The sequence below is a fragment of the Tsuneonella sp. HG094 genome (genome assembly GCF_053819285.1).
Genome location: NZ_JBSORA010000001.1, coordinates 1,394,857 through 1,452,527, shown reverse-complemented (window position 1 = coordinate 1,452,527; position 57,671 = coordinate 1,394,857). Strand labels below are relative to the sequence as shown.

The following is a 57,671-nucleotide window of genomic DNA, read 5'->3' as shown; positions in this document are numbered from 1 at the left end:
GCGGCGCGGAGAAGCGCAGCGAACGGCGTTCGGCGAGCGTTTCCAGAGCCGCGCGCACCGCGCGGTTCGCCGCGACGCCGCCCGCGACGACCAGGCTATCGACCGGCGCTATCGAATCGAGCGACCGCGACAGGCGATCGATCACGCAGTCGATCGCGGCCTGCTGGAAGCTTGCGGCGATATCGGCCGGTGCGTGCTGGCCGCTCTCGTGCGCACGCAGGACCGCGCTCTTCAGCCCGGCGAAGCTGAAGTGCGGCTCGCTGCTGCCGAACAGCGGGCGGGGGAGGGGCACTGCCTTGGGATCGCCCTCTCGTGCCAGCCGCTCGACCGCGGGGCCGCCGGGGAAGCCGAGGCGCAGGATCTTCGCGGTCTTGTCGAATGCTTCGCCCAGCGCATCGTCGATCGTGGTCGCGAGCCTTCGGTAGCGCCCGACCCCGTCGACACGCAGGACTTGGCAGTGCCCACCCGACACCAACAGCAGGGCATAGGGGAAGGTCAGCGCGGGATCGGCGAGCCGGGGCGAGAGCGCGTGACCTTCGAGGTGGTTGATAGCCATCAGCGGTACGTCTGCGGCCATCGCGAGCGCCTTGGCGCTGACGAGGCCCACCATCACTCCGCCGATCAGCCCCGGTCCTGCGGTCGCGGCGACCGCATCGAGGTCGGACAGCGCGACGCCTCCTTCATCGAGGACGGCGGCGATCATCGGGGCGAGCCGCTCGGCGTGCGCGCGGGCGGCGATTTCGGGAACGACGCCGCCGTAGGGGGCGTGCTCGGCATCTTGGCTGGCGATCTTCTGCGCCACGATCGTGCGATCGTGCGCGACGAGCGCCGCCGCGGTTTCGTCGCAGCTCGATTCAATGCCAAGGACGACGCCCATCGCGCTTTCCCTTAGGCTTTTGCCCGGCTACGGCAAGCGCGCCCGATGCCTGATACCCCCCGCATACGCCTTGGAACCCGACGTTCGCCGCTTGCGATGGCGCAGGCGCACGAGGCGCGAGCGCGGCTCTGCGCGGCGCACGGATGGACCGAAGAGGCGGTCGAACTGGTGCCCGTGCTTGCTTCGGGCGACAAGATTCAGGACCGTCCGCTCGCGGAAATCGGCGGCAAGGCCCTGTGGACCAAGGAGCTCGACGGCTGGCTGGCCGAAGGGCGGATCGACGCGGCGGTGCATTCGCTCAAGGATGTCGAGACCATGCGGCCGGACTTCCTGACGATCGGTGCGGTCCTGCCGCGCGCCGACGTGCGCGACGTACTCCTCGGCGCCGCGAGCATATGCGCGATCCCCGAAGGCTCGCGGGTGGGGACCAGCGCGCCGCGCCGCGCAGCCCAGATGCTCCACCGCCGACCGGACGTGACGATCGTGCCGTTCCGCGGCAATGTCGCCACGCGGATCGCCAAGCTCGCGGCCGGGGAGGCCGATGTAACATTGCTCGCTGCCGCCGGGCTCGAGCGGCTGGGCGAAACCGGCGTCGGGACTCCGCTGGAGGTGGACGACTGGCTGCCCGCCCCGTCGCAAGGCGCGATCGCGATCGAATGCCGGAGCGAAGATGGCGATGTGCGCGGCTGGCTGGCGGCGATCGATCACGGCCCGTCCCGTGCGGCGGTCGAGGGCGAGCGGGCGTTCCTCGCGGGCCTCGGCGGCACCTGTCACTCGCCGATCGCGGTGCTGACGCGCGAGGCCGGCGACACGCTTGCGCTCACGGCCGCGCTCTACAGCGCCGATGGAGCGGAAACCGTCGAAGGCACGGTGACCTTCGCATCTGGAGACCACGCGGCTCCCGCTCGGCTCGCGGCCGATCTACTCGCTCGGGCCACGCCGGGGATTGCAGCTCTTTTCGCAGGCGTCGATTGAGCGGCACCGTCGTCGTCCTGCGTCCCGAGCCGGGCTGCGCGGCGACCGTAACGGCGGCCCGGGGACAGGGGCTCGAAGCTGTCGCGTCTCCGCTTTTCGAGATTCGACCTGTCGCTTGGCTATCGCCCGATCCGTCCCAATTCGATGCGATCGTTGCCGGTAGCGCCAACGCCTTTCGTGGCGGAGGGCATGGTCTAGCCGCACTGACGGGACTGCCGGTCCTCGCGGTCGGCGAGAGTACCGCTACGGCGGCGCGTGCGGCAGGCTTTACGGTTGAGGCTACCGGTCACGGCGGACTCCAGGCCATGCTGGATACGGTCAACGGCCCGACACGGCTTCTGCGTTTGGCGGGCGAGGCGCGGGTTGAGCTTTCCCCGCTCGCCGGAGTGACCATCGAGGAACGTGTCGTCTATCGCACCGAGCCGCTGGCTCTCTCAGGTGCGGCTGCGGCCGCTCTGATGCGCGGAGCGATAGCCCTGGTTCATTCGGGCGAGGCTGCGCGGCGCTTTGCCGAGGAGTGCACCCGGCTAGGTCTTGCGCGCACATCGATTTCAGCGGCGGCCCTCGCACCGCGGATCGCGGACGCGCTGGGGACGGGCTGGCACCGCGTGACAGTTGCTTCGGCGGTGACGGACGGCGCGCTGCTGGCCTTGGCGAAAGACATGTGCCATTGATCGCAGTCGGGGTCGTACATCGCTGTAAAGGCGGGTCGCATTACGGGAAGTGAATGGTCGATAGCATGTCGAGGGCGCAGCCGCGTCCGTCAATCAAACCGGTCTTGTTCGCCGTGCTGGCATCGTTCCTGCTCGGTGCGTCGGCGGTCGGCTATCTCGCCTGGAAGGGCTATTTCGCCAGCGACGTCGACGGCGCGATTATCCTCGGTGATCAGCCCGCTGCGTTCGCCAGCACCGACCCTTCGCCAAGTCCGACGCCCAGCACCAGCCAGACCGCCGCGGCGGTTGCCGCGGTCGAACGGGTCGAGCAGACGCAGGGCGGTCTCGACCAGCGCCTTGCCGCCGCCGAACAGCGCATCGCCCGGCTCGACCTCCAGGCGCAGGCCGCTGCGGGCAATGCCTCGCGCGCCGAAGGCCTGCTGATCGCCTTCGCGACCCGCCGCGCGATCGAGCGCGGGGCAGAACTCGGATACCTTTCCGACCAGCTCCGCCTGCGGTTCGAGGACGCGCAGCCCAATTCGGTCGAGACAGTGATCCAGTTCGCCCGCAATCCGATCACGCTCGATGTTTTGCTCGCGCGGCTCGACGGCCTGGGCGCCAAGCTCACCGCCACAAGCGGGCAGCCGACGATGGCGCGTCTGCAGCACGAACTCTCCAGCCTGTTCGTGATCCGCCGCGAATCGACACCTTCGCCACAGCCTTCGCGACGGCTCGAGCGGGCGCGGATGTTCCTAGAGAGCGGCCGGGTCGACCGCGCGATCGCCGAGGTGGAACAGCTCCCGGGTGTCGAGAACGCCGGTGCCTGGCTGGTCGATGCGCGGCGCTACGAGCGAGCCCAGCGTGCGCTCGACCTGATCGAGACCGCCGCAATACGCGAACCCCGCCGCCTGCGCGACGGCGAAGGGCGGGCGATCGAGCAGCCAAGTCCGGCGGAAACCGGCGCGGTAAGCTGAATTTCAGCGAGCGTCAGCCCGCGATCACACCATAGAGATCGTGGTCATCGGCATCCTCGACGAGGACCTGCGCGAAATCGCCCTGCTTGAGGGTGGCTGGCACGTTGCGCAGGAAAACCTGGCCGTCGATCTCGGGGGCGTCGGCCTGGCTGCGCGCGGTAGCGCCGATGTCACCGTCCTCGTCCGGCTCGCCGACTTCGTCGACGATCACCTGCAGCGTACGGCCGAGCTTGGCGGCGAGCTTTTCGGCGCTGATGCGCGCAGTGATTTCCATCAGCCGGGCATAGCGCTCTTCCTTGACCGCTTCGGGCACCGGATCGGGCAGCGCATTGGCAGCCGCGCCCGCGACGGGTTCGAAGCGGAAGGCGCCGACCCGGTCGAGCTGCGCTTCCTCGAGCCAGTCGAGCAGGTAGCGGAAATCGTCTTCGGTCTCGCCGGGGAAGCCGACGACGAAGCTGGAGCGCACGGTAAGGTCCGGGGCGATCGCACGCCACGACTTCAGGCGCTCGAGAACCTTGGCCTCGTTCGCCGGACGCTTCATCGCGCGCAGGACCGCGGGGCTCGCGTGCTGGAACGGGATGTCGAGATACGGGGTCAACAGCCCCTCGGCCATCAGCGGGATCACCGCGTCGACGTGCGGGTAGGGATAGACGTAGTGCAACCGCACCCACGGCGTGTCGCCTTCCGGGGTGCGCAGTCCGCCGAGCTCGCGCGCCATGTCGGTCATGTGCGCGCGGACGGGATGGCCCTTCCACATCCGCTCTTCGTGCCGGATGTCGACGCCATAGGCGCTGGTATCCTGGCTGATGACCAGCAGTTCCTTCGTCCCCGCCGCGACCAGTTTCTCGGCCTCGCGCAGCACCGCGTCGATCCGCCGACTGGCGAGCTTTCCGCGGAGTTGCGGGATGATGCAGAAGGCGCAGGAGTGATTGCAGCCTTCGGAAATCTTCAGGTAGCTGTAATGGCGCGGCGTCAGCTTCACGTATTCGTCTGCGCTACCGCTTCGCTGTTTGAGCGCGCCGGGCTGGGGAACCAGGTCCACGTACGGCCCCTGGCTCGGCGGCGCGGCCTCGCGCACGGCCTCGACCACCGCTTCGTACTGATGTGCGCCGGTCACCGCGAGCACCTGCGGAAAGCGCGCGCGGATCAGTTCCGCCTCGTCGCCCATGCAGCCGGTCACGATAACGCGGCCGTTCTCGGCGATCGCCTCGCCGATGGCTTCGAGGCTTTCCTCCTTGGCGCTGTCGAGGAAGCCGCAGGTGTTGACGAGCACCACGTCGGCACCGGCATAGTCGGCGCTCATCGCGTAACCGTCGGCGCGCAGCGAGGTGAGGATACGCTCGGAATCGACGAGCGCCTTGGGGCAGCCGAGGCTGACCATCCCGACCTTCTTCTGGTCGGGGATGTCGGTGATGGTTGGCAGGGACATTGCGGGCGCGCCCCTACACCTCATTCGCCCGATGCGCTACACCTCTCGCGTCACAGTGGAGAGGAATGCGCGTGGGACCGGTTAACTGGACTGCCGTTATCCTAGCTGCGCTGGTCTCGGGCGCGCTGTCGTTCGTCTGGTTCGGACCGCTTTTCGGGCGCGCCAAGAAGCGCAAGGTCGCGGGGAACCGGGTCATGGTGAAAGCCCGGCCCGACCGTGTCGCCGTACTGACCCTCGTGCTCCTGTTGCTAACCTCGACAATGCTGGGGCACATGTTTGCGCGGGTCGGGGCGGAGACGCTGGCGGCAAAGCCCTGGCTCTATTTCATGATGAGCGGCGGCCTTGCGACCGCGTTCGTAATTCCTGCGTTGTGGGTCAGTTTCAGCCATATCCGCGTACCTACGCGCGTGGCACTGATCGATGCGGGATACTGGCTCTCCGCGTATCTCGCGATGGGCGCGGTGTTCTTCGCGCTCGGTTAGCCGTTGCTGTTGGTCGGGCGAATTTCCACGATCACGTCTCCATCGGCCAGCGTGCCGACCTCCCAGTAACCCAGCGCCGCGTCGCCGCGGTAGACGCGAAGTCCACGGCCCCCCGTAGCGAGATGATCGATCGAGCGACCGACTTCCTCGGGCAGGACCGGTCGCTCGACCAGCTGGACGCGTCCACCGACGGACGCGAGGTCGGCCATGTAGTCCGCGATGTGCGATCCCTGCGCGCTGCCGGCGAGCAGCAGCCCGGTAAACCGCACCGGGTTGATGACGTTGTCGGCACCGGCCTGGCGGGCGAGCAATTCGTTGTCGACCGCTCGCACGACGACGCTGATCGGCACCTTGGGCGCAAGGTGGCGCACGGTGAGGACGATCAGGATCGAGCTGTCGTCCCGCCCGGCCGAGACGAGCACCGTCTCGGCTTCCGCGATGCGCACCGCGACGAGGTTCTCGTCGCGCGTGGCGTCGGCCTCCATGACGTTGCAGCCCAGCGCCTCTGCCTCGGCCAGCCGCTCGGCGGAGTTGTCCATCACGACGATGCAGGACGGTTCGGTCCCGCGCTCGATCAGTTCGTGCACCGCTTCGGAGCCCGAGATGCCGTAGCCGAGGACGACGATGTGGCCGGTCAGGCGTTCCTGTATGCGACGCATGCGCCACTTCTCCCAGCTTTTGCGAATGACGAAGTCGTAGGCCGCGCCCACGAATATGAATAGCACCGCGATCCGGATCGGCGTGACGATCGCCGCCTCGACCAGGCGTGCCCGGTCCGACACCGGGGCGATGTCGCCGAAGCCGGTCGTCGTGATCGAGATCATCGTGAAGTAGACGACATCGAGGAAAGTGATGTCGTCGTCGTAGTTGTCGACCAGCCCGGCGCGGTCCCACCAGTGGATCATCACGACAAGGAACACGAGCCCGAGCGCGAGGCCGAGCCGGATGAACAGGTCGGCCCAGACCGGCACCCTGACCGCGCGGCGGATCGGCTGGTGGGGCTGGACCCGGATCGGTCGCTTGGCCATGCGGATCAGAGTCCCAGCAGCGGCGCCGGATCGACCGCCTTACCGTCGCGGCGGATCGCGAAATGGACCTCGGTCCCGTCCGCCTGGCCGCTATTGCCGGCCAGGCCGATGCGTTCACCCACCTTCACGACGTCGCCCATCGCTACCGTGATCCGCGAGAGGTGTCCGTATGCGCTCTTCCAGCCGTTGCCGTGGTCGATGGTGACGAGCATCCCAAGTCGCGGGTCGCGGCGCGAGATGCCGCTGACCGTGCCGCTGGCGGCCGCGCGAACCATTTCGAGCGGTTTCGCGGCGTAGTCGATACCGTCGTGGCCGCCGCCATCCTCGCGGACCGCGAAGCCGAGTTTGGCCTTACCGTCATGCGGTCGGCGGAAATAGGGGGTGGCGGGTGCGGCGGCGAGGGCGGTCGCCGCGGGCGGGGCGCTCACCACCGCCGGGATGATCAGGCTTTGACCGAGCTTGACGGTGCCCTTGTCGTCGAGACCGTTGGCAATCGCGATCTGCGCGAATGGCACGCCGTAGCGCCGCGCGATCGAATGGCCGGTCTCGCCCTTGCGAACCGTGTGGGAAGTCTGGCGCGGGATGGCGAGGCGCTGCCCCTTGCGGACTGAATAAGGCTCGCGCAGTCCGTTCGCCTCGGCGATGACCGTCGCGGGTACGCCTGCACGCTCGGCTATACCGCTCAAGGTTTCGCCCTCGGTGACGACATGGTTGCGTTCGGTCTTCGGGTCGGCTGCCGCCGTTGCCAGCACCAAAGCCGCGAGGGCGAGGGCGACCCCGCCGCGCATCAGCCGAACCGCTCGCCCAATGCGCCGAGCGACGCATGATGCGTGAGATCGAGCTGTAGCGGAGTCACCGCGATAAAGCCGTCGTCGATCGCTTCGAGATCGGTTCCGTGGTCGAGCGTGTGCTCGATCGCCTCGAGCCCGAACCAGTAGTAGGGATAGCCGCGCGGATCGCGGCCTTCGACCACGGTGCCGCGCGAGTAATCGTGGAAGCCCTGTCGCACCACGCGGATGCCCTTGACCGCATCCGCAGGGAGCGCGGGGAAGTTGACGTTGACCAGAGTGCGCCGGGGCAGCGGTGCATCGAGCAGCGGGGCAAGCACCTTGGCGCCCCACGCGCGCGCCGCATCGAACGGCACCGAATCGCCCATGCCCTCGCTGGCATAAACCTGGCTCAGCGCGATCGAGCGTATGCCAGCCAACGCGCCTTCGATCGCCGCCGAAACCGTGCCCGAATACGTGACGTCGTCGGCCAGGTTGGCTCCCCGGTTGACGCCCGAAAGGATCACATCGGGCGGACCGTCCATGACCTTGCGCAGGCCAAGCGTGACCGCATCGGTCGGGGTGCCGCTGACCGAGAAGCGCCGTTCGCCGTGCTTGCGCAGGCGAACGGGGCGGGTGAGGGTCAGCGAGTGCCCGGCGCCCGACTGCTCTTCGGAAGGCGCGCAGATCCAAACGTCGTCGGTGAACGAGCGAGCGATCTCCTCCAGCACGACAAGGCCAGGGGCGTGGATGCCGTCGTCGTTGGTAAGCAGGATGCGCATCAGGCGACAGGGACCAGTTTCTCGAGCCCACCGGCCCACGGGCGCAGCGCTTCCGGGACCACGACCGAGCCGTCTTCCTGCTGGTAGTTCTCCAGTACGGCGACGAGCGTGCGGCCGACCGCGAGACCGCTGCCGTTAAGCGTGTGGACGAATGCGGGCTTGCCGTTCTCGGCCCGGTAGCGTGCGTTCATCCGCCGCGCCTGGAAGTCGCCGCACCAACTCACCGAGCTGATCTCGCGATAGGCGGACTGGCCGGGCAGCCAGACCTCGAGGTCGAAGGTCTTGCGCGCGCCGAAGCCCATGTCGCCCGCGCAGAGGAGCATGGTGCGATAGGGCAGGCCCAGCCGCTCGAGGATCACCTGCGCGCTGCGGAGCATGTGGTCGTGTTCGGCGGCGGCATCCTCGGGGCGGCACACGCTGACGAGCTCGACCTTGTCGAACTGGTGCTGGCGGATGTAGCCCCGCGTGTCGCGTCCCGCCGATCCCGCTTCCGAGCGAAAACAGGGCGTCAGCGCGGTGAGCCGGAGCGGCTGGGCAAGGTCCTCGATGATGCGCTCGCGCACCGAGTTGGTCAGGCTGACCTCGCTGGTCGGGATCAGCCAGCGACCGTCGGACGTGCTGAAGCTGTCCTCGGCGAACTTGGGTAGTTGTCCGGTGCCGAACATCGCCTCCTCGCGCACCAGAAGCGGTGTTGCGCACTCGGTGTAGCCATGATCGCCCGTCTGCACGTCGAGCATGAACTGGGCGAGGGCGCGCTGCAGCCGGGCCATCTGGCCGCGCAGGAAGGTGAACCGCGCACCCGCGATCGCCACGCCGGTCTCGAAATCGAGACCGAGGGCGGGGCCGAAGTCGGCGTGTTCCTGTGGTTTGAACGCAAAATCGCCGGGCTTGCCCCAGCGCGCGACTTCGACGTTGCCGGCCTCGTCCGCGCCCTCGGGCACATCGTCCGCTGGAAGGTTCGGCAGGCGGGCGAGCAGGTCGTCCTGCGCGGCGCCGGCTTCGCGCTCGGCGGTCTCGACTGCGGGCAGTTCGGCCTTGATCGCCGCGACCTCGGACTTGAGCGCTTCGGCAGCGTCCTTGTCGCCGCGGCCCATCGCGGCACCGATCGCCTTTGACGCGTCGTTGCGGCGGGCGAGCATGTCCTGTGCACGGGTCGCGGCCGCGCGGCGCGCTTCGTCGAGTGCCAGCACTTCGCTTGCCGACGCGGCGAATCCACGGCGGGCGAGGGCCGCGTCGAATGCCGCTGGATCGTCACGGATGGCGCGTATGTCGTGCATGGGCGCGGCCTATGCCCGACCGCCGGGACGAGGGCAATGCGGGAACCGTGCCCTTGCCTGTCGGTAATAGTCGACACTGCCAAACACCGGAAAACATGGGGGCAAACCTGAGCCGCACCATCGACGAGCCGCCGCGTCGCACGCCGTTCATTGGCGTGCTCGACGGCACCGTTCGCTTCGGCCGCAAGCTGGGCGCGATTGCGCCTGCGCGGCTGACCAAGGCCGGGCTGCTCGACCATGCGATGGCGGCAACCGGCCTCGACGATTTCGGTGATCGCTGGTTCGAGGGTCCGATGGACGTCCTGCTCGAAGCGGTCCGTACCGAGGCCCGCCTCAACGACGCAGGCACGTTGGCGGCCGAAAAGCAGTTCCACCACGTATTGCGCGATCGGTTGCTGGCGCAGATGTGGTTCAAGCGGCATCCGGAAATTCTCGCCAGGCCGATCCGGCATCCGGTGGTCATCGTCGGGCCGATGCGATCGGGCACCACGCGGTTGCACCGGTTGCTCGCGGCCGATCGCCGTTTCGCATGCCTGCGAAGCTTCGAGACCATCAGCCCTGTGCCCCGTCCCGACTTCGAAGATGTGATGGACGGCAGGAAGGCAGACTTCCGCCCCAAGCTCGCGAGCCGGATCATGAAGGTCGCCCGGCTCGCCAATCCGCGCACGCTGTCGATCCACCCGACCGGTCCCTACGAGCCGGAGGAAGAGCTTGGCCTGCTGGTCGCGAGCATGTGGAGCATGAAGCACGACGCGCAGTGGCACGTGCCCACCTACGGTCGGTGGTGCGAGGACCAGGACGCGACCCCTGCTTACCAGCATATGGCCAACCTCCTGCGCCTGATCGGCTGGTCGCAGCAGGAAAGCAGCTTGCGGCCATGGATTCTCAAGACCCCGCAGCACATGCTTGATTTGCCGGCATTGCTTAAAGTGTTCCCCGACGCCCGGTTGATCTTCACCCACCGCGATCCGCGCAACGTCGTCGGCAGCGCCGCCTCGCTCGCGTGGAACCAGACCATCATCTATTCCGACCATGCCGACCCGGGTACGGTGGGGAAAGAATGGCTTCGAAAGACGGGCCTGATGGCCGACCGGATGATGGCCGCCCGCAAGGCCGTGCCCGACGACCGGATCATCGACGTTCGTTATGACGACATGGACCAGGACTGGCGTGTGACGATGGAGCGCATCTACGCGTTTCTCGGTCTTGAAATGGACGGTGCAATCCCGGGAATGCAGCGCTTCATTGACCGTAGTCGCTCGCTGAAACGCCGTCCGCACCGATACAGTCTGGGCCAGTTCGGGCTGAGCGAAGGCGAGGTCCTCGAGCGGATGGAGACCTATATCCGCCGCTTCAGCGTTCCGCTCGGCGGTTCGGACACGCCAATGGTGCGCGCCGGCTGACCCGCGCTAGGTCCGGTCTTCGATCACCACCGCATCGGACAGCGCATCATAGCGTATCCGGATCTCACGGGTCCTGAGCGTATCGAACGTGACCCTCTCCGTTCCGAGCCGGGCCAGCGCTGCCGACAGGTCCGGCACCCGGTCGCCCAACAGTCCGGCAAGCTCCGCCCGGTCGACCGAAACGATCGAACCTTGGCCCATCGCCAGCTCCAGTGCGCCGACTCGCTCTCCACCGACAATCAACGGCTTGCGCGCACGGAGTTCCGTATCGGCGTCGGTCACGGTACGCCCGAAGGTCGCGATATCGAACTTGGCGGGAAGGAGACCGTTGCGCGGAGTGACCGATGCTGGTGCCACCTTGACCGGGTCGACGCGCTGAGGGGCTTGGGCAAGCCGGGGCTCTCCGAACGCCCAGGATGCCACCGTCTCACGGATCGGTTCGAGAATCGTCGACTCAAGCCCAGATCGAACAGGATGGCCAAGCGCACCCGGCGAGATTTCCGCATTGCGCGATGTCGGCAATTCGATCCGGACAGGATAGTTTGCGACGGCCATCAGAGGTTCCGACGCCGAACGCTCCAGAGACGCTTGCCCGAACCAGGACCGGGTCGCCGGTTCAAGGAAAACCCAGGCTGTCGCGATCATGCCGCACACGCCTGCCGCGGCGAGCGAGAGGTAGAATGATCGGGTCATGTCCACGGTTCGCCTCCCTTTAACCTGTGGTTTGCGCTGGCGCTGTCTTCGTTAGCCGCGCGTAAGAATTCGCCATATCGAACATGATGACAAGGGGACTGGATCGAGGCACCGTTTTTTTCCGGCCCGCAATCGGAAATCTGTCCCGTTTCGAGAATCCAGACTTCTCCTGCCCTCGTGCAGAGGCGTAAAGCGGTGAATTACCGAAACTTAGCCGATGAAGGTTAATTGGCTTGAAAGCATGTCCGATTTCCTGTTGTGTGGTTAGATAACGACTCGTCGCGAATACAGGGCACATCGACGTGACCTTTCGCGAACAGAAGCTGGGCCGCAGGATTGACGGGAAAACCTGCCGAAGCGCGTACCGCTTCGTGTAGCCAAGCACTCTGCCCGCCAATCTTGCAACGCTGATGAAGCGAACCCGAATTGCGAGGTTGGTGAAGAATGGAACTGCACAATCAGGAGCCGACTTCGTTCGGCGATCAGGACTCGGTAGAACTGCAGGATGCGGGTGCTTCGACACCTGCTGCCAGCCGCGGTGCTTCTCGGGTCCTAGTTGCGGATGCAAACGGCGTCGTCGTTCTTCCCGCCGGAACCGAACTCGGCGATCTTCGGGTCGAGGGCCGCGATCTCGTAGTCATCGGTGAAGACGGCGTTCGCTACGTCATTCCCGACGGCGCGATCATCGTTCCCCAACTGGTCATCGGCGACGTGGCGATTCCGCCGCTCAACCTCGCAGCCCTGCTGATCGGCAACGAACCGCAGCCGGCGGCTGGCAATGCGCAAAGCTCGGGCGGCAATTTCGCCAGCGCCGTCGGACCGATCCAGGCCGCTTACGGGCTTGGCGACCTGCTGCCCTATACTGAACTGTCGTTCCCGCAGCCAGAAGAACGGGAAGTCATCCCGCAGCGGCCCGATCGCGAGCCCGACGTCGTCGTCGTCACGCCCGACCAACCGGCGGGGGCGACTTCGGCAACGGCCCAGGTGAACGAGGCCGGATTGCCTGCGCGCGGTAACGAGCCTCCGGGTAGCAACGCGGCTTCGAATTCCGAGACGACCACCGGGACGATCGTCTTCGGCGCACCGGACGGCCTTTCGTCGATCAGCATCAACGGTGTCGTCGTTACGACTGTTGGCCAGACAATCACGAGCCCCAACGGGACCCTGACTGTCACCAGCATTGCTCCGGGTGTGATCGGTTATAGCTACACGCTTGCCGACAATATGCTCGGCCAGACGATGAACGACTCGTTTGCCGTGGTCGTTACCGATGTGGACGGTGACGTGGCGAACGCGACCCTCTCGATCAACGTGATCGACGACGCGCCCGACGCACGTAACGATACCGATTCGGTTGCGGCCGGCACGTATGGGCCGGAAATCGGAAACGTCATTACCGGTGCGGGAACGACCAGTGGTGCTGCAGGCGCAGACGTCCAGGGGGCCGATGGCGCTCGGGTCACCGCGATCAGTGGTACTGGCGGTTCTGACACGACCTTCGATTCGGCGGGCAATCTTGTCGTCGCCGGCACCTATGGCACCCTGACGATCAAGACCGACGGGTCCTACAGTTATGTGCGAACGCCCAACACGGCGGGCGGCGTAACCGATACCTTTACCTACACCCTGACCGATGGCGACGGCGACACCGATACGGCCACGCTCGTCATTTCGATTGGCGACAGCCCTGCCTCGGTCGTCTCCCTGCCGACGTCCGGCGCTGGCACGATCGTCGATGAAGAGGGTCTCCCTCCCCGTACTGGCGAAGCGCCCGGTACGGCGCAGACGACGAACGTCGAGACGACGAGCGGAACGATCACCGTTATTGCGCCCGACGGCATTGCCTCGGTCCAGATCGGCGGATCGACCGTCACGGGCCCGGGACAAGTGATCACGACGCCGCAAGGGTCGCTCACCATCACGTCCTACGATCCGGCAACGGGAACGATCACCTACTCGTTCACCTTGTCCGACAACACAACCGGCGACACCACTACGGTCACCTTCCCGATCACCGTGACCGACGTCGATGGCGATTCGGACACGAAGACCCTCACCATTACCATTGTCGACGACATGCCGGACGCGATCAACGATGCGGCCACGCAGTCGGCCGAGAACGTGCCGGTTGTCGTCAACGTCCTGGCGAACGACATCCAGGGCGCGGACAGCGTGCAGCCGAGCACCGTGACCCTCGTCGCGGGAACCCTCAGCGGCACCGGCACGCTTGCAAACAACGGCGACGGAACCTTCACCTATACGCCCGGCTCCGGCGAAACCGGCACGGTCACCTTCGACTACACCATCACCGACGGCGACGGAGACACCGATCGCGCGACCGTGACGATCACGCTCGCAGCGGATTCGACCCCGACCATCGCGGTGGCGGGCGACAACACCGTCGACGAAGCGGCACTCCCCGCCCGCGCCGGAGAACCGGCCGGCTCGAATGCTGCGAGCCCGGACGAAACCGCAGCCGGAACGATAGCGATCACAACCGGCGGCGATACCATCGGCAGCCTCGTCATCAACGGTGTCAACGTGACCGCCGGCGGTACCGTCACCACTTCGAAGGGCGTGCTGACAGTCTCTGTCGCAAACGGAGCATACAGCTACAGCTACACGCTGACCGACAACACGCTGAGCGATCCGGACAGCGATACGTTCACCCTGGTGGTGACCGACAGCGACGGCGATCCGGCTAGTACCACTCTGGTGATCGCGATCGCCGACGACGTGCCCACGGCTGCCGACGATGCAGCCGCGCTCGGCGCTGGCAGCTACGGTCCCGTCAGCGGCAGCGTGACCGCGAACGACACTCCCGGTGCCGACGGCATCGTCGTGATCGAATATACCGGTGTCACGACCGGCGCGGCCGGTACGACCGTCAACGGGCAGTACGGCACGCTGACTATCGCTGCGAACGGCGCCTTCAGCTACACGCGCAATCCCGGTACCCCCGGTGGCGTCACCGATACCTTCAGCTACACCATCCGCGATGGTGACGGCGACCTCGACACGGCCAATCTCGTCATCACGATTGCCGACGGCGGCACGTCGCTCGACCTCCCGATTGCCGGCACACCCGGTGTCACGCAAGTTCTCGAGGAAGGCCTTCCTGCGGGCTCGAATGCAGCCGGTAACGGCGAGTTCGCCAGCGGCTCGTTCACTTTCACCGCGCCTGACGGTCCGGCGATCGTCACTATCGACGGGACCCAGATCACTGCGGTCGGCCAGACCATCAGCGGTGCTTTCGGAACGCTCACGATCACCAGCATTGCAGCGGGTGCGATCGGCTACTCCTACGAATTGACCACGAACACTTCGGGCGACACCACGTTCGACGATTTCGCGGTCGTCGTCCGCGACCAGGACAACGACAGCACGGCGGGCACGCTGACGATCAACATTGTCGACGATCTCCCGACGGCCAACGACGATGTCGACGCGGTTACCGAAGACGGTCCGCTGACCGCCACGGGCAATGTCATCACTGGCAGCGATGTCGTGGTAGGCGCAGACGCGAATAATTCGGACGGCATCGCCGATGTCGAGGGCGCGGACGGCGCGAGCGTCACGGCCATCGTATTCAACCCGGTTGGCGGCGGGGCTGCCGTATCGGGGCCTGTCGGCGGCGCACTCGCTGGCGCGTACGGCTCCTTGACGCTGAACGCCGACGGCTCCTACAGCTACGTCCTCGATAACGCGAACCCGCTGGTTCAGGGTCTCGACAAGACCGAGACGCTGATCGAGACGTTCACCTACACCATTACCGATGGCGATACCGATGTCGACACCGCGACATTGACGATCACCATCGTCGGTAGCGACGATGGAATTGTGATCACCGGCCTCAATCCGGCCGGCGCCGAGGAGACGGTGTACGAGAACGATCTTGCCGACGGCCAGTCGCCCGATGGGGCGGCGCTGACCCAGGCGGGCAGCTTCGATGTCGCCGCTCTCGACGGGATCTCCGTGATTTCGGTTGGCGGCGCGGTGGTATTCACGGGCGGTGCGTTCGTGCCGGGCCAGTCGATCTCGACCGGCTATGGCGCGCTGACGATCACTGCGGTGACGCCGGTGCTGGACGCGGCGGGCGATGTGGTGTCGGCGAGCGTGAGCTACAGCTACACGCTGGACGACAACACGCTTACGCACACCGGAGCGAACGACGCGCAGTTGACCGACAGCTTCGCGGTCAGCGTCACCGACAGCGACGGCACGGTGGGAACCGATACGGTCGACATCACGGTGGTCGACGACGTGATCGTGGCGGTCGACGACATGACGACGCAGGCGGCTGCCGACGAAGGTCTGCCGGTCACGATCGACGTGTTCGCGAACGACCTCGGCGGGGCGGACGGCAAGGTGGTGGCGAGCGTCGCGCTGGTCCCGGGCAGCCTCAAGCTCGACGGCGGTGCGGCGGCCGGCACGTTGGCCAACAACGGCGACGGTACGTTCACGTACAGTCCAGCCACGGGCGAAAGCGGCACGATCACGTTCGACTACTCGGTCGCAGACGGCGACGGTGATACCGACTTCGCAACGGTCACGATCATCCTGGCGGGCGACTCGACGCCGAGTTTCAAGAGCGCCGCTCCGGTCGAGGTCGACGAAGACGGCCTCGCTTCGGCAAACGTCGACGCCTCGCCGCTCCAGGCGGCACCGGCCGAGTCCGACGGCACCGAGAGCGCAATCGGCTCCGGCACGGCGCTGTTCCAGTTCGGCAATGATATCCCCGGCGTTCTCGCTGGTTCGGCGGTTCTCGTCGATACACCGGCGCTCGACGGCCAGCTCGTAACCCTCGCGGGCGAGAATGTTGTGTTCGGGATCGAGGGCGGCGCCCTTGTCGGTCGTGCCGGAAGCTCGGCTGGTGCGGAAATTATCCGCATCGCACTGACCACTTCTGCGACCACCGCGACGGCGGGTGAAGTGGCGTACGGCTACACTGTCACGCTCTCGCAGCCGGTGCGTCACGCAACAGCGGGAACCGAAGATACCGACCTACTGTCGGGTGTTACCATCGAAGTTACCGATAATGATGGCGACAAGACCACCGGATCGTTCGCGGTAACCGTGCGGGACGATGTCCCCACTGCGGTTGCGGGACCGGCGCTGTCGGTTGTGGAATCCGCAGGTCCGACGCCGGGTGAGAACCTGCTGGCGAACGACACCAGGGGTGCGGACGGCGCGGCGGTGAGCCATGTGAACCTGGGTTCCGGGTTCGTGGCGATCACGAGCGGGACGCCTGTGGTGGGCTCGCCGGGCAGCTACAGCTTCGTGGTGGCGGGCAAGGGCACGTACGTGTTCAACGCCGACGGCAGCTGGAGCTTCGATCCGGTGCCGGTGGTGAACGCAGCCAACGCGGGCGTGGACGCCAGCTTCAGCTACCGGATCACGGACGGCGACAGCGATGTCTCGGATGCGACCCAGACGGTGACGATCACCGACGGTGCGGGTCCGCAGGCGGGGACCGACATCACGCTGACGGTGGACGACCAGAACCTGGCGGACGGCAGCACGCCGGCGGTACCGGTGACCGATACCGACACGATCACGTTCACGCCGGGCTCGGATGCGATCGCTTCGATCGTGTTCGGGACGAGCGTGGCGAGCCTCGATGCCAGCCTGACGTGGACGCGGGTGTCCGACACGCAGATCGTGGGCAAGGACGGAGCGGTCACGATCGTGACGCTCGACCTGGTCCGGACGGGCAGCAGCGTGAGCGTGAAGGCGACGCTGTCGGACAACTACGACGCGCACCCCGGGTTCACCGCGGACGACCTCAAGAACCTCGGGTTCGTGACCGTCGTCGCGACCGATACCGACGGCGACACCGCGACCAACAAGGTCACCGTGGAAGTGTCCGACGACGTGCCGACGGCGCGCAGCGACACCGCCCTGTCGGTTGTCGAGAGCGTCGGTGCGACGCCGGGTGAGAACCTGCTGGCGAACGACACCAGGGGTGCGGACGGCGCGGCGGTGAGCCATGTGAACCTGGGTTCCGGGTTCGTGGCGATCACGAGCGGGACGCCTGTGGTGGGCTCGCCGGGCAGCTACAGCTTCGTGGTGGCGGGCAAGGGCACGTACGTGTTCAACGCCGACGGCAGCTGGAGCTTCGATCCGGTGCCGGTGGTGAACGCAGCCAACGCGGGCGTGGACGCCAGCTTCAGCTACCGGATCACGGACGGCGACAGCGATGTCTCGGATGCGACCCAGACGGTGACGATCACCGACGGTGCGGGTCCGCAGGCGGGGACCGACATCACGCTGACGGTGGACGACCAGAACCTGGCGGACGGCAGCACGCCGGCGGTACCGGTGACCGATACCGACACGATCACGTTCACGCCGGGCTCGGATGCGATCGCTTCGATCGTGTTCGGGACGAGCGTGGCGAGCCTCGATGCCAGCCTGACGTGGACGCGGGTGTCCGACACGCAGATCGTGGGCAAGGACGGAGCGGTCACGATCGTGACGCTCGACCTGGTCCGGACGGGCAGCAGCGTGAGCGTGAAGGCGACGCTGTCGGACAACTACGACGCGCACCCCGGGTTCACCGCGGACGACCTCAAGAACCTCGGGTTCGTGACCGTCGTCGCGACCGATACCGACGGCGACACCGCGACCAACAAGGTCACCGTGGAAGTGTCCGACGACGTGCCGACGGCGCGCAGCGACACCGCCCTGTCGGTTGTCGAGAGCGTCGGTGCGACGCCGGGTGAGAACCTGCTGGCGAACGACACCAGGGGTGCGGACGGCGCGGCGGTGAGCCATGTGAACCTGGGTTCCGGGTTCGTGGCGATCACGAGCGGGACGCCTGTGGTGGGCTCGCCGGGCAGCTACAGCTTCGTGGTGGCGGGCAAGGGCACGTACGTGTTCAACGCCGACGGCAGCTGGAGCTTCGATCCGGTGCCGGTGGTGAACGCAGCCAACGCGGGCGTGGACGCCAGCTTCAGCTACCGGATCACGGACGGCGACAGCGATGTCTCGGATGCGACCCAGACGGTGACGATCACCGACGGTGCGGGTCCGCAGGCGGGGACCGACATCACGCTGACGGTGGACGACCAGAACCTGGCGGACGGCAGCACGCCGGCGGTACCGGTGACCGATACCGACACGATCACGTTCACGCCGGGCTCGGATGCGATCGCTTCGATCGTGTTCGGGACGAGCGTGGCGAGCCTCGATGCCAGCCTGACGTGGACGCGGGTGTCCGACACGCAGATCGTGGGCAAGGACGGAGCGGTCACGATCGTGACGCTCGACCTGGTCCGGACGGGCAGCAGCGTGAGCGTGAAGGCGACGCTGTCGGACAACTACGACGCGCACCCCGGGTTCACCGCGGACGACCTCAAGAACCTCGGGTTCGTGACCGTCGTCGCGACCGATACCGACGGCGACACCGCGACCAACAAGGTCACCGTGGAAGTGTCCGACGACGTGCCCAGCAGCTTTACACCGGCAAACGCGACGGCGATCAACACTGGAACGGCCCTGATCTCCAATCAGGTGCTTGATACCGTTGGCAACGGGATCTTTGACAACGCCGGTGCGGACGGGGTCGGAACCATCACGTTCGCGCCAGCCATCAACGGGACCAAGCTCGCCGGAACCAGCGGCACGCTTCAGTCGGGTGGTGCGGATATCTACCTGTACATCCAGGCGAACGGGTCGCTGATCGCCAGCACTGACAGCGATCCCAGCAACGGGCTGACCGCATCGCTGACTGTGTTCACTGCCACTCTCAATGCAGTGACGGGAACTTACTCGATCGACTTTGACCGTACGATAGACAACGGCAGCGGCGTGAAGGTCGCTGACTTCAGCAAGGCTGGCGCCGGCAACACACCGTGGAAGGGCGTCGATGCGGACCTGGTGAATGGCGCGGCGATCGCGATCGACGCGGCCAACGATCCCAACCCGGATTCGACCGACCTGCTGGTGACCGTATCGCCCGGCGGAACAGTCAATTCCGACAGCGACGATATCGGTACTTCGAACCAGTTCATCGACTCGAACGAATTCGTTCGCATCGACCTCGTCCAGGATCTTCGTTTCGATCCAGGCAAGGGAACAAGCGATGCCGATGGCTACCTCTACGACACGCACAGCGGTGTAACCCAGGCGACGTTCAAGATCATCCAGGTCCAGAGCAACCCGAATGCCACCGCGGCTATTCGGATCAGTGCGACCAATGTGAACGACGCCAACCCGCTGAGCCAGTCGAACGTCGGTGACCCTACGATCAACACGGCGGTCAATCTCGACCACACGACAGTCCAGGTTCGTGACACTGCCGGCAATCTCGTCACGACCGGCATCGCGATCTTCGACGAAGGAAACGACATCGTCGTGACCGGGGTAAAGACCGGCTATACGGTGACGTTCGGGGCTCAAGCGAATGCTACATTCGAGGCCTTCCGGATGGAGAATGCGGTCGGCGATCCGAAGGCGGTCGGCGGAGGAACGTACGCTGGCGACAATTTCGCCGTGGGCGGGTTCGCCTACAACTTCACGGCGATCGGCTCCCCTGTCTCCTTTAACCTGCCGGTTGTCCTGACCGATGGGGATGGCGATCAGTCTACGGGATCGATTGCGGTCACGCTCAATCCGGTTACGCCGATCGTTCTCGACCTCGATGGCGACGGTGTCGAATTCATCGCTGCTTCTGAGGGAGCGATGTTTGACTACAACTCCGATGGAAATGCCGTCGGAACTGGCTGGGCGGGAGCAGACGACGGTATTCTGGCAATCGATGCGAACGACAGCGGGTCGGTCGACGGCGGGTCGGAAATCGTGTTTGGCTTCGACGGCCTGACCGATCTCGAAGGGCTCGCCGCAAAGTACGATACGAACCGCGACGGCACGCTCGACGCGAATGACGCCGACTTCGCCAGGTTCGGGGTGTGGCAGGATGCCGATAGCGATGGCGCTTCGGATGCTGGCGAATTCCGCAGCCTGACCGAGCTCGGGATTACTTCGATCTCGCTCAAGTCTGACGGTGCCGGGTATACGGCGGCGGGCGGAGACGTGACGGTCTACGGTTCGTCGAGCTACACCAAGTCCGACGGCTCGACCGGGTCGCTCGCCGACGCAGCTTTCGCGACCAAGGCGAAGGAAGGACAGCGCACTGCCGAGATCGCTGCGGTTGCAGCACTTGCGGGAGCGGTGGTCGAGACTTCGGTCGCAGCCGCGCAGCCTGCAATCGACACAGCCGATGTCAGCAGGACCCTGCCGACGATCGAACTGTCGACCGCATCGCTGGCCGAGGTCGACGCACCCGGCGAACACGTTTCGCTGGAGCCCGACCAGGCGGTCGCGACGCGGACGCTCGGAAGTGATGCGCCTGCCGCGTCGCTGGCCCACACCGGCAGTGAAACGAGCGAGGCCCATCTCGCTACGTCGGAATCGCACTTCAGCGTGGAAGCGATCGGTTCGGATGCGGGAGTGACCGATCACGTGATCGCGCATGGCGATAGCGGATCGCTGTTTGCCGGCATGGCCGGCGATGGCGTGATGGCGGCGCTGCTGGCGATGGGGCCCGGCCAGGCGGCCGCGACTGCCGCTCCGGCCGACGTCGCGGCGACGATCGGCGATGCCCTGTCGGACTTCGCCGGTACGGCAATGGTCAACGCGGTTGTCGATCACTTCGCGGGGGCGGCAGGCGTGGCCGTCGTGCCGCAGGTCGATGGCTTCGACGCCAGCTTCATGCTCGCGCAAGGGCTCGGCGGAAGCGCAGGGATCGCCGGATATACCATACTGCCCGATGCCCATGACGATGCGAGCGCGCTCGCAGCGGCACAGGCCTAATCTTCGAGGAACGGGGGAAATCATGACCACAAGGTTTGTTTCAATTGCTGCGATCGCCGCCGCCATGGTGGCGGTTCCGGCACAGGCGCAGGAGAGCTCGCTCGCCGGGCTTGACCTGGGATCGCTGCGAACCGAGATCCAGCAGCGCTACGATGCCGCGCTCGCGCTTTCCGTCGATCCGGCTGTCGTATCGGGCAACGATTCACGGTTCGTGTGGGCCAACGAGGCGAAGGCGCAGTGCGGTATCGCGCTGGGCTATCTCAAATCCTCAACTCGCGACGAAGTCAGCATCGGCAAATGCGAGATGGCGGCCCGCCTGATGAACCGCGTGCCGGCGCCTTACGTCGCGCCGGCTCCGGTGCCCCCGGCACCGCTTCCCGAGGTTTGCAGCAACCGGCTGCCCGGCATAGTGTTCTTCGAATTCGATTCAGCGGCCCTCCCGGCCGATGCGACCCAGACGATTGAGTTCGTCGCGCGCAATGCCGCGGCGTGCAACTGGACCGGGTTCAACGTGATCGGCCACGCCGACCGCGCCGGCAGCAACGCCTACAACAACGGCTTGTCCGAGCAGCGCGCTGCCGCGGTCGCCGCCATGATGTCATCGATGGGCATTGCCCAGTCCGCGATCACCACCGGTGCGCGCGGCGAGGAAGAGCCGCGAGTTCCCACCGAAGATGGGGTCCGCAATCCGCAGAATCGCCGCGTTGAGATCGGCGTTCGGTAACATTTCGAGGGGTTACTATGCGCAAGTACACACTATCGATCGCGACCGCGGTCCTGCTGGCATCTGCCGCTCCGGCCGCGATGGCTCAAGACGCTGGTCCAACGTCGCTTCAGGAAGCCGTCGCAGTGGCGATGAAGGCCAACCCTGAAATCATCCAGGCCCAGATGAACACCGAGGCGATCCAGGCCGAGCGTCGCCAGGCGCAAGGTCTCTACGCCCCGCGCGTCGATCTCGAGGCTTCGGCGGGCATCCGGCGTCTGGAGAACCAGACGCGTCGTACGCTCAACATCGCCGACCAGGAACTGTATCCGCTGGAAGTCGGCGGCGTGGTAGACTGGACCGTGATCGACTTCGGCCGCCGCCGCGGTGAGCTGCTGCGCCAGGCCGCCCGAGTCGACGGCGCTTCGCTGCGCGTGGTGGAGCGGTCGGAGTTCGTCGCGCTGCAAATCGCGCGCCAATATTTCGACGTCCTTCTCCAGCAGCGCGTCTCGGCTGCATCGACCGACAACGTGACCTTCCACCAGATGTTGGTGAGTGACCTTGGCAAGGGCGTGGAACAGGGCTCGATCAGCGTAGCCGATCGCCAGCAGGCCGAAGAACGGCTGCAGTCTGCGCTGGTGCGCCAGACCGAGTCACAGCAGGATTTGCAGGATGCGATGATCAACCTGCAGCGGCTCACCGGCCTCGACATCTCGCAGGTCGTCCTTCCGCCGAACCTGTCAACGGCGCTTCCGCCGAGCCTGGACCAGGCCGTCGGGATCGCGCGCACCAAGCATCCGAAGGTGCGCGAGGCGATGGCCGACGTCGATGCGGCGACTGCCATGGTCAAGTCGGCCGAGGGTGACCTCTATCCGACCGTCGGGATCGAGCTGCGCGGCCGCTACGGCGACGACATAGATGGTTTCCGCGGCGAAACCAACGATCTGCAGGCCCGCGCCGTCATGCGCTGGAACATATTCGACGGCGGTATCAACCGCGCAAAGGTGCAGGAAATGGTCCGCCGCGCGAGCCAGAGCCGCTATCGCCTGCACGAACTGCAGCGCGAGGCCGAGGCCGATGTGCGCACCGCCTGGACGACGATGAACAGCCAGGCCGATATCGTCGGCAAGGTGGAACGGCAGAGCCAAGTCAGCGACGATCTACTGCTGTCCTACCGGAGCCAGTTCAACGTCGGCCGCCGCTCGCTGCTCGACGTGCTCGATGCGCAAAACACCCGCTACAACACGCAGGTGCGCCTCGAAACGTCGCGGTTCTCGCAGCTGTTCGCGCAATATCAGACGCTGGCGGCGACCAATGCCCTGCTCGATGCCCTCCAGATCGCACCGGGGGCGGGCGCGGGAACTTCTGAACGAGAACGGTTCGATTTTGGGCCACCGGCTCCGGCAGAGTTGCAGCGCCGGGTCTATCCCTGACAGGACAGACCGGTCGCACGGAAGCTGGAAGTATGATGATTGAAGGCGAAACGATCGAGGGCGTGGTAGCCGACCCGTTGGTGGAGTGCGTGCGGGAACTTGCGCGGCGGCTGGGGCCGTCGTTCGATGTCGCGCGCCTCGACTACCTTCCGCGCGATCGCGAAGGGCGCTTGCCCGGCCACCAGGCCGAGGCGGCGCTCGAGGTCGCCGAAATCGGTTATGAGCCCCACGTGCGTCAGCGACTGCCGCAACTCGCGTCGGAATATCCCGCGCTGATCGAGTTCGCGCAAGGCGAATTCGCACTCGGGCTCAATGCGCGCGATGGCGACGTGCTGCTGTGGTGGCCGCACGCGGGCGAGCGGTGGGAAAGCCGCAAGGCGCTGAAGTCGCTGCCGATCACCCGCTTCATCTCCGTCTACGGCGATCCCGACAAACAGCGCGCAGACGAGGCGCCGTGGCACGCGAAGGGTCGCGGTCACTGGTTCTGGGGCGAACTGCGCAAGGAACTTCCGGCGTTCACGCCGGTGCTCGTCGCCTCGGTGGTGATCAACCTGCTCGCCGTCGCGCTCCCGCTGTTCTCGATGAACGTCTACGACCGGGTCATTCCGAACCGGGCTCAGGCGACCCTCTGGGTGCTCGCAATCGGCGTGATGGTCGCCTTCGTGTTCGAATTCATGATCCGCCGTGCGCGGACCGAGGTGGTGGACGAGGTCGCTCGCCGGCTCGACCTGAAGCTTTCGCAGAAGATTTTCTCGCGCCTTCTCGCCGCGCCGCTCGACAGCCGCCGCGGCCACACCGGCGCGCTGGCCGCGCGGGTTTCGGAATATGCGACGGTGCGCGACTTCTTTGCCTCGACCACTGTCGTGCTGGTGGTCGACGTGTTCTTCCTGGTCGTGTTCGTCGGCGTCATCGCGATCATCGCAGGCTGGCTGGCGCTGGTCCCGCTGGTGATCATCGCCGCGATGGCGATCGCCGGTTGGGTCCTGCAGAAGCGCGTCGTCGGCGCGGCGCAGGACGCGCAGGCAGACCTTGGCCTGCAACAAACGCTGCTCGTCGAATCGCTGACCGGCATGGAAACCCTCAAGAGCCTCGGCGGCGAGGGCGGTATGATCGGCCGCTGGCGGCGGCTGGCCGAGGTAGGTGTCCATTCGCAGCAGAAGCTGCGGCATATCAACGCGCTCGCGATCGGCCTCTCGCAGAGTTTCCAGCAGGTCTCCTCGGTGGCGCTGGTCGTGGGCGGCTATTACCTGTTTGCCGCCGGGCAGATCACGATGGGCGCGATCATTGCGGTCGTCATGCTTGCCTCGCGCTCGCTGGCACCGGCAGGGCAGATCGCGTTCCTGCTGACGCGCGGGCGGCAGGCGCAGGAGACTCTCGCCAGCATCGAACGCCTGTTCGATGGCGAGGACGAGCGCCGGCGTACCGGTACGCTCGCGCTCAGCGCGATACACCGCCCGACGATCAAGCTCGAGAACGTGGCGTTCAAGTATCCCGACGCAGCGCAATCCGCGCTCGAGGGCTTGAACCTGACAATCGAGCCGGGCGAGCGCGTGGCCGTTGTCGGCCGCGTGGCCTCGGGCAAATCGACGCTCGGCCGGGTGCTGTGCGGCCTCTACGCACCGACCGAAGGCGCAATGTTGGTCGGCGGCCTCGACAGCCGCCAGTATCGACCCCAGCAACTTCGCGAGGCTTTCCGATATGTCGGTCAGGACGCGGCGATCTTCACCGGTTCGGTGAAGGATAACCTGCTGCTCGGTCGCCGCGAAGTAAGCGACGATCGCCTTGTCGAAGCACTGCGTGCAACGGGTGCCGACCAGTTCCTGTCGCGCGACTCCGGCGGCTTCGACCGCGCGGTGGGCGAGGGCGGTCGCTCACTTTCGGGTGGACAGCGCTCGTTCCTGTCGCTTGCGCGCGCGCTCGTGACACCGTGCGAACTGCTGTTCCTCGACGAGCCGACGGGCGCTATGGACGCCCAGACCGAGCAACTATTCGTCGACCGCCTGTCCCATTCCCTGACGGATGGACAGACCCTGGTCATTTCGACCCACCGACCGGCGCTTTTTGCCATCTGCAAGCGCCTGATCGTACTCGACAGCGGTCGTGTTGTTGCCGACGGTCCGATCCAGGACGTGATCGCCCGCTCGGGGCTCGCAGGAAAAACCCAATGACCACGCTTACCATCGACCAATCCCTTGACGCTGCCCGTGGGGCAAGCGCCGATGGCGTGCGCGTTCGGGGACGCTGGATCAAGGGCGGCGGGCTTTTCGCGGTCGTTGCCGGTGCGCTTGGCGCTTCGTCGTTCGTCCCGCCGGAGCAGGCGGCGAGCGCGGCCGTGCCGATCTCGACCGAAGTGCGCGACCAGATCGCGACGATGTCGACCGGCGTCGACCAGCCGCTCCTCGTGACCGGCGACGGCGCGGTCGAGCGCAACGCCCTGATCCCGCTGAGCAAACTGGCTGTCGGGCGTCTGTCCGGCTTCACCGAGATCGGGACAAGCGCTTCAGGCTACTCGACTGCGCTGAAGTGCATGACGCAGGCGATCTACTACGAGGCGGCGAACGAGCCGGAGGCGGGCAAGCGCGGTGTCGCGCAGGTCGTGCTCAATCGGCTGCGCCACCCGGCCTATCCGAATTCGGTCTGCGGCGTGGTTTACGAAGGCGCCAACGCGCGCGTCTGCCAGTTCAGTTTCACCTGCGACGGATCGCTGCTGCGCACGCCGATGGCGCGCCAGTGGAACGAGTCGCGCCGCATCGCCGCCGAGGCGCTCGCAGGTGCGACCGAACCCTCGGTCGGCACTGCGACCAACTACCACGCCGATTACGTCGTGCCGCGCTGGGCGTTCACGCTCGGCAAACTCACGCAGATCGGTCGGCACATCTTTTACCGCTTGCCCGGACGGGTCGGCAGTGAAGGCGCGTTCGGCGATCGATGGACAGGTGTGGAACGCATCCCGCAGCTCGACTTCGGACGTCTACGCGCGGCGCTCGATGCGCGGATCATTGATGAAACCATCCTCGAGCCGACCGAGGCGTTTGTGCCCGGCCTGACGGTTACTCCTCATGAGAGCGATCGCCACTCGCCAGGCGACGTCGGCGGCCGCCTCGACACCACGACGACTTGGCGGATGTCCATCCCGGACCCCGTGCAGATCAGCAACGGCTACAAAAGCACGATCTCGAGCCAGGCGACCGACTCTGCCGGCGCTCCCGCACAGGAGCCCGCCCAGTGACCTGGCGCGAGCGTTACGACAACTGGGATGCCAGCCGCCGCCTGATCGCCGTTTCGGCCCTTGGCTTGCTGCTGCTGCTGGTCTGGGCCGCCTTCGCGCAGGTCGACCAGGTCACGCGGGGGATGGGCAAGGTCATCCCGTCGAGCAAGGCGCAGCTCGTCCAGCCGTCCGAACCAGCAGTCATCAAGGACATTCTCGTTCGCGGCGGGCAGAGTGTGAAGAAGGGCCAGCTCTTGGTCCGGCTCGACGATGCGCAATCGTCATCGGAGCTGGGCCAACTCAAGGCCGAGACCGAGCGGCTCTCGATCCGAGCCGATCGCCTGCAGGGCGAGGCCGGGGGCGGTGCACTGGGCTGCGAAGGGACCGATTGTGCGGACGAACGCCGCCTGCAACAGGTTCGCGTGGCAACCGCGCAATCGCGGCAGAACGCTTTGGGCGCCGCCGTTGAACAACGCCGCCGCGACCTGTCGGAAGCGCAGGCGACCGCCGCTTCGCTCGAGGACAGCGTCCGCCTCGCGCGCGAGCAGGTCAACATGCTCACTCCGCTCGCGGCCAAGGGCATCGTCCCGCAGACCGAGCTGCTGTCAGCGCAGCGCGACCTTGTCGATACACAGGGCCGTCTGGCCGCAGCGCGGCAGGCGGCGGGCCGGGCGGCAGCCTCGATCAATGAGGCGCAGTCGGATCTCAGCGCGGCACGGCTCGATTTCCGGCAACAGGCGCTGACCGAGCGTAGCGAGTTGCAGACCAAGATCGCGGTCAACGAACAGACGATCCGCGGGGCGACCGCCCGGCAGGAGCGCAACGCCCTTCGCGCGCCGAGCGACGGGATCGTCAACGACGTGCAGATCACCACCGTCGGCGGCTTCGTGAACGCAGGCGAAAAGATCATGCAGGTCATCCCAGTGGGCGACAAGCTGCTGGTCGAGGCGCGCATCTCGCCAAGCGACATCGCCTTCATCAAGGTCGGCGACACCGCCAATGTGAAGGTCACCGCCTATGATTTCTCTATCTTCGGGGGGCTGCGCGGAAAGGTCCAGCAGGTCTCCGCAGACAGTATCTTCGATGAAGTCGAGCGGCAGGCCTATTATACGGTACTGATCGAAACCGACCGGTCGTACATCACCAAGGGTGGTCAGCGCCTGCCGATCGTGCCTGGCATGATCTGCGACGTCGAGATCATCACCGGCAGCCGCAGCATCCTGACCTATCTGCTGAAGCCGATCGAGAAGGCATTCGACATGGCGCTTACCGAGCGCTGATGGCTCAGACGCCGTGCAGCCAGCTCGTCTGGCTGCCGAAACTCAGGATCGGACGGTAGTCGTTGCCGGGCGCAGCATCGAGCACTGCGTCGGTCGCATTGTCGAGCATTCGATAGCCGTTCTCGGTCCGTACGATCAGCACCGCGTGGTCCGCATTGCGGACGAGGTCGCGGGCGATCGTCAGGATCATGTCCTCGCGCGGAATGCCGGTGGCGGCGAGAAGCTGCATCTTGGTAAGTGCGATATCCTCGCAATCACCACGGCCGCTTTTGAGGGTGCGGCGAGCACCGGCCCAAAAATCGGCCTTGCCGTACTGGTCGCGGTCCTCGGCGTAGCGGATGCGCTGGTTGACGCTGCGGTTGACGATCGCGAGGGTGTTCTCGCGGTCGGTCGAGACCGATGTCAGAAACGTCCTTACGATCCCCGGAGCAAGCGTTTCGCCGCGAACGCGTTTCCAGTCGCGATCGAAGTTGGTGCGTCCGATGCGGACGCGCTTGCTCGCCAGGAAGTTTTCGGGATCGGTTGCGAGCCCGGCCAAGAGCCCAGGAAGGGCCTCCGCACGGCTTGCGGCAAGTCCCGCGCAGCCCGCGATTGCGGACAGCGAAGCGTCCACACCAAGCGTGAGCTTGGGAATTGAGGCTGACGTACCTGCTATCATGGACTGGCCGGGGGCAGTCGCTCCCGATTGCTGCGAGCGAATTAGGTCGAGCGCACTCGGCGCACCGCCAAGCAAGGCGGCGGTTTTCGTCATCGGAGCAGCCGGCGCAAGGGCCGGCGCCAAGGGCTGCGAAGCGATCGGGCAGCGCGAAACGGCGTCGATAACGACTGGCGCAATTGGGGCGATGACGGCCTCCAGCGCAGCATGGGCAGGGCTGGCGATCGAGGCGAGGCCAAGCGCGGAAAGGGCCGCAACGATGCGGACGGTGCGCTTACGGGCTGACAGGCACTTTTCCATACCGCCCGAAATACGGAGACAGTGTAAGGACAGGCTTTCCAGGCGCGGTTAACGCCGGTGCAACCATTCGGGCCTTTTCGCGGCACCCCTGCGCTGTTTGAGAAGCCTATAGCCACAGGCTATCGCCTATGGTTGTAACATAATTGCCGCACGCTAGGAGAATGCGCCGATACTCTTTCGCGCGACTCAACGGATTGGTATCCGGCACAAAAGCATTTCAGGGGGTTATCCATGCGCGTTTCCACTTCGCTCCGCCTCGCTCTGTTCGCCAGCACTGCTGCCGCAGGTGTCGTGTTCGCCCCCGCTGCCGTAGCCCAGGATGTCGGTGCCGAGGGGGAAGAGGCCACGCCGGCAAGCGATATCGTCGTCACCGGTACGCGCATCGTTCGAGACGGTTACCAGGCGCCGACTCCGCTGACGGTGCTGACCGAACAGGAGATCCAGAACGGGTCGCCGTCGAACAACATCGCCGACTTCGTGAACCAGCTCCCTGCCCTCGCTGGATCGACACGGCCCGCCAACTCGCGCCTGAACATCAGTTCGGGACAGGCGGGCATCAACGCGCTCAATCTGCGCAACTTCGGTGAAACTCGCACGCTGATCCTGCTCGATGGTCGCCGCTCGGTTGCATCGACGATCACTGGCGTCGTCGACATCAATACCATCCCCCAGATGCTGGTGAACCGCGTCGACATCGTGACGGGCGGTGCGTCCGCGTCATACGGTTCGGACGCGGTGGCGGGCGTCGTGAACTTCATCCTCAACAAGGAATTCACCGGCCTGAAGCTGGAGGGCGATGCCGGCATCACGACGTACGGCGACGATTTCAACTATTCGTTCAGCGGCGCGGGCGGACTGTCCTTCGCCGATGGACGTGGCCACCTCATCGTCAGCGGCGAACTCGCCCACACCGACGGGGTCTTCAACACGAACGACCGCGAGTGGAACCAGCGCGGCTACGTACGCATCCAGGATCCGACTTGGGTCAACGGCAGCCCGAACCCGCAGTTCATCACCACGCAACTCCAGATCGGTGCCGCCAACTCGACCCCAGGCGGGTTGATTACCGGCTCGGCGGGGGGCGTGGCGAACCGTCTGCGCGGCACATACTTCGGCGACGGCGGCCAGGTCTTGCAGTACCAATACGGTGCGCTGAGCTTCCCGCTGCCGGCAAACGGCGCTCCGTCGCTTACGCAGGGCGGCTCTTGGCGTGTGAACGATTCGGGTCGGAGGATCGGCCTCGACCCGCGTGACGACCGCAGGGGCGCGTTTGCTCGCCTGAGTTTCGATGTCGCGGACAACGTAACCTTGTTCGGCGAAGCATCGTACAATTGGCAGGAGGTCTATTTCAACGCGGGCCCGAACCTGTCGACCGGCCAGACACTGAGCGCGAGCGGTTGCGGCACTGCCCCCACTGCGGCGAGCGCTCCGATCACGTGCAACGCCTTTCTCTATAACGCCCTCGGCCCGGCAGCGCTGGCCGGAATAACCAGCGTGACGCTGGCGACAACGGCCGCCGACCTTCCGCCCCGGGTCATCAACAACAAGCGCTCGGTGCAACGCTACGTCCTTGGGGCAGAGGGCGATTTCGCGGCCTTCGGCAATGAGGCGCATTGGGATGTCTACGGGCAGTATGGCCGGGCCAAGCTGCACGAGCAGCTCCGCAACATCATGCAGACGGGGCCTGCCGACAATCGCAACAAGCTCGCCAACGCCACGAATGTCGCTTTCGCGCAGGCGGGCAATCCGGGCGGATATGCGGTCGGTTCGATCCAGTGCACGATCAACCTCGATGCCATTACGACCAACAACGATGCCGCGTGTGTCCCGCTCAATCGGCTCGGGATCGGTGTCGCATCTGCAGCTGCGATCGATTACGTTCTCGGTGATCCCTATCGCGATGAGATAGTCGAGCAGACGGTTTTCGGAGCCAATCTGTCGCTGACGCCGTTCGCGACTTGGGCCGGTGACGTGAGCATCGCGGTCGGCGGCGAATATCGCAAGGAACAGATCAAGGGCTTCGTCCCGACCGAATTCCAGCCGGTCTTCACCCGCAACGCGGCGGGCCAAATCGTTCCGCCGCCGACAAACCTGTGGTCGGTGGGTAACTACCTGCCAAGCAACGGGTCGTTTACCGTCAAGGAGGCGTATCTTGAAGCAGCCGTGCCGCTGGGCTTCGGCCTGGACGTCAATGGCGCGGTGCGCGCGACGGATTATTCCACTTCGGGTTACGTCACGACATGGCGTCTCGGCGCGACTTGGTCGCCGATCGACGATTTCCGCCTGCGGGCGACCCGGTCGCGCGATATTCGTGCGCCCAACCTCAACGAACTGTTCGCCGCCGGTTCTGCCAACAGCGATTCGGTGCGCAACCCGTTCTACAACGCCACCACCGGTACCGCCTCGCCGCTCAATGGGGTCTCTTACAACACGGCGACGATCGGCTATTCGGGATTCTCGGCCGGTAACCCCAACCTGCGCCCGGAGAAGGCCGACACGTGGAACGTTGGCGGTGTCATCACACCCCGCTTCCTGCCCGGGTTCAGCGCCTCGGCCGATTGGTTCCGCATCGACATGGACGGCGCGATCGATTCGATCAGCGCCCAGAGCGCAGTCGACCTCTGCTTCCAGGGTAGTGCCGAGACTTGCGCCCTGATCATCCAGGATCCGGCCAACGCGGCGCGCATCCTCGTGACAACAACTCCCTTCAACTTCCAGCGCCGGCTGGTGAAGGGCATCGACTTCGAAGCGACCTATCGCACAGGACTCGAAAGCCTGTTCGCCGGTTCGAATGCGGCGCTCACTCTTCGCGGACTCGCCACGAAGTATCTCAAGAATATCGTGGACACCGGGATCACAACCTCGGCGATCCTGAATACGGTCGGCGTCAACGGTGGACAGTTCTCGACCCCGAACTGGATTTTCCGGTTCAGCGCGACCGTCGACACCCCGGACTATGCGATCTCGGGCGTCGCGCGTGGAGTAAGCAAAGGTCTGTACGCCGCCAACGGTATCGAGTGTGCGCCTGGCACCTGTCCGACCAACCGGACTGCGGCCGAAGCGTCGGCATTCCCGACCTACGACAACAATCGGGTGAAGGGGACGCTCTACTTCGACCTCAACACCACGTTCAAGTTCGACACCTTCGGCGACAAGCGCGGCGAGTTCTTCGTCAACGTGACCAACGTGTTCAACTCGACCCCGCTGCTCCTGCCGGAGACCGGGCTTGCCGCGAACAGCACGTTCAGCGACCTGCTAGGCCGCACTTTCCGGGCCGGTGTCCGACTGAACCTGCGCTGATATCGGTGCGGACGGCGCGAGAGTGCTCGCGCCGTCCGTCCGATCGCCTTAGGCACGGCGTGTGAATGCATCCACTGCCTTGGACAGTCCGGCAATCGCCGGGACACTGACGAAGCGCCGCATCCAAGCATTGTACCTGCTGCTCGGCTTTTCCGCCGGGCTGCCGTTCTACATGTTCAACGCGGTACTCACGCTGCGGCTGTCGCAGCACGGGATCGACATCGCGATCGTCGGCTTCTTCGCGTGGATTGCTCTGCTGCCGACCTTCAAGTTCCTCTGGGCGCCGCTGCTCGAGCGGTTCGACGTGCCGGGCTTCACGCGGTTCTGGGGGAGGCGGAAAGGCTGGCTGATGCTGGCACAGCTCGGCATCGTCACTTCCATGATCGGCATGGCGGCGACCGCGGACGACGCGAGCCTGCCGCTCACTGCGCTGTTCGCGGTGACGCTGGCGTTCTGGACAACCACGCTGGAGGTCGCCGCCGACGGCTGGCGCATTGAACTCGCGCCGACCCAAGCGGAGCAGGGACCGGTCGTCGCGGCGAATCTGTGGGGCTATCGGAGCGCAATGGTCGCGGCAGGCAGCGGGGCGGCTTTCGTGGCAGCGCGGGCGGATTGGCCGGCAGCCTATCTCGCCATCGCGGTCCTTGCATTCCTGCCGTTTCCGATCCTCGTGGCGATGCGGCGCGAAGAGGGCGCGGACGCCTCGCGCTTCTCGGCGCTGCTTGGCGGACTGGGGGCGAGCGTAGCCCTGCTTGTTTCAGTGACAGTCTTCACCGCGGTGGTGGGCTGGGCCGCGCTAGGGGCCGCCGCGGCAGCTGGCATCACCTCCGACAGCAACGTCACGCCGTGGGTGCTGGCGATTTGCATGGTGCCGTTCGTGGCACTCGCATTCGCCCTGCCGCGCATCCGGCGGATGACTGCCGAGGCACCGCTGCGCCGCTCGCCGGCACTTGGGCCGTACGTCGACATCTTCTGGCGCTTCGGCTTCGGCACGCTCGTCGTGCTTGCGTTCGTCTCGCTCTACCGGGTGGGTGACGTACTGGCGCTGACCTTGTCACATCCGTTGTGGAACGAGCGCGGCTATTCGCTCGACCAGATCGGTATCGCCGACGGGTTCGTGGCGCTGCCCGCGAGCATGATCGGCGTCGCGCTCGGCGGATGGCTGGCAGCGAAGTGGCCACTCGGGCGCATACTGGCAGCCGGAGCCGTGCTCGCCGCGCTGGGCAACTTCGTCTACGCGTGGTTGTGGTGGAGCGCGGCCGAGGGCTGGGTGCTCTACAGCTCGGTCGCGCTCGACCAGTTCGGCAACGGCTTCGCGGGAACGGTCTTCGTGGTCTACCTGTCGATGCTGGTGAACCCGCGCTACCCGGCGGCGCAGTATGCGTTTCTGTCGGGCTTCGCGTTCCTCCTCGCGCGGCTGCTCGCGGGCGCATCGGGGACAATGGAGAAGGCGATCGGCTATGACGGGTTCTTTATCCTCAGCGGCGTGCTGAGCCTCGCTGCGGTTGTGCTAATCCCGTTCATCGCCCGCATTCGCGCCCGCGAGCCGGACGAAAGTGTGGTGACGCCCGACAGCGTGTTCGGCGCATGATCGACGAGGTCGCCCGCCGCGCTTTCATCCATGCCGCCGAGGCTGTTGGCAGCGAGGCCATACCGGGCGCGACGCTGGGCATCGTGACGGCAAGCGGCGATCGCGCCGTGCTCATGGACGGGTTTGCCGCAATCCAGCCCGACCGCGAGCCGTTGACCCGCGAACACTGGTTCGATCTTGCCTCGGTCAGCAAGGTCATCGCCACGACCTCGATGATCCTGGAGCTCGCCGAGGCCGGCCGCATCGATCTCGATAGCTTTCTCACCACCGCCATCCCCGACCTGCGGCAGTACGACGAAGTCGGCGCGACCGAGCGGCGGCTTACTTTTCGCGACTGTCTCGCGCACCTGACGTCGTTGCCTGCTGTCCATCCGATCTACACTTACGGCAACGATCCGGATACGCTGCGAGCTTTCGTGTTGCAGCGCGACTGGCCGAAGGGGCCCTCGGTCTACTCCGACATCAATTTCATCCTGCTCGGCATCGCGATCGAGCGGGTGACGGGGCGCTCCTTGCGCGACTGGCCTCTGGGAGATGGCCTGACTTACGGCCCGGCGCCGGGACCCGCTGTAGCGACCGAGCGATGTAGTTGGCGCGGCCGTGTGATGCAGGGCGAGGTGCACGACGAAAACTGTTTCGCGCTCGGCGGAGCGACCGGCCATGCGGGTCTGTTCGGCACCGTCGACGGGGTTCTCGACTTCGCGCAGGGACTGCTCGATGGCACCGGCGCCAGCGCATTCGTGCGAGATAATATCCGCACCCCGCACGGCGAAGAGCGCACCCTCGGTTGGGAGCGCCGCTTCCCGGGGTGGCAGGGGGGAGAGGCGTGCTCGGCAGACACGATCGGGCACACCGGTTTCACCGGGACAGGGCTCTGGGTCGATTTCGAGCGCGGCCTCGCGTGGACGCTGCTCACCAACCGCGTGCATCCCACGCGCCATGTCGACAACGGCATCTTCGAATTGCGGCCGGCAACGGGCGATGCGGTGATCGCGGCATTCGACGCGCTCAGTTAGCGGCGGCGATTGCCAGCAGGGCGCGGTCCATGAACTGCGTGGCGCGCACATCCTCCGGCACATCGTTGGCGTAAGCCGCAAAGGTCAGCGTCCGTCCGCTCGCCGCGGTCATGTACCCGGCGAGGGCGTTGGTCGCGTTGAGCGTACCGGTCTTGGCGAACAGCTTTCCGTTGAGGGCACTGTCCGCCGGGAAACGGCGGGCAAGGGTGCCGTCCTTGCCGCCTACAGGCAGCGTCTCGCGAAAAGCCGCGCCCCACGGTTGCCGGGCAATCCAGCGCAGCAGTGTCGTCATCCCGCGGGGACTGACGCGGTTGTAAGTCGACATGCCCGATCCGTCCGACAGGCTTACCGCATTCCGGGCTACACCTGCCTCGTCGAGCATGGCGCGGATTACAGCGTGCCCGTCCGCAAGCGAGCCGGTCCCACGAATGCGCCCGAGCCGATGCAGCAGCAATTCCGCGTGGAGGTTCTGGCTGACCTTGTTCACCTGGGTCACGTCGTCCTGCAATGGCCCCGGCTCTAGAGTGGCGAGCGAAGGCAGGTCCGGCGCATTTAGAATGGCGTTGGAGTCGCGCTTTTTCGGATCGTCGATTGGCATCAGGGGCCGATGGCGCGAGACAGCCTCGCCCGTCACCTTCACGCCGCGCGCCCGCAACATGCCCGCAAGGCGCCACGCGGCATAGTGCGCGGGATCGTCCACCCCAAGCTGGAGTACTTCGGGCTTTGCGTCCGCCCCGATCGTGCCGCTGAGCACGAGTTCGCGGCCGTTGGGCGCGCGATCGAATTCGAGTTCCTCCTTGTCGCCCGCGACGGTCACCGCATGGTTCGCGACCGTGTAGTAGCCGGGAAGGGCAATCGCGGGGGTGGTTCCGATCGCTCCGGGAGTGACGGTCGCATGAATCTCGTTGTCGTCGATCGTCAGCGCCGAAATGCCGGTCCCGGAATCGGTCGGAATGTTGTTCCAGCTCATCCCCGGGCTCCACCGCTGATCGGGGAACAGGGTGTCGTCGCCGATCACCGAGTGCACGGTTTTGGTCCTTGCCGCGACGGCATCGGCGAGCGTGGCCAAGCAATTCGTCGTGCAATCCGGTGCCGCCGACATACGGGCGTCGCCGCGTCCCTCCAGAACGACGTTCGGCACCCGCCCACGGTCAGAAGCCTCGAGCCGGACCCGCGCGCCGCCGTTGCCTGCCTCTGGCAGTTCGCCCCGTGACATCGCCCACATCGTCGCCGCTGTTGTGAAGAGCTTGGTGTTGGAGGCCGGGATGAACCGGTCCTCGGGATCGATTGCAACGATCTCGCGGCCGCTGTCGTCGACAACGACGAGGCCCCATCGCGTCCCCGGTCCGGCTTCGGCGAGGATCGCGGGCGCTCCGCCGTCGCCTTGCGCGAAAGCCGGTGTCGCGAGGAGCAGGAGCGGGGCGAGGGCGGGGAGGAAGATACGCATCGGCGCGGAGACTATCGCACGCCGGTCCCATGGCAAGCAGTGCGCATTCCAAGCCTTGGCTTACGCATAACCCGCGGGCAATCGAGGGGTTCGGCAGGGGTTGTCGGCCCCCCGCGACCCCTGCACAAGGCTGGCGATGAGCCGGACGCCACGCATTCGTTCCGGGCTGCTCGCGGCCCTTTCCGCGACGCTGCTTGCGGCCGCACCCCATTCCCCAATTTACGCGGAGGACGCGATGCTGATCCAGGGAGCCCGCGTATTCGACGGCACCGGCGCAAAGGCGAAAGTTGCCGACGTGCTGGTCGAGGGAGAACGGATCGTTGCGGTGGGCAAGAACCTCTCCGCACCCGCGGGGACGACACGCATAGACGGTCGCGGCAAGACGCTGATCCCTGGCCTCTACGACCTCCACACGCACACCCGCTCGCCCGCCTACAACGCGCCAGAGGACCTGCCCAAGGCGTGGGCGGGTTACCTCCTCTCGGGCGTTACGACTATCAACGATTTCTCGGTCTCGGGCGAGATGATCGGACCGATCCGCGAGCTGACGGGGCCCGGCGGCTTTTTCGCGCCGCACCTCAACCAGGCGATCCGCTTCGGCGTCCCGGGCGGTCATGGCACCGAATACGGCTGGGGCAGCTTCTTCACGATGCAGACCACCACCGCGCGCGCCGCGCACGCCCTGATGCCGCGCGCGCTGGCCTACGACCCCGACCTGATCAAGGTATTCGCCGACGGCTGGCGCTATGGCCGCGATCCGGACATCAACTCGATGAACGAGAGCACGCTCTCCGCCATCGTCGAGGATGCGCACGCGGCGGGCAAGCCCGTGATCACGCACACCGTGACGCTCGAAGGCGCGAAGGTCGCTGCGGCGGCGGGGGTCGATGCGGTCGGCCACGGCGTTGGCGATGCGCTGATCGACGACGAACTGATCGGCTTGATGCGCAAGAAGGGCACTGCCTATATCGCGACGCTGGTGGTTTACGAGCCCCAGGAAGCCCGCCAGTTGAGCGAGGCCGAACTCGGGAGGTTGAGCGCTGGCGAGCGGGCCGATGCAGCGCGGCGCTTGGGCGGCGACATTCCCGAATACGATAGCCAGCGTTGGCAGATCATGCGCAGCAATATCGGGCGGCTCAGGAAGGCGGGCATCCCGATCGGCGTCGGTTCGGACGCGGGCATCGGCGGGGTCTATCACGGGCAAAGCGCGGTGCGCGAACTGTGGTGGCTCGCCCAGTTGGGCCTGACACCTGCCGAAGCGCTGGTCGCAGGCACGCGGGCAAGCGCGGAAATCATCAACGTCGATGGCGACCGCGGCACGATCGCGCCGGGCAAGCGCGCCGATCTCGTGCTGATCGACGGCGAGCCCGACCGCCGGATCGACGACATCTGGAAGGTCGCGCGGGTCTGGCAGAGCGGACGCGAGATGCCGCTGGGCGAACTCAAGGCATTCCGAGAGGCCGCGACGACTCCGCTTCCGTCCGAGAAGATGACCGGTCCCGTGCTGAGCCAGGCGCGGGCGGATGGACGTACCGATCTCGATACGCTGCCGGTCGCCACTACCGATCCCGGCACCGATCACTCGCACCTCATCTCGCTCGACAAGCCGGGCGGCAAGCCGCACTTCCTCGCCGCGCAGATGGGTGCCGCGCCGCGTCCCTACGTGCAATGGGTGGTGCCGCTCACGCGGGGTCCCATCAAGATTGCCGATGCCACCGGATTCGCAGGCATCGAGCTGGTCGTAAAGGGTGTGGGTGACTACCGCATGGTGATCGAAAGCTACGGCCTCGACGGCAGCGACTGGTTCGCCGCACCGTTCTCGCCGGGCGATACCGAAGCGAAGATCCGCTTGCCGTTTGCCGGATTCAAGAGCGCGGACGACGCGGCCCGGCTCGACCTGTCGCAGCTTCGCGCCTTGCGGGTGCAGCTGTCGGGGAGGACCGGTGGAACTGCGTCGCTCGAGGTCGGCGCGATCCGCTTCTACCGCAACTAGCCGGGGCACAATCCCGGCGGCGGGCGGTGGCGGAGCGCCTGCCCCGCCGCGATGCCCGTCATTGCGCCGTTCTCGACCGCTAGCTTGCCGTTGACAATCACAGCGCGCATCCCGCTCGCTGTGCGCTCGGGTTCTTCGTATGTCGCGTTGGCCGCGTAGTTCGCGGGATCGAACACCGCGATGTCGGCGAAGTTTCCGGCCCTGATCCGCCCGCGATCCGTCAGGCCGAGGAAATCGGCGGTAACTGACGTGCTGCGATCAATGAAGTCGCGGACACTCAGCGCGCCGCGTTCCCTGACATAGACCGCGTACTTGCGCGCGAAGCTGCCGTAGACGCGGGGGTGGCCGGTCGAGGCATCTGAGCCGGTCATCGTCCACGGCTGGCGCATGAACGTGACGATGTCGCGTTCATCCATGTTGAAGCTGACGACGGCAACGTCGGCCTCGCGGATGACCGCTATTGCGGCCGAGATCGGGTCGGCGCCAGTGGCGGCAGCGATCTCGCTCAGGCGCTTGCCCTTCCAACGGCCCTCGACGACCAGCAGGCTCGCCGGCCCGCCGCGGCGGCGGAGGTTCTCGGCCATCCCCTCGCGCAGGCGCACGGTCTGCGCCGGCTCCACGAGCCGGGCGAGCATCGCATCGCGCCCTCCGTCGAGGGCCCATAGCGGCACCAGCGATGCGACCATACTCGTGCCGCTCGCCTCCCACGGATACTGGCTCGCGCTCACGTCCAGTCCAGCCGCGCGCGCCGCGTCGATCTTCGCGACGATCGCGGGGGCGGTGCCCCGGACCGCGGTTCCGAGCGCCTTGATGTGCGAGATGTGAACCGGCAGCCGCGCGGCGCGCGCAATAGCGATCGTCTCGTCGACGGCGGCGGAAAGGCCGATGGTGTAATCGGATTCGTCGCGCAAATGGGTGTCGTAGACGCCGCCGAATTCGCCCGCGACAAGGGCAAGCGCGATCACCTCTGCCGTTTCGGAAAAGCTTTGCGGGGCGTAGAACAGCCCGGTCGACAAGCCGAGCGCGCCTTCGCACATCGCACTGCGGACGAGCGCCTTCTCGCGCGTCAGTTCTTCGGCGGTCGGTGCGCGTTTGGCCTCTCCGATCACGGCCTCGCGGATGGTGCCGAAGCCGGTGAAGGCAGCGAAATTGATCCCGACCGGCTTCGCGACGCTACCGTCGAGCAGTTTGCCGACCTCGATCGGCCCGCCGCCGTCGTTACCGATCACCGCGGTCGTGACGCCCTGGAGCAGGAACGGCTCGACTAGCCGCCGTCTGGCGTCGTCGCTCGCGAGCCACCCGGTCATGTGGGTGTGCGGGTCGATGAAACCGGGAGCCACTATCATCCCGCGCGCGTCGATCGTTCGGGCGGCGTCGACACGCAGGTTCGGGCCGACGGCGACGATTCGATCTCCGCGCACTGCCACGTCGCCGGTGAACGCCTCGTCGCCTCCGGGATAAACGGTGCCGCCTTTAATCAGGAGGTCGACGTTGACCGGCGCGACCGTGGCGCATGAGGCCAACAGCGTTGCGAGCAGCCCGATCGCGACCTGTCTCAACCCCAGAAACCCTCCGCCGGCGGGTGCATCACGCCGCCGCTTTCGCGAACCCCGCCCGCGCGGTCCTCGGCCAGCCACAGCGGCCCGTCAAGGTCGGCCCAGTCGGCCATCCGCGCGATATGGAGCGCGGGCGCAATCCCGAGCGAGGAACAGACCATGCAGCCGCTCATAAGCCCCAATCCGCGCGCGCGCGCCGCCTGCGCCAGCTCCAGTGCGGCGGTCAGCCCGCCGGTCTTGTCGAGCTTCACGTTGATCGCCTGGTAGCGCGCCGCCACTGCATCGAGCTCAGCGGCCGTGTGCACCGATTCGTCGGCGCAGATCGGCACCGGGCCGCGATACCCGGCCAGCCAGCCGTCAGCCTCGGAGGGGCACGGCTGTTCGAGTACGCTCACCCTGCATTCGGCGAGTACAGGCATCGCTTTGCGAACCAGTGCCTCGTCCCAGCTTTCGTTGGGATCGACGATCAGCGCTGCATCGGGCGCAGCGGTACGGACGGCACGGATCATCGCTAACGGATCGGTGGCATCGACCTTGATCTTGATCAAAGGGGCCGAGGCGATCCCGGCAGCGTCGGCCGCCATCGCTTCGGGTGTGTCGATCACGACGGTGAGCGCGGTTGGCAGCGGAGCGGGGGCGGGGGCGCCGATCAGGTTCGCCACCGTCTTTCCAGCCAGCTTCGCCTCGAGATCCCAGAGCGCGCAGTCGACCGCGTTGCGGGCCGCTCCCGCGCGCATCAGCGCCAGCAGGGCGAAACGATCTGTGCCATCCTCGATGGCAATGCGTGTCGCTTCTATCTCGGCCAGCGACCCCTCGATGCTCTCGCCGTAACGGGGGTAGGGCACACCTTCGCCGCGTCCGGTCGCGCCGTCATGCGAAATCTCGACCGTGACGACCTCGGCTGCGGTCTTGACACCGCGCGAGATACGGAACGGTCGGTTCAGCGCGAAGCGGTCGGCGCGGGCTCGGAACGTTCGTGGCACAGCAGCTTGTCGACGATGACATCCACCCCGAATCGGTATGGATCGGTGCAGGGCAAGCCCAGCAGGTGCCCGGTCTCGCCGCACATCCGCCGGGCCTCATCTTCCGAGTAGGCGGAGGTGTTGAGGCACACGCCCGCGGAACGGACCTTGCGGCTGGTCAGTCGTGCGACCTGCAAGTTTGCGGCAAGGCACTCGGCCAGACCCGGCATCGGGTAGTGAGGCAAGTGGCGCATGTGGGGCCGCGACGGATCGTGACATAGCACCAGCACTTCGGCCTGCGCCCCGTGGAGAAGGCCGGTCGATACCCCCGCGAACGAGGGATGGAACAACGAGCCCTGCCCCTCGATCACATCCCAGCCGTCGTCGGCCCGCGCGGGCGCAAGTCGCTCGATCGCGCCCGAAATGAAATCTGCCACCACCGCGTCGAGCGGAATGCCGCCGCCTGCAATCAGGATGCCGGTCTGCCCAGTGGCACGGAAGTCGGCTGCAGCGCCGCGCTTGCGCAGGCCGTCGACCAGAGCGAGCGAGGCGTACATCTTGCCGACCGAGCAATCGGTGCCGACGGTCAGCAGCCGGTGTCCGGTGCGCGGCTTGCCGTTGCCGACGTCGAGGTCCGCCGGCGGATCGCGCACGTCGAACAGTGAAAGACCCTTCGCCGCGGCCAAGTCGACGAGTTCGGGCACTTCGCGAAGGCGCTGATGCAGACCCGAAGCTACGTTGAGACCGGCCTCCAGCGCCGCCATCGCATCGGCGACGAGCGTTGGGCTCATCACACCGCCCGCGTTGGCAATGCCGAGGACCAGCGTTCGAGCGCCAGCGGCCGCCCCTTCCGCGATGGTCATGCGCGGCAGGTCGAGCGTAAGCGGACAATCGTCGTGCCGGAATTCGCCGACGCAGTCGTCGCGGCGGAATTCTGCAAGCCCGCGCGAGGTCTTGATCGCGACCGGATCGGTCGTGCTGCCGAGATAGAGCAGGAATGGCGCTTGGATGTTCACCCGAGCTTGCTACACCGCCCCACCCGATGCGGGAAACGAGATGCGCGGCGGCGGGGCATAACCGGGAGTTATGCGGGGCCCGAACGCGCTTCGATCGTATCTGCGAGTCCCTTGAGAAATTCGGTAGCGAGGCCCGATGGTGGACGCTCCAGCAGATACATCGCGTTGATGTCGAACGTCAGGCGCGAGCGGAGCGGCCGCATCGCGAGGCCCGGGGCGAGCGAGGCGCGCGCGGTCAGGTTGTCGACCACGGTCATTCCCACACCGAGCTGAACGAGCGCGGTAGCGATGTGGAACGTCCGCGCGGAGACCACCTCGTCAAGCTCGATCCCCAGCCGCTGGACCTCAGCTGAGAAGAGCGTGCCGACGGGGCCGCTGGCGGCGAGGCTGATGAGGGGGCGTCCGGCAAGGTCTTCCAGCGCGATGCGCGAGGGGGCATCCGGCATGTCCTCCTCGCGGTAGAGCACTACGAGTTCGCCCGCTCCGAGCCAGTGTCGCCCGAGCGGCGCGCCTGGCGGCACCTCGTAGGCGACGGCGATGTCGGTCTCACGCTCGTATAGCTTGCGCAGCAAATCGGCGTGGTGGACCGTCTGCAAGTCGAAGCGGGTGTCGCGATGACGCCGCATGAAGGTTGCGACCGTGACCGGCAGCGCGTCGAGCGCGATCGAGGGCAGGGCGGAGATGCGCAGCAACGAACCCGCGCCGCGCTTCAGGTTGCGGCTCGCCTCGCGCAGGGCATAGACCCTGTCCTGGATCTCGGCGACTTCGGCGAACAGCGCGTGCGCGTCTTCAGTGGGCACCAGCCTGCCGCCCGAGCGGTCGAACAGCGGAAAGCCGAGCAGCGATTCCGCATGACGCAGGACCTTGGAAACCGAAGGCTGCGACACATTGAGTACGCGTGCCGCCGCGCTGACCGATCCATTGACATAGACCGCATGGAAGACTTCGATATGGCGCAGGTTCATTGCCGCCACGATGGCGAAGGCCGCGGCTCACGCCAAGCGGCAATCGCCATCGAGGGCCTGCTTTATTGCGTATCCCGAAGCCCCAGCGTCTCACGAACCTTGCGCCAGGAAACCAGCTTGAAGTTCTGCGCTGCGGGCGCGTTCACGCCGTCCTGCACGACCACGAGACCATCCGGGTAAGCCGGCCCGAAATCGCCGAGCGCGGCTTCGATCCCGTCGGTTTCCTCGGTCGCGCCGACGATGCCGGCGCTTACGCAGAACCGCCCCGCGGGTTCCAGGCCGGGAAGGCGGTAGAGCGCATAGGCATTGTCGCCCTGGCTCGACGCGATCAGCCAGCCGCCAGTCGCGCCTTGGGGAGCAAGCGCAAGTCCTTCGACATCGGCGACAAGTTGCTGCCCGTCGGTCGGCGCGGCGAGTGTGCCGGTGGTGCTTGCGCCGGTTCGTGCATCGAAGCGCCATATGCCGACGTCTTCCTCACCGACGAATAACGTGCCGGTGCGCGGATCGACTACGCATCCTTCGGTCTGCGTCGCCAGCTTGAGCGAGCGCACGACCGTACCGCGGGGGGCGCCTGCGTCGAGATCGATCAGGACCTGGTGGATGTCGCCCGGCTTGAGGACCGAAAACGCATAGAGCGTGCTGCCATCTTGCCACAGGCACACGCCATAGGCCTCGCCCGCACCGCCGGTCACTGCGCCGAGCGGAGCCAAGCGCCCGGTGCCCGTGTCGAGCCGGTACAGCCGCAGTCTGGCCTGCGCGAGGTCGTTGCGATCGCTCGCGACCACGAGGACGGTGCCGTCGGAAAGCGACACCAAGTCGACGTTGTTGAGCAGCCCGCCCGGTTCGAAATGACGCACCCTGCCGTCGAGACCGTAGACGTAGAGTCCGGCCTTCTTGTCGGTGGCGACGATCAGGCTGGCGGCGGGGTCGGCGGCATTGCGCCAGATCGCCGGGTCATCCGCCGCGTCCTGCGCGGCGGTTCCGACCGGAACGGTCTCTCCCGATGCGGTGATCGGGACGGCTGGCAGCGAAGGCGGTGGCACCGTGGCGCAGCCCGCAAGCAGGCTGCACCCGGCGATCGTGGCAAGTCGGCGCATCAGAAGGCGAACCGGCCGATGACCTGGAATACGGGCCCTGCGCGCTCGCTCTCCTGCTCATATTCGTCGAAGTCCCGCGCGATCTGGTCGGCGATGGTCGTGAACTTGTTGAACGCCTCGCGCTTCTTTCCGTCGAGCAGGTTAGATCCCACGGCCCGCAAGGTAATCGAGTCGCCGAAGCGCTTTTCGACGAACACTTCGAGGTCGCCGCCATAGGTGGTGGTGATTTCCTCGCCGATCAGTCGATCGAATGCCGGGCCTTGCTTGCGGTATGTGGCGCCGAACGCTGCACCCATGCGGCGCAGGTTCTGGATCATCCCGAAGTTGTAGACGTACTTCGACTGTCCATTGAACCGCCTCGTGCCGAACACGTCGTCGATTTCGCTGTCGATCAACGACAGGTTGCCGAACACGCCCGTGTCGCGAAGGCCGATGAAGCCGAGGTCGGCCGAGAGGTCGAATTCTATCCCGCGCACTTCTCCGTCGCCGGTATTCTGCGGCTGGAGCACGAAGGTGCCCGCGCCTTCCGATCCGACAACCCCGGTGTTGGTGAGTTCGACCACGTTCTCGATCTTGCGGTAGAACAGGTTAACTCCGATCACGCCCGAGCGGCCGAGGCGGTGTTCGTACCCGAGGTCGGCGCCCCACGCCTTTTCCGGCGCAAGCAGCGGATTGCCGCGGAAATCGTTGTCGCCATATTCGGCGAGCAGCAGGACCGGCGAAAGGTAACCGAAGCGCGGACGGCGGACGGTGCGCGCGGCCGACGCGGTGATCCGCCCGTTCCCAATGTCGAATTTCAGCGAAGCGGATGGGAGCAGGGCGTCGTAATCGACTTCGGTCAACTGGTTCGCTGCTGCGACCGTCAGGTCGTCGATCGAGACATCGGTATTTTCCCATCGAACACCTGCCTCGAACGAGAGGCCTCCGCTTTTGCCTTCGATCAGGGCGAACAGGTCCTTGCGGGTTTCGCCGATGGTGCTGAGGCCGCCGGGTGCAGACGTAATCGTGCCCGGCGTTGTCACGAAGGCGTCCGGCGAGTCGCGGAACTGGTCATAGCCGTTGCGATCCGCTGCGGTCAGGTTGCGGCGGTTGCGGGTGGCGGTGTTGTCGCGGATGTCGCTGTCGCGGTCCTTGTCCTGGTAGAAGCCGCCGATCGCGAATGTGGTTTCTCCGCCGAGCGGAAAGGCGTGCTCGATCTCCGCGCTCAGTTCCTCGTCGACGATGTCGCTGAATATCAGGTCGGCCGTGAGGCGAGGCGCGGCTCGGTCGAAATCGACCTCGTTCTCGAACTCGTCGCGATGGTCGTCGAAGCGCGCGTATCCGGCCTTGAGCTTGGTTTCGCCCAGGCTCCATTCGTGACTAAGCTTGCTGCCGACGCTCCAGTTCTCCTGCTCGATCTTCGCGAGGTTGTGGTTGTCGGTCAGCAGGTTGCCCGGCACCGCGCGGCGCACCGGGCCGGTGATCGCGGTGGGGTCGTTGTATTCGAAGCTGCGTTCGTCTTCGGTCCGGTTGGTGTGGACGAAGTTGCCAGCCAACTCGAACTTGGTGGTTCCGCTGTCGATCCCCCAGCTGGCGTTGGCCGCATAGTCGAACCCGTCGCGAACGTCCGACTGGTCCTCTCGATTGTCGAAATCCTGCGTTGCGAAATCGGCGTTGTTCTCGGGCGAATCCGAGTAGCGCAGGCTGCTCTTCTGCTTGGGGTTGTAGCGTCCCTGTACGTTGAGGCCGAACAGCACACGGCCCGGTCCGAGCGCGCCGCCGTAATAGAAGCCTGCGGTCGGCTTGATCGCGCCGTCATCGAAGCCGAGCCCGCCGGCACGGAAGTAGCCGCCGTCGAGCGTGAAGGCATCGCGCAGGACGATGTTCAGCGTACCAGCCACCGCGTCGCCCGTGCGGCGGGCCGACGAGGAACGGACGATCTCGACCTGCTTCACCAGTTCGGCCGGAATGCGGTCGAGGAAAAACGACCGGTCGACGTTCGATCCGGGGACCTTTTCACCGTTGATCAGAATCTGGGTGTATCCGGGATCGAGGCCGCGCAGCCGCGCGCCGTCGCTTTCGATGACGTCGGACAGGAACGTGACCGAAGGGACCCGCTTCATCGCGTCGCCCGCGGTCAGCGGTTCGAAGCGCTGGAAGTATTCCTCGTCGTAGACCAGCACCGGCTCGGCGTCGTCGGAGCGGTTGCGGTAGCCGATATCGCCCTGGACTACGATCTCGCGGCTCGTCCGGATTTCGCCAGGCGCATCTTCTTCGTTTGTCTCGTCGGCGGCGGAAGCGGGAACGGCCAGTGCCATCAGACTGGCACCGCACAGAAGTCGAATCATCGTCGTATTACCCCTCATTCGGTTCTTGAGGGGCGGCTAGGGTCGCATTGTTGCGGCCCGATGTGGGTTATTTGACAGGTCGGCGGCAATCATGACGCTTTCGCGTAGAGCCGGCGCCATCGCTTCCAGGCCTGAAAGGGATGGTGGGCGCGACAGGGATTGAACCTGTGACCCCACCCGTGTGAAGGGTGTGCTCTACCGCTGAGCTACGCGCCCGTCCTGCTGGACAGGGGCGCGCCTTTGCCACCGCGATCGGCGCTTGGCAAGCTGCCAGTTGGCGCGATCAGTCGAGCAGCGCGAGCAGCTTTGCCAGCCATCCCTTCGCATCGCTGGAAACGGGGCTCCGCACCACGGGAGCACACTCGATGCAGTAGGCCTGCATCCCTTGCGCGCCGGTCAGTCGCTGGAGGTCTCCCGCGAGGCGATTGAGAGACTCGGTGCGACGCAGGTTGAACAGGCCGACGAGGTCGCTTGCGCTGTCCTTGCGAGCGCTGTCGCCGAGCAGCAACTGGCGCAGCAGCGTGTCACCGGTGGGCGTCTCGTCGCCGAGGTATTCGGCGTGCCATTCGCCCTTGCCGAGCTTGGCCTGTCCCGCGACCCATTCGAGCGCGTCGGGCAGTCCGCCGTACTGGTCGACGAGTCCGATCTGGCGGGCGGTGCCACCGTCCCACACCCGGCCCTGGCCGATCTCGTCGACGCGCGCCGGGGTCAACTTGCGCGCTTCCGCGACGCGGCCGATGAAGTCGGCATAGCCGTTCTCGATGTAGGTCTGCATCAGCGCGTCCGCTTCGGGCGGCAGGCCGCCGATGAGGTCGGGCTGGCCGGAGAGCGGCGTGGTCTTCACCCCGTCGGACGAGACGCCCCACTTGGCGGCAAGGCGCTCGAACGTGGGGATGACGGCGAAGATGCCGATCGATCCGGTGATCGTGTCGGGTTCGGCGAAGATTCGCGTGGCCGGGGTCGAGACCCAGTAACCGCCACTCGCCGCGACGTTGCCCATCGACACCGCGACCGGGATGCCCTTGGCCTTGTGGCGGAGGATCGCGCGCCGGATCTCCTCGCTGGCGAGCACCGAGCCGCCGGGGGAATCGACGCGGACGACAAGGCCCTTGAGATCGTCGGACAGCGCTTCGTCGAGGATCTTGGCGATCCGGTCTCCGCCGGCGGTGCCGGGTCCAGCCTCGCCATCGACGATTTCCCCGGCGATGGTCACGACACCGATCGCGTCGCCGTCAGAGGCGAGCGGCTTGTCGGCGAGCCACGGGTCGAGTTCGGTCGAGGCGAATGCGCCAGGGGCGTCGTCCCACTCGTCTTCACCCGCGAGTTCCGCCACCCGCTTTCCGAACATCACCCGGTCGCCGAGCGTGTCGACGAGGCCAGCGGCCTTGGCGGCGGTCGCGGTATCGCCGCCTGCGGCCTGGAGCCACGCGGCAGGATCGCGGGTGGGCTGGGCGAGGCGCATCTGCGGGCGCGCCTTGGTCACCTGCGCCTGCCATTCGGACCACAGCGCGCCGTAGAGCTGGGTATAGTTCTCGCGCGCCGGATCGGACATCTGGTTGAGCGTGTAGGGTTCCACTGCGCTCTTGTAGGTTCCAACCTTGTAGACCCGCGCATTGACATCTAGCTGGCGCAGCAGGTCACCGTAATAGAGGTTGTTGCCGCCGGGGCCGAGCACCACCGCGCCGCCGAGCGGATGGACCCAGACCTCGCTCGCATGGCTCGCCAGCAACAGCGAATCGTCGGTGTAGGCAACTGCCCACGACAGCACCGGTTTCTTTGCTGCGCGAACACGGTCGAGCGCTGCGCCGATCTCGGTCAGATGAACCTGCCCGCCGCCGACGAAGCTGCCGAGGTCGAGCACGACCGCCTTGATCCGCTCGTCGGTCGCCGCCTCGTCGATCGCATGGACCAGTTCCTGCACGTCGTATTCCCCGGCGGGGGCTTGGCCCGACAGCAGCACCGAAATCGGATCGATCCGGCTTTTCTCCTCGACCACTACGCCATCGAGCTTGAGCAGCAGCGCGCCTTCGCGCACCGAGGCCGGACTGGGGCGGGCGGTGAGCAGCAGGTACATGCCGCCGAAGAACAGAAGCAGGAACAGCAGGCTGAGGCCGTCCTTCACGGCGACGATCAGGTGCCAGACCTTGCGGGCGAACGACATATGGGATTGTCCTTGGAGAGTGGTGTCTTGCTATCGGTCTAGGGAAACGCGCTGGGCTTGACCACCCGAATGCACTTGACCGGCATACCCCTCTCGACCAAGGGCATGGCTTCAATGACATCGGCGGAAAATATTCACGTGGCAGATCGCTACCCGGCGGGCGCGCGCGCGTTCCCGCATCGCGATCTGCTCGCGATCAGCCACCTCGAACGGCACGAAATCCTGTTCCTGCTCGACGAGGCGGAACAGTGGGTGGCGATGAACCGCAGCGCCGCCAAGCACAGCGAACTGCTTGCGGGCATGACGGTCATCAACGCGTTTTTCGAGAACTCGACCCGCACGCTGCTGAGCTTCGAGATCGCTGGAAAGCGGCTGGGCGCTGACGTGGTCAACATGCACGCCGCCCAAAGCTCGGTGAAGAAGGGCGAGACCCTCCTCGACACGGCGATCACCCTCAACGCGATGCGACCCGATGCGATCGTGATCCGCCACGGTAGTTCGGGCGCAACCGCGCTGATCGCGGACAAGGTCGATTGCCCGGTGCTCAACGCGGGCGATGGACAGCACGAGCATCCGACGCAGGCGCTGCTCGACGCGTTGGCTTTGCGTCATGCCCTGCGGGCGCGGGCGCACACGGCCGACGATTTTACCGGGCTGACCGTCACCATCTGCGGTGACGTGCTGCACAGCCGCGTGGCCCGCTCCAACATCCTGTGTCTCCAGGCGCTCGGCGCGATCGTGCGCGTCTGTGCGCCGCCATCGCTGATGCCCTCGGCAATTCAGGCAATGGGCGCGGTACCCTTCCACGATTTCGACAAGGCGCTCGAAGGAGCCGACGTCGCGATGATGCTGCGTTTGCAGACCGAGCGGATGAACGGTCAGTTCGTGCCGTCGGCGCGTGAATACCATCACCTCTATGGCCTCACCGCCGCACGGCTCGCTAAGGCGGCGCCCGATGCCATCGTCATGCATCCGGGGCCGATGAACCGCGGTGTGGAAATCGACAGCGACGTGGCCGACTCCATCGACCGCTCGATCATTACCGCACAAGTGGAAATGGGCGTCGCGATCCGGATGGCCTGTCTCGATGTGCTGACCCGCCGCCGCCGCGGAGTCGACGGTTGGAGCGCGGGCGCATGACGCCCCGTCCGATCACGATCGTCGGTGGCCGGGTGGTCACCCGGGATGGCGTTCGCGAGGTGCCCCTTCGGCTGGCCGACGGACTTATCGCCGGCTTCGCCGGACCGCAGGAAGGGGATGAAGTCGTCGAGGCGAAGGGCAGGGTGGTCGCACCCGGCCTCGTCGATCTTGGCGTGTTCGCAGTCGATAAGCCCGCATTCCGGTTCGGCGGGATCACCCGCGCAGCGCTGATGCCCGACCAGAATCCTCCGCTCGACTATCCGGCTCGGGTCAATTTCATCGCCAAGAGCGGCAAGCCCGATCTGTGGGTCCATCCGCTCGCTGCGGCAACCGTAGGTCTCCAAGGCGACCAGCTCGCCGAGATCGCGCTGATGCGCGACGCCGGTGCGCGGGGCATTGCAACAGGGCGAGGGTGGATTGCCAACTCGGGCGTCATGCTGCGGTTGCTGCAGTATGCAGCGATGCTCGATCTGGTCGTTGTCAGTCATGCCGAAGACGCAGGACTTGTCGGAAGCGCAGTCGCTACCGCCGGAGATGTCGCCACCCGGCTCGGCCTGCCGAGCGCGCCGGCGAGTGCCGAAGCCATCGCGGTCGCCCGTGACGTTGCGCTAGCCGAGATGTGCGGAGCGCGCCTCCACTTGCGACAAGTCACGACACGGGCCGCGCTCGATCTCGTTCGTGGCGCGAAGGCGCGCGGAGTATCGGTCACCGCCGGCGTCACGCCTGCGCATTTCATGCTCTCGGATCTCGCGACGATGGAATTCCGCACGTTCGCACGACTGTCGCCGCCCCTGCGCTGCGAGGACGACCGGCAAGCGGTGCGCGAGGCGATCGCCGACGGCACCATCGATGTCATCGCCAGCGGTCACGATCCGCGCGGGCCGGAGGACAAACGCCTGCCGTTCTCGGACGCCGCTCCCGGTATGGCTGGCGCCGAAACGCTCCTCGCCATGACATTGACGCTGGTGCGCGACGAAGTGATCGACCTTCCGCGTGCATTCGAACTCCTCGCTGGCTCACCTGCTCGTATCCTCGGGTTGCAAGCAGGTGAATTGACTGAGGACCGGGCGGCAGACGTGGCCATAATCGACGTTGATCGCCCATGGGTGGTCGACAGGACGAAGATGGAGGCCACCGCTGGTAACACGCCGTTCGACAAGCAGCCGACCCAGGGCCGCGTCGTGGCCCTCTACAAGGGCGGATTGCTCCTTTAGCGCGCCAGGCCGTGGAAGCGGCGGGAACCCTTTATTCTGCGGTTCGCTTTGTTTGCGTGGAAGGTACGCTCACCCAATGGTTGCCGCTCGACTGGCTGCAGGCCGCGCTGGCGATGCCGTTCGGTGAACTGTGGGTTAGCCTGGGGTTCCTTGCCCTGACCGCATCCGTCTACGCATCGGGTATACCCGGAACACTGCTGCCGATCTCGTTCTCTTCGGGAGCATTGCTGGGCGGGGCGCTGGGAATGCTGACTGTCGGCACGGGCGCCTTGGTAGGCGCGACTGTGCTTTATACCTTCCTCGAGCGCGGGCCACGGGCACGCCTATCGAAGAAGTACGGCCACCATCTCGAGCGACTGGATAACTGGGCCGCGCGCGGCGGCCTACTGCCGATCGTCGCGCTGCGTCTGGCCGGATTGCCGCATCTCGCGGTTACGGCGCTTTGCGCGCTCGCCTCGGTGGGGCCGCGGCGTTACGCGGTGGCCACGGCTGTCGGAATCCTTCCGGCAATCGCGCTGTCGTCGATCGCCGGCGCCACCCTCTGAGAGAAAAAGGAAAGGGCCTCTCCCGCAGGCAGGAGAGCCCTTCCTCAATGGCAGGATCGGCAATTTAGCGGCGGGCCATCCGCACGCCGGTGTCGACCGCACCCGGGAGCGGGCGGCCGGGCGACCAGGCGATGCAACCTTGGCCCTGGCGTTTCGCGCCGGAGCAGAACGAGCCGGCATCCGCACGGGCAAGTCCACCTGCCGAAACGCGGTAATAGGTCTTGCCCTTCACGACGGCCTTCGTGATGACCATGTCGAACTGCGAGAGCTGCGGGAACCGCTTGGCGTAGACGCCCCAGGCACGCCGCGCACCGGCTTCCGTCGAGAACGAGCCGAGCTGGACGAGGTGATCGCCAGCGTGGATGGCCGAAGCTGCGCCATTGCCGCGCGTATACTTCGGGGTCTCGGCAGCACCGAGGCGCGTCGGGGTCTGCTGGACCACCGGCTGGCCAGCGAATTCGACCGCCGAAGCGATCATCTGTGCAGGTGTTACACCGGCCGGTGCGGGCTGCGCGAAGGCGGCCTGGAAGTCCTCCGGTGCGCCGACAGGCGGCGAGACGACGGTGAGGGCGGGCTGCACCTCGGCAGTGGACGGTTTGACTGCGGCAGCCACAAGCGCGGGCAGTTCGCCGCCTTCGCTCTCAGCTGCGGCATCGGCCACCAGCGGAGCATAGGCAGCCGCTTCGCTGGCAAGCTGTTCGTTGGTCGGGTGATTGGCGAGCGCGAGCTGAGCGGGCTGGCCGTTGTCGGCGACCACTTGGGTGCCGAGCAGCGCAGCGACGCGGCCCTGCGAGTCCTCGGTGCGCGCCGTGGCGGCCCACTGCGCCATGCGCGCATCGAGCTTGTCGAGCGGCACGTCCTGCGCCGCCATGATGCGCGCAGCGCCCCAGTTGCCATTCAGCGCAAGGGCGTAGGCGAGGTTCTGGCGCGTCTTGGGCGTATCGTCGCCGCTTCGCACTGCTGTCGAAAGGATCGCAACGCCTTGATCGCTCTGCCCGGCGAGCGCGAGGGCAAGGCCGAGGTCGGCCGCCGGGATATCGTCGCGCCAGTCTTCCAACACTTCGAGAGCCGAAGCGCGGTCGCCGGTGGCGATCGAAGCGAGCGCGAAGCCGAGCGCGGTACGCGGCGTTTCGTCCCCGAGGGTCAGGGCGTCGTCGAAGCTGGTGCGCGCCGAAAGAAAACGTCCCGCCTCAAGATAGGCGGCACCCAGCATGGTGCGGTACGCGGCGTTGTGCGGGTCGGCCAGTACGGCGGCTTCCGCGTGCGCGATCGCCGAGGAAACCTTGCCGCCCTTCAGCGCGACTTCGGCGCGATTTGCCGACAGGTCGGCGCGCGGAGCGGACTGCGTGGCGCAGCCGCCAAGCATCACGGACGCCAGCGCGGTGCCGGCGGCGAGTCTCAGCAAGCGGGTGTTGCGGCTCATGGTCGTTTCCCCTCGGGTGGTATCAGTTCCGCCGCTTGACCTGCGCGGCGATGGTTTCGAGTTCGGGCATGGCGCCCAGCAGTGCGTCGAGTGCTTCGGTGACGAGCGCCTGCGCGCTGCAGTCGCGCACCGTGCAGGCCAGCTTCAGCTTGAGGTGTCGGTCGGTGTCGAGGCGCAGCGTGAACGCGGCACGGTTGGCGCTGTCGGTCTTCGTGCGTTGGCGAATCGCCGGCGCCGCGATGCGCTGCTGGATCCCCTCGCGCTCGCTGAGAACGGCAGGCTGCGATTGCGCGAAAGTCACGGCGCTCGTTGCCGGGATCAGGTGGACGACTTCCGCACTGGTCTGCTGGTCGTCGTTTTCGCCCATGTCGTTCCAGCCCAGATCCTCGAGCGTGTCGGGATCGGCCTGCACCTGGTCGGCCGGCATCGAGGCGAGCGCCGCGTGCTGCGGCCGCATGGCGGGCTTGGCGCCGCCCTTGCGGGCAAGGAGCGTGGGGCTCAGCGAGGCGAAGGATGCTTCGGCCATCTGCGATCGGCCTTCTGTCCGGGCCGCCGCTTACTGCGCCACCCGGCGACCGAAGCCGCCTTGCGGACGATAGGCTGCGCCTGCCGCCTGCTGGTGGTGGTTTCCGGCGTTGGGAGCGGCGAACACGGTCCGGCGGAAGTTCTTTTCGAGGCGATCCGAAATGTAGTTCCACAGGGCGGCCATTTCGGCGGCCGAGCGACCTTCCGGGTCGACTTCCATCACCGTGCGGCCGTCGATCATCGAGGCGGCGAAGTCGGTGCGGTGATGCAGGGTGATCGGGGCCACGGTGCCGTGCTGGCTCAGCGCGACCGCGGCTTCGGAGGTGATCTTGGCCTTCGGCGTGGCGGCATTGACGACGAAGATCAGCGGCTTGCCGGCGCGTTCGCACAGGTCGACTGTGGCACCCACGGCGCGCAGGTCGTGCGGGCTCGGGCGGGTGGGAACCACGATCAGTTCGGCGACGCCGATAACCGACTGGATTGCCATCGTAATCGCCGGGGGCGTATCGATGACAGCGAGCTTGAAGCCCTGCTGGCGCAGAACCTGGAGGTCGCTGGCGAGGCGGGCGACAGTCGTCTGGGCGAAAGCGGGATATTCCGCCTCGCGCTCGTTCCACCAATCGGCAAGCGACCCCTGCGGATCGATATCGATCAGCACGACGGGGCCAGCGCCGGCGCGCTGCGCCTGAACCGCAAGGTGTCCGGACAAAGTGGTCTTACCCGAACCACCCTTCTGCGAAGCCAGTGCCAAAACGCGCAAGGCCGATCCCCCGTTAAATCCCTGAGCAAAGGCGCACCCATGCACCTTGCCCAGCGAGGAAATCGCAGCATTGCCCTAATATTGGATTAACATCGGAACATCGCGCGATGCCGCAAAGAAGTGCGAAAAAGCGCCAAAAGAAACTCTTTGCTAACGAGGCATTCACTATGTCAGTTTGTCTGGGGCCCGCTCTGGGACGCTGCTTTGGGGGGACGGGATGAACGCAGTACGGACGGTGCTGACCGCAATGACCGGTCTTGTCGGCACTGCCTGTCTCATGGTCGGTAGCGCGGCATTCGCCGACGTAAAGACCGGAGTGGATGCCTGGAGCGCGGGCGACTACGCGAAGGCCGTGGCCGAATGGCGCGGGCCGGCTGACAAAGGCGACCCGGACGCCATGTTCAATCTTGCCCAGGCATATCGCCTCGGCCGCGGTGTCCCCGAGGATATCAAGCAGGCCGAGACGTATTATGCGCGGGCGGCCGCCAAGGGCCATATCAAAGCGGCCGACAACTACGGCCTGCTCCTGTTTCAGGACGGCCGCCGCGAGCAGGCCTTGCCGTATGTCGTCGCAGCCGCTGAACGCGGCGATCCGCGCGCGCAGTATCTCGTCGGCATAGCGCACTTCAACGGCGACCTGGTGGCGAAGGACTGGGTCCGTGCATACGCGTTGCTGACGCTCGCGAATGGGGCAGGGCTGCCGCAGGCGGCGCAGGTGATCCGGCAGATGGACGGCACTATCCCGCTGGCACAGAGGCAGCAGGCCCAGACGCTCGCCTCGACGATGCGCACGCGCGCCGATTCCGTTCGGTCGAGCCAGCTTGCCGCGGCCGACCTGGGTGCCGGAACCCGTGAACTGCCGGTGGTAAAAGCGGCGCCGACCGTTGCCGACGCAACGCCCGCACGCCGGGTGCCGCAGGCGGTTGTGCCGGTCAAGGTTCCGCCCTCCGCGTCGTCGGGACAATCGGCCATCAGGGCCGCAACGGGTGTGCAGGGGACGGAGAGTCCGGCGACCGCGGGGGCCGATTTCGCGCGCGCCGCAATCGTTTCGGCGCCGCCATCCGTGCGCCTACCCGCGCCACCACCTGCCCGAGTCGCGGCAACCGCGCCGCCGCGCGCGGCACCAGCCATTGCCAACGCAAACGGCCCCTGGCGTTTGCAGCTCGGTGCGTTCTCGGTCCCCGGCAATGCAGACAAGGCTTGGGGTCAGGTCGCGGGCAAGGCGGCGCTCTCGGGCAAGGTCAAAATTCTCCAGCCGGCCGGCAAGTTGACCCGCCTGCTCGCTTCGGGCTGGGCGACGCAGGGGGCTGCCGAAGCGGCCTGCGCAACACTCAAGGCTGGGGGGCAAGCCTGTCTCGTCACCCGCTGAGGAGGCCGAGGCACCTGTGCCCGCTTCGCTCCCCGAGAGCATCCAAACTCCTTTTGCGCGCGAGACCGCGCCGATTAGCGGCCGCGAGCGGCTGACGAGCCTGGATTTCACCCGCGGAATCGCGGTGATGGGCATCCTGTTCGCAAACATAATCGGGATGGGGCAGCCCTATTCGGCCTACACTTGGCCGGGCGGCTTCTTCAGCAGTCACGACCAGCTCGCCGACTGGCTCTGGGTTGTCCAGTTCGTCGTCATCGACGGCAAGATGCGCGGCCTGTTCACCCTGCTGTTCGGCGCGGGCCTCGTGCTGTTCGCCGAGCGCGCCGTCGCGCGGGGCGGCGGTCGAGGGTTGGCGCCGGTGAGGTTGTTCTGGCTCTTCCTGTTCGGGCTTGCGCATTTCTATCTGCTCTGGCGCGGCGATATCCTCACTCTCTATGCAATGGGCGGCGCGATCGCGCTTGTCGCAGTGAACTGGACACCGGTGCAGCAATTCGCTGTCGGGCTGACGGCCTATGTCTTCGGCGTGATTTATAACACCGTCTCGCTCGTGCCGGTCTGGATCGCGAACGACACCAACCGTGCAACCTTGCCCGAATACTCCGGGATCGCAAAGGCGACCGACGAGATAATTGCCAGCGACCGCGCGGACGCGCTTCGCGAGGCCTCGATTTCTGCGGACGGAACCTGGCTGGACTACGTTGCCCACACGGCGACGGTCCATCGGTGGGAGTGGCTTGATGTTTTCATTTATTCCTCGACCGAGGTTATCCCGCTCATGCTGATCGGCATGGCGCTGTTCCGCATCGGACTGTTCGACGGTCGATTGAACCGGCGCAGCCAGGCGGTCTGGGGCTGGACCGGGGTAATCGCTGGCGCGCTGCTGACGATGCCGCTGGGATTGTGGGTCTTGTCGAGCGATTTTAGCTACGCGACCACGATCTTCGCCGCACTCGGACCGCAGGGACTGACGCGACTTCCGATGATACTGGGTTTCGCTGCTCTGCTCGGCCTTTGCACTCGCGCCGATGGATGGTTCTCGAGCCGCGTTGTCGCGGCGGGGCGCACGGCGTTCTCCAATTACATCGGGACCTCGTTCATCACTCTGCTCGTGTTCCAGGGATGGGCCATCGGGCTGTTTGGCGAACTGTCGCGCGAATCGCTTTACCTCGTCGCTTTGGCGGTGTGCGTAGTGATGCTCCTGTGGTCGAAGGCGTGGCTGGCGCGCTTCCGGTATGGCCCACTCGAATGGTTGTGGCGTTGCCTGACTTATCGGCACATATTTAGGCTGACCCGATAGGGCTTGTTTTTGCGATTGGTTCGCATTAGCTAGTTTCCGAAGTCGGGAGTAGCTGCGCATGTATGTCTGCGTCTGCAATGCCATTCGGGAGTGCGAATTCCGTCGCATGGCCCTGCGCTGTGCCGGGAATGCCGAGTCGATCTATGCTGCCTTGGGAAAGCGCCCGCAGTGTGGCCAGTGCCTGGACGACGCTGATGAGGTCGCTTCCGAGCAACGCGAACTGGCGAGCATCCCGTTTGCAGCCTGACCTTGCGAGGCAATCGCAAAGGGCCGAATTCTGCGACTTTCGACCGGGTTTCGCCTTGCTGCACCGGTGCCGAAGGCCCATAACTCAGCCTCCGCGTGAAAAGGATCAAAGCCGTGAAGGGCGATCAGACCGTCATCGAGTTCCTCAACCAGGCGCTCACCAACGAACTCACGGCGATCAACCAGTACTGGCTGCACTACCGCGTCCTGAACCACTGGGGCATTTGCAAGCTTGCCGAGTACGAACGGCACGAGTCGATCGACGAGATGAAGCACGCCGATGTGCTCGCCGAGCGTGTGCTGTTCCTCGACGGGCTGCCCAACTTCCAGGCGATCAACCGGTTAAAGGTCGGCGAGACGGTCGAGGAAATCCTCAAGGCCGACCTCGCGCTCGAGATGGAAGCGATACCGCTGCTCAAGGAGGCGATTGCGCACTGCGAAGGCGTTCGCGATTACGTCAGCCGCGAGATCTTCGAACGCATCCTCGAAAGCGAGGAAGAGCACGTCGACTTCCTCGAAACGCAATTCGAGATGATCGAGCGGATGGGCCTGGCCAACTACGTCCAGTTGCAGAGCGCGCCGGCGGGCGAGGGCGCCGACTAATCCGCTTTCTGGTTGACGATCCAGACCGGCGATCCCTCTTCACCGAGCTTCTTGAGGGTCGCCACGAGCAAGCCGTCGCGGCGCACTTCAGCCGTTCCGCCGTCGAGGTTCAGGTCTGCCACGACGAGCGAGGTCGCCATGTCCGGGGTGGCAAACTCCAGCGGCTCGATCCCGGCAGTTCCGGGGCCCGGCGGAGTGATCAGCACCGAAAAGTCGCTCATCGCGGCCTCCTGTCCAGCGGGCGCAGGAAATCGCGCCCAACAAGGACTGAATAGCGCAAGCCTGTGGCAGTATCACGACAACGGCGACGCTAACCGGACCAGTCGGGGCGTGTTTACGACGTTGCGAATCTGCAGCCGAACGGCCCGTCAGTCCTTTGAATA

General features: G+C 66.0%; 42 protein-coding genes and 1 tRNA gene (2 of these 43 only partly in view). 21 read left to right on the top strand and 22 right to left on the bottom strand.

Annotation, left to right across the window (positions count from 1 at the left end; genetic code table 11):
- Positions 1–877: the 5' portion of a tRNA (adenosine(37)-N6)-threonylcarbamoyltransferase complex transferase subunit TsaD gene (gene tsaD / locus ACWPMX_RS07215; RefSeq protein ID WP_455699357.1), read on the bottom strand. Its footprint begins 161 nt before the window's first position; 877 of the gene's 1,038 nt are visible here — the first part of the coding sequence; the start codon lies at positions 875–877; the stop codon falls past the left edge of the window.
- A 45-nt stretch (positions 878–922) separates the two neighbouring features.
- Between tsaD and hemC the strand changes: the two genes are divergently transcribed.
- The 3 genes from hemC to ACWPMX_RS07200 are packed head-to-tail and all read left to right on the top strand — an operon-like array spanning position 923 to position 3,479.
- Complete coding sequence (gene hemC, locus ACWPMX_RS07210) at positions 923–1,852, top strand: hydroxymethylbilane synthase (RefSeq protein ID WP_455699356.1); 930 nt, start codon at positions 923–925, stop codon at positions 1,850–1,852.
- Complete coding sequence (locus ACWPMX_RS07205; protein ID WP_455699355.1) at positions 1,849–2,526, top strand: uroporphyrinogen-III synthase; 678 nt, start codon at positions 1,849–1,851, stop codon at positions 2,524–2,526. Before hemC ends, ACWPMX_RS07205 begins: the two co-directional genes overlap by 4 nt.
- 53 nt (positions 2,527–2,579) lie before the next feature.
- Entirely contained in the window at positions 2,580–3,479 is a 900-nt protein-coding gene (locus ACWPMX_RS07200) for a hypothetical protein (protein WP_455699354.1), read from the top strand.
- A gap of 13 nt (positions 3,480–3,492) precedes the next feature.
- On the opposite strand, the gene rimO is transcribed toward ACWPMX_RS07200, so the two are convergent.
- Entirely contained in the window at positions 3,493–4,908 is a 1,416-nt protein-coding gene (gene rimO, locus ACWPMX_RS07195) for a 30S ribosomal protein S12 methylthiotransferase RimO (RefSeq protein WP_455699353.1), read from the bottom strand.
- Between the two features lie 71 nt (positions 4,909–4,979).
- Between rimO and ACWPMX_RS07190 the strand changes: the two genes are divergently transcribed.
- A complete protein-coding gene (locus ACWPMX_RS07190) occupies positions 4,980–5,390 on the top strand; it encodes a DUF1761 domain-containing protein (protein WP_455699352.1) in 411 nt (136 codons plus the stop codon).
- On the opposite strand, the gene ACWPMX_RS07185 is transcribed toward ACWPMX_RS07190, so the two are convergent.
- From ACWPMX_RS07185 to serS, 4 genes are read right to left on the bottom strand one after another with little or no spacing between them, the layout of a single operon-like run.
- The gene (locus tag ACWPMX_RS07185) at positions 5,387–6,418 is read right to left on the bottom strand and encodes a potassium channel family protein (RefSeq protein WP_455699351.1); all 1,032 of its coding nucleotides are present in this window, start codon (positions 6,416–6,418) and stop codon (positions 5,387–5,389) included. The genes ACWPMX_RS07190 and ACWPMX_RS07185 overlap by 4 nt on opposite strands.
- A 5-nt stretch (positions 6,419–6,423) precedes the next feature.
- Positions 6,424–7,206, bottom strand: coding sequence for a peptidoglycan DD-metalloendopeptidase family protein (locus ACWPMX_RS07180; RefSeq protein ID WP_455699350.1), 783 nt, complete (start codon positions 7,204–7,206; stop codon positions 6,424–6,426).
- On the bottom strand, positions 7,206–7,967 hold the full coding sequence (gene surE / locus ACWPMX_RS07175; protein WP_455699349.1) for a 5'/3'-nucleotidase SurE: 762 nt from the start codon (positions 7,965–7,967) through the stop codon (positions 7,206–7,208). The genes ACWPMX_RS07180 and surE overlap by 1 nt, the downstream gene beginning before the upstream one ends.
- Positions 7,967–9,244 (bottom strand): serine--tRNA ligase, encoded by a 1,278-nt coding sequence (gene serS / locus ACWPMX_RS07170; RefSeq protein ID WP_455699348.1) that lies wholly within the window; start codon positions 9,242–9,244, stop codon positions 7,967–7,969. Before serS ends, surE begins: the two co-directional genes overlap by 1 nt.
- Before the next feature lie 11 nt (positions 9,245–9,255).
- On the opposite strand from serS, the gene ACWPMX_RS07165 reads away from it, so the two are divergent.
- Positions 9,256–10,647 (top strand): sulfotransferase family protein, encoded by a 1,392-nt coding sequence (locus tag ACWPMX_RS07165; RefSeq protein ID WP_455699347.1) that lies wholly within the window; start codon positions 9,256–9,258, stop codon positions 10,645–10,647.
- A 6-nt stretch (positions 10,648–10,653) separates the two neighbouring features.
- Here the strand turns inward: ACWPMX_RS07165 and ACWPMX_RS07160 are convergent, their stop codons facing one another.
- Positions 10,654–11,202, bottom strand: coding sequence for a hypothetical protein (locus ACWPMX_RS07160; protein ID WP_455699346.1), 549 nt, complete (start codon positions 11,200–11,202; stop codon positions 10,654–10,656).
- A gap of 582 nt (positions 11,203–11,784) precedes the next feature.
- Here ACWPMX_RS07160 and ACWPMX_RS07155 point away from each other — a divergent pair.
- Genes ACWPMX_RS07155 through ACWPMX_RS07130 form a run of 6 tightly spaced genes read left to right on the top strand, consistent with a single transcriptional unit; the run spans position 11,785 to position 27,780 of the window.
- Positions 11,785–21,156 (top strand): Ig-like domain-containing protein, encoded by a 9,372-nt coding sequence (locus ACWPMX_RS07155; protein WP_455699345.1) that lies wholly within the window; start codon positions 11,785–11,787, stop codon positions 21,154–21,156.
- A gap of 22 nt (positions 21,157–21,178) precedes the next feature.
- On the top strand, positions 21,179–21,880 hold the full coding sequence (locus ACWPMX_RS07150) for an OmpA family protein (RefSeq protein WP_455699344.1): 702 nt from the start codon (positions 21,179–21,181) through the stop codon (positions 21,878–21,880).
- A gap of 17 nt (positions 21,881–21,897) precedes the next feature.
- Positions 21,898–23,292: a TolC family protein gene (locus tag ACWPMX_RS07145; protein WP_455699343.1), complete on the top strand. Its 1,395-nt coding sequence runs from the start codon at positions 21,898–21,900 to the stop codon at positions 23,290–23,292.
- Between the two features lie 35 nt (positions 23,293–23,327).
- The gene (locus tag ACWPMX_RS07140; protein ID WP_455699342.1) at positions 23,328–25,460 is read left to right on the top strand and encodes an ATP-binding cassette domain-containing protein; all 2,133 of its coding nucleotides are present in this window, start codon (positions 23,328–23,330) and stop codon (positions 25,458–25,460) included.
- Complete coding sequence (locus tag ACWPMX_RS07135; RefSeq protein WP_455699341.1) at positions 25,457–26,521, top strand: cell wall hydrolase; 1,065 nt, start codon at positions 25,457–25,459, stop codon at positions 26,519–26,521. Before ACWPMX_RS07140 ends, ACWPMX_RS07135 begins: the two co-directional genes overlap by 4 nt.
- Entirely contained in the window at positions 26,518–27,780 is a 1,263-nt protein-coding gene (locus ACWPMX_RS07130; RefSeq protein WP_455699340.1) for an HlyD family type I secretion periplasmic adaptor subunit, read from the top strand. Before ACWPMX_RS07135 ends, ACWPMX_RS07130 begins: the two co-directional genes overlap by 4 nt.
- 4 nt (positions 27,781–27,784) lie before the next feature.
- On the opposite strand, the gene ACWPMX_RS07125 is transcribed toward ACWPMX_RS07130, so the two are convergent.
- The gene (locus ACWPMX_RS07125) at positions 27,785–28,531 is read right to left on the bottom strand and encodes a transglutaminase-like cysteine peptidase (RefSeq protein WP_455699339.1); all 747 of its coding nucleotides are present in this window, start codon (positions 28,529–28,531) and stop codon (positions 27,785–27,787) included.
- A 435-nt stretch (positions 28,532–28,966) separates the two neighbouring features.
- Here ACWPMX_RS07125 and ACWPMX_RS07120 point away from each other — a divergent pair, with 435 nt between their 5' ends.
- The 3 genes from ACWPMX_RS07120 (at position 28,967) to ACWPMX_RS07110 (ending at position 34,642) form a co-directional block, all read left to right on the top strand.
- Positions 28,967–32,035, top strand: a complete 3,069-nt coding sequence (locus ACWPMX_RS07120; protein ID WP_455699338.1) for a TonB-dependent receptor plug domain-containing protein — start codon at positions 28,967–28,969, stop codon at positions 32,033–32,035.
- Between the two features lie 79 nt (positions 32,036–32,114).
- Entirely contained in the window at positions 32,115–33,626 is a 1,512-nt protein-coding gene (locus ACWPMX_RS07115) for a permease (protein WP_455699337.1), read from the top strand.
- Positions 33,623–34,642 (top strand): serine hydrolase domain-containing protein, encoded by a 1,020-nt coding sequence (locus ACWPMX_RS07110; RefSeq protein ID WP_455699336.1) that lies wholly within the window; start codon positions 33,623–33,625, stop codon positions 34,640–34,642. The genes ACWPMX_RS07115 and ACWPMX_RS07110 overlap by 4 nt, the downstream gene beginning before the upstream one ends.
- Here ACWPMX_RS07110 and dacB read toward each other — a convergent pair.
- On the bottom strand, positions 34,635–36,089 hold the full coding sequence (gene dacB / locus ACWPMX_RS07105) for a D-alanyl-D-alanine carboxypeptidase/D-alanyl-D-alanine endopeptidase (protein WP_455699335.1): 1,455 nt from the start codon (positions 36,087–36,089) through the stop codon (positions 34,635–34,637). The two genes, ACWPMX_RS07110 and dacB, sit on opposite strands and share 8 nt — an antisense overlap.
- Before the next feature lie 235 nt (positions 36,090–36,324).
- Here dacB and ACWPMX_RS07100 point away from each other — a divergent pair, with 235 nt between their 5' ends.
- On the top strand, positions 36,325–38,082 hold the full coding sequence (locus ACWPMX_RS07100) for an amidohydrolase family protein (RefSeq protein WP_455699334.1): 1,758 nt from the start codon (positions 36,325–36,327) through the stop codon (positions 38,080–38,082).
- Here ACWPMX_RS07100 and ACWPMX_RS07095 read toward each other — a convergent pair.
- The 8 genes from ACWPMX_RS07095 to sppA all read right to left on the bottom strand — a co-directional run bounded on the left by ACWPMX_RS07095 (position 38,079) and on the right by sppA (position 48,166).
- Complete coding sequence (locus ACWPMX_RS07095; protein WP_455699333.1) at positions 38,079–39,641, bottom strand: N-acyl-D-amino-acid deacylase family protein; 1,563 nt, start codon at positions 39,639–39,641, stop codon at positions 38,079–38,081. The genes ACWPMX_RS07100 and ACWPMX_RS07095 overlap by 4 nt on opposite strands.
- On the bottom strand, positions 39,638–40,621 hold the full coding sequence (dgcA, locus tag ACWPMX_RS07090; protein ID WP_455699332.1) for an N-acetyl-D-Glu racemase DgcA: 984 nt from the start codon (positions 40,619–40,621) through the stop codon (positions 39,638–39,640). The genes ACWPMX_RS07095 and dgcA overlap by 4 nt, the downstream gene beginning before the upstream one ends.
- Positions 40,579–41,616: an N-acetyltransferase DgcN gene (gene dgcN / locus ACWPMX_RS07085; RefSeq protein ID WP_455699331.1), complete on the bottom strand. Its 1,038-nt coding sequence runs from the start codon at positions 41,614–41,616 to the stop codon at positions 40,579–40,581. The genes dgcA and dgcN overlap by 43 nt, the downstream gene beginning before the upstream one ends.
- 68 nt (positions 41,617–41,684) lie before the next feature.
- Entirely contained in the window at positions 41,685–42,581 is an 897-nt protein-coding gene (locus ACWPMX_RS07080; RefSeq protein ID WP_455699330.1) for a LysR family transcriptional regulator, read from the bottom strand.
- Positions 42,582–42,643: 62 nt separating this feature from the next.
- Complete coding sequence (locus ACWPMX_RS07075; RefSeq protein WP_455699329.1) at positions 42,644–43,678, bottom strand: phytase; 1,035 nt, start codon at positions 43,676–43,678, stop codon at positions 42,644–42,646.
- Complete coding sequence (locus ACWPMX_RS07070) at positions 43,678–46,005, bottom strand: TonB-dependent receptor plug domain-containing protein (protein ID WP_455699328.1); 2,328 nt, start codon at positions 46,003–46,005, stop codon at positions 43,678–43,680. Before ACWPMX_RS07070 ends, ACWPMX_RS07075 begins: the two co-directional genes overlap by 1 nt.
- Before the next feature lie 141 nt (positions 46,006–46,146).
- Positions 46,147–46,221: transfer RNA gene (locus tag ACWPMX_RS07065), tRNA-Val, on the bottom strand.
- 67 nt (positions 46,222–46,288) lie between these two features.
- Positions 46,289–48,166, bottom strand: coding sequence for a signal peptide peptidase SppA (sppA, locus tag ACWPMX_RS07060; protein WP_455699327.1), 1,878 nt, complete (start codon positions 48,164–48,166; stop codon positions 46,289–46,291).
- Positions 48,167–48,280: 114 nt separating this feature from the next.
- Between sppA and ACWPMX_RS07055 the strand changes: the two genes are divergently transcribed.
- Genes ACWPMX_RS07055 through ACWPMX_RS07045 form a run of 3 tightly spaced genes read left to right on the top strand, consistent with a single transcriptional unit; the run spans position 48,281 to position 51,065 of the window.
- Positions 48,281–49,306: an aspartate carbamoyltransferase catalytic subunit gene (locus ACWPMX_RS07055; protein WP_455699326.1), complete on the top strand. Its 1,026-nt coding sequence runs from the start codon at positions 48,281–48,283 to the stop codon at positions 49,304–49,306.
- Positions 49,303–50,520 (top strand): dihydroorotase, encoded by a 1,218-nt coding sequence (locus ACWPMX_RS07050; RefSeq protein WP_455699325.1) that lies wholly within the window; start codon positions 49,303–49,305, stop codon positions 50,518–50,520. Before ACWPMX_RS07055 ends, ACWPMX_RS07050 begins: the two co-directional genes overlap by 4 nt.
- Before the next feature lie 56 nt (positions 50,521–50,576).
- Positions 50,577–51,065: a TVP38/TMEM64 family protein gene (locus ACWPMX_RS07045; RefSeq protein WP_455699324.1), complete on the top strand. Its 489-nt coding sequence runs from the start codon at positions 50,577–50,579 to the stop codon at positions 51,063–51,065.
- 64 nt (positions 51,066–51,129) lie between these two features.
- Here the strand turns inward: ACWPMX_RS07045 and ACWPMX_RS07040 are convergent, their stop codons facing one another.
- Genes ACWPMX_RS07040 through ACWPMX_RS07030 form a run of 3 tightly spaced genes read right to left on the bottom strand, consistent with a single transcriptional unit; the run spans position 51,130 to position 53,773 of the window.
- Positions 51,130–52,488 carry an SPOR domain-containing protein gene (locus ACWPMX_RS07040; protein ID WP_455699323.1) on the bottom strand — a complete coding sequence of 453 codons (1,359 nt, stop codon included), beginning with the start codon at positions 52,486–52,488 and terminating at the stop codon, positions 51,130–51,132.
- Between the two features lie 22 nt (positions 52,489–52,510).
- A complete protein-coding gene (locus ACWPMX_RS07035; RefSeq protein ID WP_455699322.1) occupies positions 52,511–53,014 on the bottom strand; it encodes a hypothetical protein in 504 nt (167 codons plus the stop codon).
- Positions 53,015–53,044: 30 nt separating this feature from the next.
- Positions 53,045–53,773, bottom strand: coding sequence for an AAA family ATPase (locus tag ACWPMX_RS07030; protein ID WP_455699321.1), 729 nt, complete (start codon positions 53,771–53,773; stop codon positions 53,045–53,047).
- A gap of 217 nt (positions 53,774–53,990) precedes the next feature.
- Here ACWPMX_RS07030 and ACWPMX_RS07025 point away from each other — a divergent pair, with 217 nt between their 5' ends.
- The 3 genes from ACWPMX_RS07025 to bfr all read left to right on the top strand — a co-directional run bounded on the left by ACWPMX_RS07025 (position 53,991) and on the right by bfr (position 57,288).
- Positions 53,991–55,142 carry an SPOR domain-containing protein gene (locus ACWPMX_RS07025; RefSeq protein WP_455699320.1) on the top strand — a complete coding sequence of 384 codons (1,152 nt, stop codon included), beginning with the start codon at positions 53,991–53,993 and terminating at the stop codon, positions 55,140–55,142.
- Positions 55,143–55,158: 16 nt separating this feature from the next.
- The gene (locus ACWPMX_RS07020; RefSeq protein WP_455699319.1) at positions 55,159–56,439 is read left to right on the top strand and encodes a DUF418 domain-containing protein; all 1,281 of its coding nucleotides are present in this window, start codon (positions 55,159–55,161) and stop codon (positions 56,437–56,439) included.
- 360 nt (positions 56,440–56,799) lie between these two features.
- A complete protein-coding gene (gene bfr, locus ACWPMX_RS07015; RefSeq protein ID WP_455699318.1) occupies positions 56,800–57,288 on the top strand; it encodes a bacterioferritin in 489 nt (162 codons plus the stop codon).
- On the opposite strand, the gene ACWPMX_RS07010 is transcribed toward bfr, so the two are convergent.
- Together ACWPMX_RS07010 and der are read right to left on the bottom strand one after the other, a co-directional pair.
- A complete protein-coding gene (locus tag ACWPMX_RS07010; RefSeq protein WP_455699317.1) occupies positions 57,285–57,509 on the bottom strand; it encodes a hypothetical protein in 225 nt (74 codons plus the stop codon). The two genes, bfr and ACWPMX_RS07010, sit on opposite strands and share 4 nt — an antisense overlap.
- Positions 57,510–57,656: 147 nt before the next feature.
- A protein-coding gene (gene der, locus ACWPMX_RS07005; RefSeq protein WP_455699316.1) for a ribosome biogenesis GTPase Der crosses the window boundary here: on the bottom strand, positions 57,657–57,671 show its final stretch. 1,383 nt of this gene lie beyond the right edge of the window; only the last 15 of its 1,398 coding nucleotides appear in the window; its start codon lies off the right edge, out of view; its stop codon occupies positions 57,657–57,659.

Excerpts from the sequence above, each read along its gene's own strand:
- ACWPMX_RS07125 (WP_455699339.1), bottom strand. The coding sequence starts at position 28,531 with ATGACGAAAACCGCCGCCTTGCTTGGCGGTGCGCCGAGTGCGCTCGAC.
- ACWPMX_RS07055 (WP_455699326.1), top strand. The coding sequence starts at position 48,281 with ATGACATCGGCGGAAAATATTCACGTGGCAGATCGCTACCCGGCGGGC.
- ACWPMX_RS07150 (WP_455699344.1), top strand. The coding sequence starts at position 21,179 with ATGACCACAAGGTTTGTTTCAATTGCTGCGATCGCCGCCGCCATGGTG.
- ACWPMX_RS07110 (WP_455699336.1), top strand. The coding sequence starts at position 33,623 with ATGATCGACGAGGTCGCCCGCCGCGCTTTCATCCATGCCGCCGAGGCT.
- ACWPMX_RS07080 (WP_455699330.1), bottom strand. The coding sequence starts at position 42,581 with ATGAACCTGCGCCATATCGAAGTCTTCCATGCGGTCTATGTCAATGGA.
- ACWPMX_RS07040 (WP_455699323.1), bottom strand. The coding sequence starts at position 52,488 with ATGAGCCGCAACACCCGCTTGCTGAGACTCGCCGCCGGCACCGCGCTG.
- surE (WP_455699349.1), bottom strand. The coding sequence starts at position 7,967 with ATGCGCATCCTGCTTACCAACGACGACGGCATCCACGCCCCTGGCCTT.
- hemC (WP_455699356.1), top strand. The coding sequence starts at position 923 with ATGCCTGATACCCCCCGCATACGCCTTGGAACCCGACGTTCGCCGCTT.
- sppA (WP_455699327.1), bottom strand. The coding sequence starts at position 48,166 with ATGTCGTTCGCCCGCAAGGTCTGGCACCTGATCGTCGCCGTGAAGGAC.
- ACWPMX_RS07145 (WP_455699343.1), top strand. The coding sequence starts at position 21,898 with ATGCGCAAGTACACACTATCGATCGCGACCGCGGTCCTGCTGGCATCT.
- ACWPMX_RS07155 (WP_455699345.1), top strand. The coding sequence starts at position 11,785 with ATGGAACTGCACAATCAGGAGCCGACTTCGTTCGGCGATCAGGACTCG.
- ACWPMX_RS07010 (WP_455699317.1), bottom strand. The coding sequence starts at position 57,509 with ATGAGCGACTTTTCGGTGCTGATCACTCCGCCGGGCCCCGGAACTGCC.
- ACWPMX_RS07035 (WP_455699322.1), bottom strand. The coding sequence starts at position 53,014 with ATGGCCGAAGCATCCTTCGCCTCGCTGAGCCCCACGCTCCTTGCCCGC.
- ACWPMX_RS07160 (WP_455699346.1), bottom strand. The coding sequence starts at position 11,202 with ATGGCCGTCGCAAACTATCCTGTCCGGATCGAATTGCCGACATCGCGC.
- ACWPMX_RS07100 (WP_455699334.1), top strand. The coding sequence starts at position 36,325 with ATGCTGATCCAGGGAGCCCGCGTATTCGACGGCACCGGCGCAAAGGCG.
- ACWPMX_RS07200 (WP_455699354.1), top strand. The coding sequence starts at position 2,580 with ATGGTCGATAGCATGTCGAGGGCGCAGCCGCGTCCGTCAATCAAACCG.
- ACWPMX_RS07165 (WP_455699347.1), top strand. The coding sequence starts at position 9,256 with ATGCCCGACCGCCGGGACGAGGGCAATGCGGGAACCGTGCCCTTGCCT.
- dacB (WP_455699335.1), bottom strand. The coding sequence starts at position 36,089 with ATGCGTATCTTCCTCCCCGCCCTCGCCCCGCTCCTGCTCCTCGCGACA.
- rimO (WP_455699353.1), bottom strand. The coding sequence starts at position 4,908 with ATGTCCCTGCCAACCATCACCGACATCCCCGACCAGAAGAAGGTCGGG.
- ACWPMX_RS07070 (WP_455699328.1), bottom strand. The coding sequence starts at position 46,005 with ATGATTCGACTTCTGTGCGGTGCCAGTCTGATGGCACTGGCCGTTCCC.
- ACWPMX_RS07120 (WP_455699338.1), top strand. The coding sequence starts at position 28,967 with ATGCGCGTTTCCACTTCGCTCCGCCTCGCTCTGTTCGCCAGCACTGCT.
- ACWPMX_RS07180 (WP_455699350.1), bottom strand. The coding sequence starts at position 7,206 with ATGCGCGGCGGGGTCGCCCTCGCCCTCGCGGCTTTGGTGCTGGCAACG.
- ACWPMX_RS07140 (WP_455699342.1), top strand. The coding sequence starts at position 23,328 with ATGATTGAAGGCGAAACGATCGAGGGCGTGGTAGCCGACCCGTTGGTG.
- ACWPMX_RS07135 (WP_455699341.1), top strand. The coding sequence starts at position 25,457 with ATGACCACGCTTACCATCGACCAATCCCTTGACGCTGCCCGTGGGGCA.
- ACWPMX_RS07050 (WP_455699325.1), top strand. The coding sequence starts at position 49,303 with ATGACGCCCCGTCCGATCACGATCGTCGGTGGCCGGGTGGTCACCCGG.
- ACWPMX_RS07075 (WP_455699329.1), bottom strand. The coding sequence starts at position 43,678 with ATGCGCCGACTTGCCACGATCGCCGGGTGCAGCCTGCTTGCGGGCTGC.
- serS (WP_455699348.1), bottom strand. The coding sequence starts at position 9,244 with ATGCACGACATACGCGCCATCCGTGACGATCCAGCGGCATTCGACGCG.
- ACWPMX_RS07185 (WP_455699351.1), bottom strand. The coding sequence starts at position 6,418 with ATGGCCAAGCGACCGATCCGGGTCCAGCCCCACCAGCCGATCCGCCGC.
- ACWPMX_RS07025 (WP_455699320.1), top strand. The coding sequence starts at position 53,991 with ATGAACGCAGTACGGACGGTGCTGACCGCAATGACCGGTCTTGTCGGC.